Source organism: Bradyrhizobium sp., assembly GCF_016219575.1.
Lineage (GTDB): Bacteria > Pseudomonadota > Alphaproteobacteria > Rhizobiales > Xanthobacteraceae > Bradyrhizobium.
The window spans coordinates 227271-280855 of the sequence record NZ_JACRMG010000023.1 but is presented as its reverse complement, the minus strand read 5'-3'; the positions used below and the strand labels follow the sequence as shown (position 1 = coordinate 280855).

The 53585-nt window shown below is 64.3% G+C and carries 63 protein-coding genes and 1 tRNA gene (2 of these 64 cut by a window edge); 19 read left to right on the top strand and 45 right to left on the bottom strand.

From position 1 onward, the window contains the following. The 3 genes in view from HZB49_RS19745 to HZB49_RS19735 are tightly spaced (at most 34 nt apart) and all read left to right on the top strand, a layout consistent with a single transcriptional unit that may run on beyond the window. A protein-coding gene (locus HZB49_RS19745) for a nitronate monooxygenase family protein (RefSeq protein ID WP_291614413.1) crosses the window boundary here: on the top strand, positions 1-773 show its 3' portion. Its footprint begins 202 nt before the window's first position; 773 of the gene's 975 nt are visible here — the last part of the coding sequence; its start codon lies beyond the left edge, outside the window; the stop codon is at positions 771-773. Positions 774-807: 34 nt separating this feature from the next. Continuing rightward, entirely contained in the window at positions 808-1992 is a 1185-nt protein-coding gene (locus tag HZB49_RS19740; protein WP_291614411.1) for an ABC transporter substrate-binding protein, read from the top strand. Between the two features lie 21 nt (positions 1993-2013). Beyond that, positions 2014-3540 (top strand): acyl-CoA synthetase, encoded by a 1527-nt coding sequence (locus tag HZB49_RS19735; RefSeq protein ID WP_291614409.1) that lies wholly within the window; start codon positions 2014-2016, stop codon positions 3538-3540. 90 nt (positions 3541-3630) lie between these two features. Here the strand turns inward: HZB49_RS19735 and HZB49_RS19730 are convergent, their stop codons facing one another. Beyond that, positions 3631-4008, bottom strand: a complete 378-nt coding sequence (locus tag HZB49_RS19730) for an endonuclease domain-containing protein (RefSeq protein WP_291614407.1) — start codon at positions 4006-4008, stop codon at positions 3631-3633. A gap of 202 nt (positions 4009-4210) precedes the next feature. Between HZB49_RS19730 and HZB49_RS19725 the strand changes: the two genes are divergently transcribed. The 3 genes from HZB49_RS19725 to HZB49_RS19715 all read left to right on the top strand — a co-directional run bounded on the left by HZB49_RS19725 (position 4211) and on the right by HZB49_RS19715 (position 8305). After that, positions 4211-5296, top strand: coding sequence for a DUF2855 family protein (locus HZB49_RS19725; RefSeq protein WP_291614405.1), 1086 nt, complete (start codon positions 4211-4213; stop codon positions 5294-5296). A 93-nt stretch (positions 5297-5389) separates the two neighbouring features. Then, positions 5390-7174 carry an NAD(P)/FAD-dependent oxidoreductase gene (locus HZB49_RS19720; protein ID WP_291614403.1) on the top strand — a complete coding sequence of 595 codons (1785 nt, stop codon included), beginning with the start codon at positions 5390-5392 and terminating at the stop codon, positions 7172-7174. Between the two features lie 162 nt (positions 7175-7336). Then, positions 7337-8305: a peptidyl-alpha-hydroxyglycine alpha-amidating lyase family protein gene (locus HZB49_RS19715; RefSeq protein WP_291614401.1), complete on the top strand. Its 969-nt coding sequence runs from the start codon at positions 7337-7339 to the stop codon at positions 8303-8305. Positions 8306-8426: 121 nt separating this feature from the next. On the opposite strand, the gene HZB49_RS19710 is transcribed toward HZB49_RS19715, so the two are convergent. Then, positions 8427-9416, bottom strand: a complete 990-nt coding sequence (locus HZB49_RS19710; protein WP_291614399.1) for a tripartite tricarboxylate transporter substrate-binding protein — start codon at positions 9414-9416, stop codon at positions 8427-8429. A 154-nt stretch (positions 9417-9570) separates the two neighbouring features. On the opposite strand from HZB49_RS19710, the gene HZB49_RS19705 reads away from it, so the two are divergent. The 5 genes from HZB49_RS19705 (at position 9571) to HZB49_RS19685 (ending at position 15098) form a co-directional block, all read left to right on the top strand. After that, positions 9571-10128: an HNH endonuclease gene (locus HZB49_RS19705; RefSeq protein WP_291614396.1), complete on the top strand. Its 558-nt coding sequence runs from the start codon at positions 9571-9573 to the stop codon at positions 10126-10128. A 115-nt stretch (positions 10129-10243) separates the two neighbouring features. Beyond that, complete coding sequence (locus HZB49_RS19700) at positions 10244-11761, top strand: AMP-binding protein (protein ID WP_291614394.1); 1518 nt, start codon at positions 10244-10246, stop codon at positions 11759-11761. A gap of 66 nt (positions 11762-11827) precedes the next feature. Beyond that, positions 11828-12910, top strand: a complete 1083-nt coding sequence (locus HZB49_RS19695; protein WP_291614391.1) for a DUF2252 family protein — start codon at positions 11828-11830, stop codon at positions 12908-12910. 116 nt (positions 12911-13026) lie between these two features. Then, the gene (locus HZB49_RS19690) at positions 13027-13998 is read left to right on the top strand and encodes a S1C family serine protease (RefSeq protein ID WP_291614389.1); all 972 of its coding nucleotides are present in this window, start codon (positions 13027-13029) and stop codon (positions 13996-13998) included. 26 nt (positions 13999-14024) lie between these two features. Further along, on the top strand, positions 14025-15098 hold the full coding sequence (locus HZB49_RS19685) for a phospholipase (RefSeq protein ID WP_291614387.1): 1074 nt from the start codon (positions 14025-14027) through the stop codon (positions 15096-15098). A gap of 3 nt (positions 15099-15101) precedes the next feature. On the opposite strand, the gene HZB49_RS19680 is transcribed toward HZB49_RS19685, so the two are convergent. Both HZB49_RS19680 and HZB49_RS19675 read right to left on the bottom strand, forming a co-directional pair. Continuing rightward, positions 15102-15770: a nucleotidyl transferase AbiEii/AbiGii toxin family protein gene (locus tag HZB49_RS19680; RefSeq protein ID WP_291614385.1), complete on the bottom strand. Its 669-nt coding sequence runs from the start codon at positions 15768-15770 to the stop codon at positions 15102-15104. Beyond that, entirely contained in the window at positions 15754-16071 is a 318-nt protein-coding gene (locus HZB49_RS19675) for a hypothetical protein (protein ID WP_291614383.1), read from the bottom strand. Before HZB49_RS19675 ends, HZB49_RS19680 begins: the two co-directional genes overlap by 17 nt. Positions 16072-16163: 92 nt before the next feature. Between HZB49_RS19675 and HZB49_RS19670 the strand changes: the two genes are divergently transcribed. Next, positions 16164-16370, top strand: coding sequence for a hypothetical protein (locus tag HZB49_RS19670; RefSeq protein ID WP_291614381.1), 207 nt, complete (start codon positions 16164-16166; stop codon positions 16368-16370). A 61-nt stretch (positions 16371-16431) separates the two neighbouring features. On the opposite strand, the gene HZB49_RS19665 is transcribed toward HZB49_RS19670, so the two are convergent. From HZB49_RS19665 to HZB49_RS19650, 4 genes are all read right to left on the bottom strand, one after another. Beyond that, positions 16432-17097 (bottom strand): DsbA family protein, encoded by a 666-nt coding sequence (locus tag HZB49_RS19665; protein WP_291614518.1) that lies wholly within the window; start codon positions 17095-17097, stop codon positions 16432-16434. Between the two features lie 43 nt (positions 17098-17140). Continuing rightward, positions 17141-17926 (bottom strand): sulfite exporter TauE/SafE family protein, encoded by a 786-nt coding sequence (locus HZB49_RS19660; protein ID WP_291614517.1) that lies wholly within the window; start codon positions 17924-17926, stop codon positions 17141-17143. Positions 17927-18056: 130 nt separating this feature from the next. After that, positions 18057-18536 (bottom strand): PaaI family thioesterase, encoded by a 480-nt coding sequence (locus HZB49_RS19655; RefSeq protein ID WP_291614379.1) that lies wholly within the window; start codon positions 18534-18536, stop codon positions 18057-18059. Between the two features lie 7 nt (positions 18537-18543). Beyond that, positions 18544-18972 carry an acyl-CoA thioesterase gene (locus tag HZB49_RS19650; protein ID WP_291614377.1) on the bottom strand — a complete coding sequence of 143 codons (429 nt, stop codon included), beginning with the start codon at positions 18970-18972 and terminating at the stop codon, positions 18544-18546. Between the two features lie 105 nt (positions 18973-19077). Here HZB49_RS19650 and HZB49_RS19645 point away from each other — a divergent pair, with 105 nt between their 5' ends. Continuing rightward, positions 19078-19650: a TetR/AcrR family transcriptional regulator gene (locus HZB49_RS19645; protein ID WP_291614376.1), complete on the top strand. Its 573-nt coding sequence runs from the start codon at positions 19078-19080 to the stop codon at positions 19648-19650. Between the two features lie 46 nt (positions 19651-19696). Here HZB49_RS19645 and HZB49_RS19640 read toward each other — a convergent pair whose 3' ends face one another. Beyond that, the gene (locus tag HZB49_RS19640; RefSeq protein ID WP_291614375.1) at positions 19697-20179 is read right to left on the bottom strand and encodes a hypothetical protein; all 483 of its coding nucleotides are present in this window, start codon (positions 20177-20179) and stop codon (positions 19697-19699) included. A 474-nt stretch (positions 20180-20653) separates the two neighbouring features. On the opposite strand from HZB49_RS19640, the gene HZB49_RS19635 reads away from it, so the two are divergent. Next, positions 20654-21733: an AbrB family transcriptional regulator gene (locus tag HZB49_RS19635; protein WP_291614516.1), complete on the top strand. Its 1080-nt coding sequence runs from the start codon at positions 20654-20656 to the stop codon at positions 21731-21733. 116 nt (positions 21734-21849) lie between these two features. On the opposite strand, the gene HZB49_RS19630 is transcribed toward HZB49_RS19635, so the two are convergent. Beyond that, positions 21850-22416 carry a disulfide bond formation protein B gene (locus tag HZB49_RS19630; protein ID WP_291614373.1) on the bottom strand — a complete coding sequence of 189 codons (567 nt, stop codon included), beginning with the start codon at positions 22414-22416 and terminating at the stop codon, positions 21850-21852. 128 nt (positions 22417-22544) lie between these two features. Between HZB49_RS19630 and HZB49_RS19625 the strand changes: the two genes are divergently transcribed. Beyond that, positions 22545-22629, top strand: a tRNA-Leu gene (locus HZB49_RS19625). A gap of 111 nt (positions 22630-22740) precedes the next feature. Here the strand turns inward: HZB49_RS19625 and HZB49_RS19620 are convergent. From HZB49_RS19620 to HZB49_RS19590, 7 genes are all read right to left on the bottom strand, one after another. Next, positions 22741-24687 (bottom strand): diguanylate cyclase, encoded by a 1947-nt coding sequence (locus HZB49_RS19620; protein ID WP_291614371.1) that lies wholly within the window; start codon positions 24685-24687, stop codon positions 22741-22743. Between the two features lie 466 nt (positions 24688-25153). Beyond that, on the bottom strand, positions 25154-25366 hold the full coding sequence (locus tag HZB49_RS19615; RefSeq protein WP_291614369.1) for a hypothetical protein: 213 nt from the start codon (positions 25364-25366) through the stop codon (positions 25154-25156). Between the two features lie 44 nt (positions 25367-25410). Continuing rightward, a complete protein-coding gene (locus HZB49_RS19610; protein ID WP_291614367.1) occupies positions 25411-26163 on the bottom strand; it encodes a serine acetyltransferase in 753 nt (250 codons plus the stop codon). A gap of 530 nt (positions 26164-26693) precedes the next feature. Then, entirely contained in the window at positions 26694-27188 is a 495-nt protein-coding gene (locus HZB49_RS19605; RefSeq protein WP_291614515.1) for a DUF2852 domain-containing protein, read from the bottom strand. Between the two features lie 120 nt (positions 27189-27308). Then, a complete protein-coding gene (locus tag HZB49_RS19600) occupies positions 27309-28037 on the bottom strand; it encodes a TetR/AcrR family transcriptional regulator (RefSeq protein ID WP_291614365.1) in 729 nt (242 codons plus the stop codon). Between the two features lie 73 nt (positions 28038-28110). Beyond that, entirely contained in the window at positions 28111-28473 is a 363-nt protein-coding gene (locus tag HZB49_RS19595; RefSeq protein ID WP_291614363.1) for a hypothetical protein, read from the bottom strand. 26 nt (positions 28474-28499) lie between these two features. Continuing rightward, the gene (locus tag HZB49_RS19590) at positions 28500-28916 is read right to left on the bottom strand and encodes a YciI family protein (RefSeq protein ID WP_291614361.1); all 417 of its coding nucleotides are present in this window, start codon (positions 28914-28916) and stop codon (positions 28500-28502) included. 265 nt (positions 28917-29181) lie between these two features. On the opposite strand from HZB49_RS19590, the gene HZB49_RS19585 reads away from it, so the two are divergent. After that, on the top strand, positions 29182-29970 hold the full coding sequence (locus HZB49_RS19585; protein WP_291614359.1) for an SDR family oxidoreductase: 789 nt from the start codon (positions 29182-29184) through the stop codon (positions 29968-29970). Between the two features lie 70 nt (positions 29971-30040). After that, positions 30041-30466 (top strand): hypothetical protein, encoded by a 426-nt coding sequence (locus HZB49_RS19580; RefSeq protein ID WP_291614514.1) that lies wholly within the window; start codon positions 30041-30043, stop codon positions 30464-30466. A gap of 48 nt (positions 30467-30514) precedes the next feature. Here the strand turns inward: HZB49_RS19580 and HZB49_RS19575 are convergent, their stop codons facing one another. The 5 genes from HZB49_RS19575 to HZB49_RS19555 form a co-directional block, all read right to left on the bottom strand. Then, on the bottom strand, positions 30515-30925 hold the full coding sequence (locus HZB49_RS19575; protein ID WP_291614357.1) for a VOC family protein: 411 nt from the start codon (positions 30923-30925) through the stop codon (positions 30515-30517). Between the two features lie 83 nt (positions 30926-31008). Then, positions 31009-31545, bottom strand: coding sequence for an SRPBCC family protein (locus HZB49_RS19570; protein WP_291614355.1), 537 nt, complete (start codon positions 31543-31545; stop codon positions 31009-31011). 166 nt (positions 31546-31711) lie between these two features. Further along, on the bottom strand, positions 31712-32989 hold the full coding sequence (locus tag HZB49_RS19565; protein ID WP_291614353.1) for an RNA polymerase sigma factor: 1278 nt from the start codon (positions 32987-32989) through the stop codon (positions 31712-31714). Beyond that, complete coding sequence (locus HZB49_RS19560; RefSeq protein WP_291614351.1) at positions 32986-33354, bottom strand: YciI family protein; 369 nt, start codon at positions 33352-33354, stop codon at positions 32986-32988. Before HZB49_RS19560 ends, HZB49_RS19565 begins: the two co-directional genes overlap by 4 nt. Before the next feature lie 125 nt (positions 33355-33479). After that, positions 33480-33926, bottom strand: a complete 447-nt coding sequence (locus HZB49_RS19555; RefSeq protein ID WP_291614349.1) for a hypothetical protein — start codon at positions 33924-33926, stop codon at positions 33480-33482. 90 nt (positions 33927-34016) lie between these two features. Here HZB49_RS19555 and HZB49_RS19550 point away from each other — a divergent pair, with 90 nt between their 5' ends. Further along, entirely contained in the window at positions 34017-34982 is a 966-nt protein-coding gene (locus HZB49_RS19550; protein WP_291614348.1) for a glyoxylate/hydroxypyruvate reductase A, read from the top strand. Between the two features lie 62 nt (positions 34983-35044). Here HZB49_RS19550 and HZB49_RS19545 read toward each other — a convergent pair whose 3' ends face one another. The 4 genes from HZB49_RS19545 to HZB49_RS19530 form a co-directional block, all read right to left on the bottom strand. Further along, positions 35045-36670 carry a HAMP domain-containing methyl-accepting chemotaxis protein gene (locus HZB49_RS19545; protein WP_365858518.1) on the bottom strand — a complete coding sequence of 542 codons (1626 nt, stop codon included), beginning with the start codon at positions 36668-36670 and terminating at the stop codon, positions 35045-35047. Between the two features lie 84 nt (positions 36671-36754). After that, the gene (locus HZB49_RS19540) at positions 36755-37246 is read right to left on the bottom strand and encodes a Cache 3/Cache 2 fusion domain-containing protein (protein ID WP_291614346.1); all 492 of its coding nucleotides are present in this window, start codon (positions 37244-37246) and stop codon (positions 36755-36757) included. A 239-nt stretch (positions 37247-37485) separates the two neighbouring features. Further along, positions 37486-38097, bottom strand: coding sequence for a hypothetical protein (locus HZB49_RS19535; RefSeq protein ID WP_291614344.1), 612 nt, complete (start codon positions 38095-38097; stop codon positions 37486-37488). A 19-nt stretch (positions 38098-38116) separates the two neighbouring features. Next, a complete protein-coding gene (locus HZB49_RS19530; protein ID WP_291614342.1) occupies positions 38117-38812 on the bottom strand; it encodes a TetR/AcrR family transcriptional regulator in 696 nt (231 codons plus the stop codon). Positions 38813-38919: 107 nt separating this feature from the next. Between HZB49_RS19530 and HZB49_RS19525 the strand changes: the two genes are divergently transcribed. Beyond that, positions 38920-39564, top strand: coding sequence for a glutathione binding-like protein (locus HZB49_RS19525; RefSeq protein ID WP_291614340.1), 645 nt, complete (start codon positions 38920-38922; stop codon positions 39562-39564). A 167-nt stretch (positions 39565-39731) separates the two neighbouring features. On the opposite strand, the gene HZB49_RS19520 is transcribed toward HZB49_RS19525, so the two are convergent. The 19 genes from HZB49_RS19520 to HZB49_RS19430 all read right to left on the bottom strand — a co-directional run. Continuing rightward, a complete protein-coding gene (locus tag HZB49_RS19520) occupies positions 39732-40238 on the bottom strand; it encodes a hypothetical protein (RefSeq protein ID WP_291614338.1) in 507 nt (168 codons plus the stop codon). A gap of 15 nt (positions 40239-40253) precedes the next feature. Continuing rightward, positions 40254-41240, bottom strand: coding sequence for an SGNH/GDSL hydrolase family protein (locus HZB49_RS19515; protein ID WP_291614335.1), 987 nt, complete (start codon positions 41238-41240; stop codon positions 40254-40256). Positions 41241-41315: 75 nt separating this feature from the next. Continuing rightward, positions 41316-41882 carry a TetR/AcrR family transcriptional regulator gene (locus HZB49_RS19510; RefSeq protein ID WP_291614333.1) on the bottom strand — a complete coding sequence of 189 codons (567 nt, stop codon included), beginning with the start codon at positions 41880-41882 and terminating at the stop codon, positions 41316-41318. 7 nt (positions 41883-41889) lie between these two features. Beyond that, on the bottom strand, positions 41890-42357 hold the full coding sequence (locus HZB49_RS19505; RefSeq protein ID WP_291614331.1) for a nuclear transport factor 2 family protein: 468 nt from the start codon (positions 42355-42357) through the stop codon (positions 41890-41892). Between the two features lie 64 nt (positions 42358-42421). Then, a complete protein-coding gene (gene ybgC, locus HZB49_RS19500) occupies positions 42422-42865 on the bottom strand; it encodes a tol-pal system-associated acyl-CoA thioesterase (RefSeq protein WP_291614329.1) in 444 nt (147 codons plus the stop codon). A gap of 4 nt (positions 42866-42869) precedes the next feature. After that, positions 42870-43244 carry a PIN domain-containing protein gene (locus tag HZB49_RS19495; RefSeq protein ID WP_291614328.1) on the bottom strand — a complete coding sequence of 125 codons (375 nt, stop codon included), beginning with the start codon at positions 43242-43244 and terminating at the stop codon, positions 42870-42872. Continuing rightward, entirely contained in the window at positions 43241-43432 is a 192-nt protein-coding gene (locus HZB49_RS19490) for a type II toxin-antitoxin system VapB family antitoxin (RefSeq protein WP_291614326.1), read from the bottom strand. The genes HZB49_RS19495 and HZB49_RS19490 overlap by 4 nt, the downstream gene beginning before the upstream one ends. Before the next feature lie 155 nt (positions 43433-43587). Next, the gene (locus tag HZB49_RS19485) at positions 43588-44457 is read right to left on the bottom strand and encodes a DUF6869 domain-containing protein (RefSeq protein ID WP_291614324.1); all 870 of its coding nucleotides are present in this window, start codon (positions 44455-44457) and stop codon (positions 43588-43590) included. A gap of 85 nt (positions 44458-44542) precedes the next feature. Beyond that, positions 44543-45589: a Holliday junction branch migration DNA helicase RuvB gene (ruvB, locus tag HZB49_RS19480; RefSeq protein ID WP_291614322.1), complete on the bottom strand. Its 1047-nt coding sequence runs from the start codon at positions 45587-45589 to the stop codon at positions 44543-44545. Positions 45590-45734: 145 nt separating this feature from the next. Continuing rightward, positions 45735-46352 carry a Holliday junction branch migration protein RuvA gene (gene ruvA, locus HZB49_RS19475; protein WP_291614320.1) on the bottom strand — a complete coding sequence of 206 codons (618 nt, stop codon included), beginning with the start codon at positions 46350-46352 and terminating at the stop codon, positions 45735-45737. Positions 46353-46935: 583 nt separating this feature from the next. Continuing rightward, the gene (locus HZB49_RS19470; protein WP_291614317.1) at positions 46936-47835 is read right to left on the bottom strand and encodes a cation diffusion facilitator family transporter; all 900 of its coding nucleotides are present in this window, start codon (positions 47833-47835) and stop codon (positions 46936-46938) included. A gap of 4 nt (positions 47836-47839) precedes the next feature. After that, positions 47840-48616, bottom strand: coding sequence for a hypothetical protein (locus tag HZB49_RS19465; RefSeq protein ID WP_291614316.1), 777 nt, complete (start codon positions 48614-48616; stop codon positions 47840-47842). Positions 48617-48724: 108 nt separating this feature from the next. After that, entirely contained in the window at positions 48725-49198 is a 474-nt protein-coding gene (locus HZB49_RS19460; protein ID WP_291614314.1) for a hypothetical protein, read from the bottom strand. Positions 49199-49232: 34 nt separating this feature from the next. Beyond that, positions 49233-49487, bottom strand: coding sequence for a PilZ domain-containing protein (locus HZB49_RS19455; protein ID WP_291614312.1), 255 nt, complete (start codon positions 49485-49487; stop codon positions 49233-49235). Between the two features lie 23 nt (positions 49488-49510). Continuing rightward, positions 49511-49825, bottom strand: coding sequence for a hypothetical protein (locus HZB49_RS19450; RefSeq protein WP_291614309.1), 315 nt, complete (start codon positions 49823-49825; stop codon positions 49511-49513). Between the two features lie 50 nt (positions 49826-49875). Continuing rightward, positions 49876-52056 (bottom strand): heavy metal translocating P-type ATPase, encoded by a 2181-nt coding sequence (locus HZB49_RS19445; RefSeq protein ID WP_291614307.1) that lies wholly within the window; start codon positions 52054-52056, stop codon positions 49876-49878. A gap of 49 nt (positions 52057-52105) precedes the next feature. Then, positions 52106-52603 (bottom strand): OpgC domain-containing protein, encoded by a 498-nt coding sequence (gene opgC, locus HZB49_RS19440; RefSeq protein ID WP_291614305.1) that lies wholly within the window; start codon positions 52601-52603, stop codon positions 52106-52108. An 83-nt stretch (positions 52604-52686) separates the two neighbouring features. Further along, the gene (locus HZB49_RS19435) at positions 52687-53067 is read right to left on the bottom strand and encodes a hypothetical protein (protein WP_291614303.1); all 381 of its coding nucleotides are present in this window, start codon (positions 53065-53067) and stop codon (positions 52687-52689) included. Beyond that, positions 53064-53585, bottom strand: partial view of a CusA/CzcA family heavy metal efflux RND transporter gene (locus HZB49_RS19430; RefSeq protein WP_291614301.1) — the end only. 2688 nt of this gene lie beyond the right edge of the window; 522 of the gene's 3210 nt are visible here — the last part of the coding sequence; its start codon lies beyond the right edge, outside the window; its stop codon occupies positions 53064-53066. The genes HZB49_RS19435 and HZB49_RS19430 overlap by 4 nt, the downstream gene beginning before the upstream one ends.

The following is a 53585-nucleotide window of genomic DNA, read 5'->3' as shown; positions in this document are numbered from 1 at the left end:
CGCAGAACCCCCGCAAGAAGGTCGCGCCCTACGCGGTCAACCAGATCTGCCATGCCTCCAACGACCGGCTGATGAAGGACATGGAGACCTGCGTGAAGCACAAGGTGCCGATCATCATCACCTCGCTGCGTCCGCCGCTGGAGATCGTCGAGGCCGCGCATTCCTATGGCGGCGTGGTGTTCCACGACGTCATCAACGTCAAGCATGCGCGGAAAGCCGCCGAACAGGGCGTCGACGGCCTGATCCTGGTTTGTGCCGGCGCCGGCGGGCATGCCGGCACGCTGTCGCCGTTCGCGCTGGTGCGCGAGGTCAAGCAGTGGTTCAAGGGCACCATCCTGCTCTCGGGCGCGATCTCAGACGGATGGAGCATTGCGTCCGCACTCGCGCTGGGCGCCGACCTCGCCTACATGGGCACGCGCTTCATCGCGACCGAGGAGGCCAATGCCGATCCCGCCTACAAGGCCGCGCTGATCGAGCATGCCGCGCACGACATCGTCTATTCCAACCTGTTCACCGGCGTGCACGGCAACTATCTCGGCTCGTCGATCGCGGCCGCGGGGCTCGATCCGGCGAACCTGCCGGTCGCCGACAAGTCGAAGATGAATTTCGGCTCCGGCGGCAACATGAAATCCAAGGCGTGGCGCGACATCTGGGGAAGCGGCCAGGGCATCGGCCAGATCAGCGATGCGCCGCCGGTGGCCGAACTGGTGGCGCGGCTGAAGGCCGAGTTTTCGGAGGCCACCACCGACTTCCAGCGCCGGGCGATCGCCTGAACGAGACAATCATAACGACAGATGGGAGGAACCGATGAAGCGGCTACAGCATGCACTGACGATCGCGTTCACGCTCGGCGGCACGGCGGCGGCCGTGGCGGCGGAAGACATCCGCATTGGGCAGACCCTGCCCTATAGCGGCCCGGCGTCGGGCTTCGGCCTGATCGGCAAGACGCAGGAGGTCTATTTCGAGAAGGTCAATGCCGAAGGCGGCATCAACGGGCGCAAGGTGAAGTTCATCACGCTGGACGACGCCTATTCGCCGCCGAAGACGGTGGAGCAGACCCGCAAGCTGGTCGAGCAGGAAGAGGTGCTGTTCCTGTTCGGCTCCCTCGGGACCGCCACCAACAACGCGGTCCATCGCTATCTCAACAGCAAGAAGGTGCCGCAACTGTTCGTGTTGAGCGGCGCCACCAAATGGGCGGACCCGAAGAATTTTCCGTGGACCATGCCGGGCATGGCGACATACGAATCCGAAGGCGTGATCTACGCCAAATATGTGCTGCAGGCGAAGCCCGACGCGAAAATCGCGATCCTGTCGCAGAACGACGATTTCGGCCGCGACTATGTCACGGGCTTCAAGCGCGCGCTTGGACCCAAGGCCGCTTCCATGATCGTGGCGGAGGCGAGCTACGAGACCAGCGCGCCGACCATCGCCTCGCAGCTCGCGACGCTGAAGGCTTCCGGCGCCAACGTGATGTTCGGCGTCGTGCTCGGCAAGTTCACGTCCCAGATGATCAAGGGCGTCGCGGAGCTGAACTGGAAGCCCGACCTGTTCCTGGTTCCGACCTCGGCGTCGTCGATCTCGTTCCTGGAACCTGCCGGGCTGGAGAACGCGATCGGCCTAGTCTCCTCGAGCGCCCAGAAAGACACCATCGATCCGCAATGGGCCGACGATGCCGGCGTCAAGGAGTTCTTCGCCTTCATGAAGGAACGCATGCCCGACGCTGACCTGAAGAATTCCAACTATGCGGCCGGCTACCACTATGCGACGCTGCTGATGAAGGTGCTGAAGGCGTGCAAGGACGATTTCAGCCGCGAGAATATCCTGAAACAGGCGACCTCGCTGCGCGACGTCGAGCTGCCGCTGCTTCTGCCCGGCATCAAGGTCTCGACGGGGCCCGACGACTATCTGCCGTTCCAGCAGTTGCGGCTGCGCCGATTCAACGGCAAGAACTGGGTCGGCTTCGGCGATCTCATTGACGACCGCCAGGACTGACCCGGCTTACGGAGAGCGGATATGATCATCAGCGGCGACCGCCGGATCAGCTATCCGGAGATCTTTGCACGCGCCGCCCGGGCGGCGACCGGGCTGAAAGAGCTTGGCGTGGCCGGCGGCACGCCTGTCGCCATGATGCTGCGCAACGATCTTGCGTTCTTCGAATGCTCCAGTGCCGCTGCCACAATCGGCTCGCCGGTGGTGCCGATCAACTGGCACCTCAAGGCCGACGAGGTGAATTACATCATCGGCGACTGCGGCGCCGGGGTTCTGGTCTGCCATGCCGATCTCTGGCCGCAGATCCGCGAGGGCGTTCCCGATCACATCAAGGTGCTGATCGTGCCGACGCCGCCGGAGATCGCGGCCGCCTTCAACGTGCCGGCGGAACTGACGCGTGTAGCGGCCGGCATGACCGATTGGGATCGATGGCGCGACGCGCAGGCGCCGTGGTCCGGCCCGATCGGGCGGATGTCGCCGATGTTCTATACGTCGGGCACCACCGGGCGCCCCAAGGGCGTGCGGCGCGGCCAGATGCGCCCCGAGCAGCTCGCCGCCGCCGAGCGCGTCTCGACGCTGGCCTATGGCATCGCGCCCAACGACAACCAGGTCGTGCTGATGAACGGCCCGATGTATCACTCGGCGCCGAACTCCTACGGCATGCTGGCGTTCCGTCATGGCGCCACCATCGTGCTGGAACCGCGCTTCGATCCCGAGGACCTGCTGCGGCTGGTGCAGGATTATCGCATCACGCACATGCATGCGGTGCCGACCATGTTTGTCCGCCTGCTGCGGCTCCCGGAAGACGTGCGCAAGCGCTACGACATCTCCTCGCTGCGCTTCGTCATCCATGGCGCGGCGCCCTGCCCGGTCGAGGTCAAGCGCGCGATGATCGAGTGGTGGGGGCCGGTCATCAACGAATATCTGGGCTCGACCGAGACCGGCATTCCGGTGTGGCACTCCTCCGCGGAGGCGCTGGCGAAGCCCGGCACGGTCGGCCGCGCCATTGAGGGCGGCATCGTGAAGATCTTCCGGCCCGACGGTACGCTGTGCGACACGGGCGAGCCCGGCGAGATCTTCATGCGTCAGACCGCAATTGCCGATTTCGACTATCACGGCAATGCCGCCGCGCGCGCCGAGGCCGGCCGCGACGACCTCGTCAGCGTCGGCGACGTCGGCTATCTCGATGCCGACGGCTACCTGTTCCTGTGCGACCGCAAGCGCGACATGGTGATCTCGGGCGGCGTCAACATCTATCCGGCCGAGATCGAGAATGCGCTGATCGGCATGGAGGGCGTGCGCGACTGCGCCGTGTTCGGCGTGCCCGACGACGAATATGGCGAGCGGCTGTTCGCCTGCATCGAGCCGGAAGCCGGCGCCTCGCTTTCGGTCCCGGCGGTGCAAGGCTTCCTGCGCGCGCGGCTGGCCAATTTCAAGGTGCCGAAGGACATCCAGTTCCTCGACGCGCTGCCGCGCGAGGCGAGCGGCAAGATATTCAAGCGCAAGCTGCGCGATCTCCATGCCGAAGGTCAGTTGCGCCCGGCGGCGTGAACGCCCTAAGCCTTACTTGAAGCGACTAGTCTCGGACAACAGTCAGGGACGCACCAATGGAGGGGTTCCCTCCCCCCTTGCGGGGGAGGGTTAGGGAGAGGGGTGTGCCGCTTGTTCCGCTGCTTCCGCGATGCTCAGAACGACTCCTTCGAGATTCTTGAGCACGTCTTCGTTGGTGAAACGCAGCACGCGGTAACCGCGGGACACGAACCAACGATCGCGCCGCTCGTCGTGACGAATGCGCTCCTCGAAGTCGTGACTCTCGCCGTCGAGCTCGACGATGAGCTTGCAGGAATGCGCGACGAAATCTGCAATGTAATTGCCGATTGGAGTCTGCCGGCGGAAATTGAGACCGGCGAGGCGATCCGCTTTCAGGTGTCGCCATAGGCGAGTCTCCGCGCGCGTCATGGTGCGGCGGAGTCGTTTGGCGCGGGTGCGCTGAATCTCCGAGACCACGTCGTGTGGCATACCCCTCTCCCCAACCCTCCCCCGCAAGGGGGGAGGGAGCCTGACCAATGTGCTGGCCTCACGTCACATCATGTCATACCGGGCACCTCGTCATTGCATTGGGACGGGCCAGCGAAAGCCAACAACATTTCAAACATTGTTGCTATTGCCAATCGACCGCCGGCCGGGGCAAAGATCGCCTTCAAACCCGGGAGACGCGCATATGAAGTCCGCCGACTTCGTCGTGGCACGCAACGACCTGCAGCGATGCAAGATGATCGAGACGCAATTGCCCGACGCAGCCACGCTGCCGGACGATGCGCTGCTGGTGAAGGTGACCCGCTTCGCCCTCACCGCCAACAACATCACCTATGCCGTGATGGGCGACACGCTGAAATACTGGACGCTGTTTCCCGCCCCCGACGGTTTCGGCAACATTCCGGTGTGGGGATTTGGCGAGGTGATCGCCTCGAAGCATCCTGCCATTGCGGTCGGCGAATCCCTGTTCGGCTATTTCCCGATGGCGACGCATCTGGTGATCGAGGCCGCCGATGTCAGCAAGCGCGGCTTGCGCGACGGCGCCGCACACCGGCAGGGCGTCTCGCCCGTCTATAATTCCTACGCTCGCGTGACCGGCAATCCGGATTTCGAGGGACGCGCCGGCGACTATCGCGCCTTGCTGCAGCCGCTGTTCATGCTGTCGTTCCTGGTCGACGATTATCTCGGCGAGAATGCGATGTTCGGCGCAAGGAGCGTGTTACTGTCCTCGGCCTCGAGCAAGACCGCGTTCGGGCTCGCGCATCTGCTGCACCGGCGCAAGGACATCAAGGTGATCGGGCTGACCTCGGCCTCGAATGTCGACTTCGTCAAATCGCTCGGCTGCTATGACGAGGTCGTGACCTACGACAAGGTCACGTCACTGCCGGCCAATGCGCCGGTCGCTTATGTCGACATGGCCGGCAACAGCGCGCTGCGCGAGACGCTGCACCGGCATTTCGTCGGGCAGATGAAGTATTCCGGCCGCGTCGGCCTGACCCACCGCAGCACAATGGAGGAGCCGGAACTGCCCGGCGCCAGGCCGAGCTGGTTCTTCGCGCCGGACCAGATCCGCAAGCGGGCCAAGGCATGGGGCCCGGGCGGGGTCGAGCAGCGCTTTGGCGCGGCCTGGTCAGGCTTTGCGCCGAACCTCGGCAAGTGGCTGAAGGTGACGGAAAGCCGCGGGCCGGATGCCGTGAAACAGGTCTATCTGAATACGCTCAACGGCCATGTTTCGCCCGACGAGGGGCACATCCTTTCGCTTGGGACATAGCGGCACGCGCTCCACGCATCTTTCTGTGCCAACCCGAATGGGTATAGGCTCCCTGCACAGGCCGCGCGAGACGGCCGCCGGAGAGAAGCGCGCATGCTGGACAAGACGTCGGACATTGCCATTGCCGCCGAAAGCTGGCTGGCGGAATTCGAGGCGGCGCTCGGCCATGACGGCGCGCTCGAGAAATTGTTCCACCCGGACAGCTATTGGCGCGACGCGCTGGCGCTGTCCTGGACGCTGCAGACCGTCAACGGCCGCGATGACATCCTGAAGACGCTGAAGGCGCAGGCGGCGGACGCCGCACCGTCGGGCTTTGCCATCGATCCCGATCGCGCCGCCCCGCGCAAGGTGATGCGCGCAGGCACCGACTGCATCGAGGCCATTTTCAAATTCGAAACCAGGCTCGGCCGCGGCGACGGAATCATCCGCCTGATCCCGGATGCCGCCGACGGCAACCGGCTCAAGGCCTGGACGCTGCTGACCGCGCTGGAGGAGCTGAAAGGCTTCGAGGAACAGCTCGGCGTCAACCGCCCGCGCGGCAATGCCTATTCGCGCGATTTCCGCGGGCCGAACTGGCTCGACCTGCGCAAGGCGTCGAACGACTATGCCGACCGCGATCCGACCGTGCTGGTGATCGGCGGCGGGCAATCGGGCCTCTGTATCGCCGCGCGGCTGAAGCAGCTCAACGTCGATACGCTGATCGTCGACCGCATGCAGCGCATCGGCGACAACTGGCGCAAGCGCTATCACGCGCTCACCCTGCACAACCAGGTGCAGGTCAATCATTTGCCCTACATGCTGTTTCCGCCGAACTGGCCGACCTACATCCCCAAGGACAAGCTCGCCAACTGGCTCGAATCCTATGTCGACGGCATGGAGCTGAATTTCTGGACCGAGACCGAATTCGAGGGCGGCAGCTACGACGAGAAGGAAGGCCGCTGGACCGTGACCGTGCGCCGCAAGGGCGAGACGCGCGTCATGCACCCGCGCCATGTCGTGCTGGCCACCGGCGTCAGCGGCATCCCCAACATCCCGGATATTCCGGGGCTGAAGAATTTCGCCGGCAAGGTCGTGCATTCGAGCGGTTACGATGACGGCGAGAGCTGGAAGGGCAGGCGCGCACTCGTGATCGGCTCCGGCAATTCCGGCCACGACATCGCGCAGGATCTTTATTCCAGCGGCGCCGGGGTGACGCTGGTGCAGCGCTCGTCCACGCTGGTGGTCAGCATCGAGCCGTCGGCGCAACTGGTCTATTCGCCCTACAATGAAGGCACGCTGGACGATAACGACCTGATCGCGGTGTCGATACCGCTGAAGCTCGCGCGCAAGAGCCATGCGCTGACCTGCGACAAGTCGAAGGCGCTCGACACCGAACTGCTCGACGGCCTGCGCAAGGTCGGCTTCAAGCTCGATTTCGGCGAGGACAATACCGGCTGGCAGTTCAAATACCTCACCCGCGGCGGCGGCTATTATTTCAACGTCGGCTGCTCCGAACTCCTGATCAGGCGCGAGATCGCGCTGAAGCAGTTTGCCGATATCGAGACTTTTGTTGCCGAAGGCGCGCGGATGAAGAGCGGCGAGACCATCCCGGCCGACCTGATCGTGCTCGCCACCGGCTACCGCCCGCAGGAAGAGCTGGTGCAGAAGCTGTTCGGCGCCGACGTGACGAAGCGCGTCGGCCCGATCTGGGGCTTTGGCGACACAGAGGAGCTGCGCGCCATGTATGTGCGCACCGGACAACCCGGCCTCTGGTTCATCGCCGGCGGGCTCGCGCAATGCCGGATCGGCTCGAAGCAGCTCGCCCTGCAGATCAAGGCGATCGAGGAAGGACTTTTGCCGCGGCTTCATGCGCCGAGTTTCGAGGCGGCGGTCGCGTGAATTTCTATCCATCGTCATTCCGGGATGCGCCCAACGGGTCGCGCGAACGCGCGCCCGATGACAGGCTCCGGCGCAGGCCCGGAATCCATAACCACCATCGTGAGTATGGATTCCGGGCTCGCGCTGCGCGCGCCCCGGAATGACAGACAAAAGGGGACACACATGCCGGCCATTCTGGGCACGGGCGAGCATCGCTACCGCGTGGTGGAAAACTGGGGCAAGCTGCCGGACGGCTGGCAGCTCACCGACGTCGCCTCCGTCGCGGTCGACAGCAAGGACCGCATCTATGTCTTCAACCGCGGCGAACATCCGATGGTGGTGTTCGACCGCGAGGGCAATTTCATCACAAGCTGGGGCGAAGGGCTATTCAGCCGCGCCCACGGGCTGCACATCGACGCCGATGACAATCTCTACTGCACCGACGACGGCGACCACACCGTGCGCAAGTGCTCGGCATCGGGCAAGGTACTGCTGACGATCGGCATCCCCAACAAACCCGCCCCCTTCATGAGCGGGGAGCCGTTCCATCGCTGCACCCATACCGCGCTGTCGCCGAGGGGCGAGATCTACGTCTCCGACGGCTACGGCAATGCCTGCGTCCACAAATTCTCGCCGGACGGCAAGCTCCTGAAGACCTGGGGCGAGCCCGGCACCGATCCCGGCCAGTTCAACATCGTGCACAACATCGTCACCGATGCCGACGGTTTCGTCTATGTCGCCGACCGCGAGAACCACCGCGTGCAGGTGTTCGACGGCAACGGCAGATACGAGACGCAATGGAACAACCTGCATCGCCCCTGCGCGCTGTGCTGCTGCGGCGGCAGGCAGCCGAACTTTGTCATCGGCGAGCTCGGCCCCGGCATGGCGGTCAACCGCAAGGTGCCCAATCTCGGCCCGCGGCTGTCCATTGTGGACGCCAGGGGCAAGCGCATCGCAAGGCTCGGCGGCGAGAACGGCCCGGGGCTGGAGGCCGGCAAGTTCCTCGCGCCGCACGGCATCGCCATGGATTCGACGGGCGCGATCTATGTCGGCGAGGTCGGCGTCACCGACTGGAAGACCAGCTTCCCGGACGCCGACATGCCCGCGCAGGTGCGGGTCAAGCGGTGTTTGCAGAAGCTGGAGAAGGTGTAGCAACGGCTGCGAGCGCTGCCGTAGGGTGGGCAAAGCGTTGCGTGCCCACCTGTATTGCACCGGTGCAAGTGAAGGTGGGCACGGCGCAGATGCGCCTTTGCCCACCCTACGAATTTCCTCGTCACTCCACCTTGACGTTCGACGCCTTGATGATCGGCCACCAGCGATCGGCTTCGGCCTTCTGGAACGCGCGCAGCGCTTCCGGGGATTGCCGGGCGAGCGGGGTGATCTCGATGCCGAGTTCCTCAAACCGCTGCTTCACCGGCGCCGAGGCCAGCACCTGCATCATGGTGGCATTCAGCCTGGCGATGATCTCCTTCGGCGTGTCCCTGGGCACCCACAGCCCGTACCACAGCGAGGCGGAGAAGCCGGGCACGCCGGCTTCGTCCGCGGTCGGAATGTCCGGCGAGGATTTCAGCCGCGCCTTGCCGGTGATCGCAAACGGCTTGACGCTGGTTGCCGCCAGCAGCGAGCGGAAATTCGAGGCCGGCTCGATCATGAAGTCGATCTGCCCGGAGAGCAGGTCCTGCATCGCCGGCCCGTTGCCGCGATAGGGCACGAACTGAAATATCGTGCCGGTCTCCTTCTGGAAGGAAATGCCGGTGAGATGACCGGTGGCGCCGACGCCGGCGATGCCGACGGAAGCCTTGTCGGGATTGGCCTTGAGATAGGCGATCAGCCCCTTGAGATCGTCCGCCGGCAGGCTCTTCTTGCCGACGATCAGCAGCGGCTCGCTGCCGATCAGGATCACCGGCTCGAGATCCCCAAACAGGTCGAACTGCAGATTGTAGAGGCCGCCGGTCAACATGTGGGTGGTCGAGGTGCCGATGGAGAGCGCGTAGCCGTCGGCCACCGAGCGCACCGCGCGGCCTACGCCAATCGAGCCGGCCGCACCCGCAACATTCTCGATCACGATGGGCTGGCCGAGAATCGGCCTCATATGCTCTCCGAGGAAGCGGGCCAGCGTGTCGGTGGCCCCGCCTGCCGGGAACGGCACGATCATGTTGATCGGGCGCGAGGGATAGCCCTGCGCCATGGCCGGGCCGCCCGATGCAACAGCCGCGGGAAGGCTCACGAGGATCGCCGCGACGGCCGACAGCCACCTGCCCATGTTCCCTCCCCATCATTTTTTCGCCGCAAAGGGGCCTCGGCGGCATGCCGGCCTGCTGGATAAGCCCCTCAACGCTCTTCACAATCCCGTCACGCTGCATGTAGTATGTCAACACATGCTGCTTCGCAGCGTATATGGAGGCCAGGAGCGTTACTTGAACGCACATGTCTCGCAAGGCGGTTGGCCGGTGCTGGTGCTGAATGCGGACTTCCGGCCGCTGAGTTATTACCCGCTGTCGCTCTGGTCCTGGCAGGACGCGATCAAGGCGGTGTTTCTCGACCGCGTCAACATCGTCGAGCACTACGACCGGGCGGTGAGAAGTCCGAGTTTCGAGATCCAGCTCCCGAGCGTCGTTTCGCTAAAGTCCTTCGTCAAACCGACCACCCACCCCGCCTTCACCCGGTTCAACGTCTTCCTCCGCGACCGTTTCTCCTGCCAGTACTGCTCGTCGCCGGAAGACCTGACCTTCGATCACATCCTCCCCAGGAGCAAAGGCGGCCAGACCACCTGGGAAAACGTCGTCGCCGCCTGCTCGCCCTGCAACCTGCGCAAGGGCAACCTGACGCCGCAGCAGGCGCGGATGTTCCCCAGACAATCGCCCTATGCGCCCACCGTGCACCAGCTGCACCGCAATGGCCGGCTGTTTCCGCCGAACTATCTGCACGACAGCTGGCTCGACTATCTGTACTGGGATACGGAGCTCGATCCGTAAGGATCGCAAAGCTCGCCGCTTGACTCCCAACATCTCCGGTTGGTGAAATACTGCCGCGACCACGCGCCGCGACGTCAACAAGCGCGTCATCAAGACGCCACCCCGGAAACGCCCCATGCTCATTCCCCTCGCCGACATTCCGCGCTGGTATGCCGAGCGCAAACCCAGGGACACAATTGCAGTCAGCCATGGCGACGACGCCATCACCTGGGATCAGCTGGAGCGCAATGCCAACCGCCGCGCGCGGGCGTTTGCGGAACGAGGCGTCAAGCCCGGCGATTTCGTCGCGATCGGGCTGCCGAACAGCAATGCGTTCTACGAGACGACGTTCGCGGTGTGGAAGTGCGGCGCAACGCCGACCTCGCTGTCGTGGCGCTTGCCGCGCGGCGAGGCCGCCGCGGTGCTGGAGATTTTGAGACCTGCACTGGTGGTCGGCGGCGAAGCCGACTGGAATGCGCCGAACCGCCTGCCGCCGGATTTCTCACCGCAGGGATTTTCCGATGCGCCGCTGGCCAACCCGGTGGCACGATACTGGAAGGCGATGACCAGCGGCGGCTCGACCGGGCGGCCGAAGGTGATTCTCGACCACGGTCCCGCCGTGATCGAGACCACTGCATCGCCGGGGCTTGAAATCCAGACCGGCACCTCGCTGCTCAATCCCGGGCCGCTCTATCACAATGCGCCGTTCATCCTGTCGCATTTCGCGCTGTTCACGGGCGGCCGTGTCACCGGCATGGTGAAGTTCGACGCCGAGGAGACGCTGCGACTTATCGAGAAGAACGGCGTGCAGTGGGTGAATTTCGTGCCTACCATGATGCATCGCATCTGGGCCCTGCCGGAGCAGGTGCGGAGCGCCTACGATCTCTCCAGCCTGAAGACCGTCTTCCACATGGCGGCGCCGATGCCGCCCTGGCTGAAGGAGAAATGGATCGAGTGGCTGGGGCCCGAGCGGATCTGGGAACTCTATGGCGGCACCGAGCGGCAGGGCGCGTGCATCATCAACGGCGTCGAATGGATGGCGCACAAGGGCTCGGTCGGCAAGATCGGCGAGACCGCGAGGCTGCGCATCATCGGCGAGGACGGCAACGACGTCGCGCCAGGGGAGACCGGCGAGATCTATTTCCTCCCCAATGAGGGAGCCGGCAGCACCTATCACTATCTCGGCGCCGAGCCGAAGCGGCGGCCCGACGGCTGGGAATCGCTCGGCGACATCGGCCGGCTCGATGCGGAGGGCTATCTCTATCTCGGCGACCGCCTGGCCGACATGGTGCTGCGCGGCGGCGCCAACATCTATCCGGCCGAGATCGAGGCCGCCGTGACCGAGCATCCCGACGTGCGCTCCTGTGTCGTGGTCGGCCTGCCCGATCCCGAATTCGGCCAGCGCGTGCATGCCATCCTGGAGCTCAACGCCGGCGCGCAACCGCAAGCCGTCGCCGACGGCATGGCCGCATTCCTCGCCGATCGTCTCAGCCGCTACAAGCACCCGGAGAGCTTTGAAGTGGTTGCCGCCAGCCCGCGCGACGATTCCGGAAAAGTCCGCCGCACCTTGCTGCGCGACGAACGCGCGAGCTGGCTGAAGGAGGGCCGCGCCTTCCGCATCGTGCCGTCGCGCCCGCAGGCCAAGGCGGGTTGAGATTTCTTCCGCCCACATCCTGAAGTAGGATGCTCCCGCCGGTAACTTTCCGCGCGGGGGATGCTGATGTCGTTTCTCAGGGACAATCGAGCCTTCGAAGCCTGGCTGGCCAGACAATGCGACGTGGTGCGCAAGGACATCAAGTACAAGCACCACCGGATGGAGAAGAATGCGTTCGTCTTCCTCCGCGCGACCTATTTCCGCTGGGCGCGGAAGATCGGCGACTGGTGTCCGGAGCTGATGGATGCGCCGAAGGTGCGCGCGGTCGGCGACCTGCATCTGGAGAACTTCGGCACCTGGCGGGATCGCGACGGCCGCCTGGTCTGGGGCGTCAATGACTTCGATGAAGCGGCCGACATGCCCTATGTGCTCGACCTCGTCCGTCTCGTCACCAGCATCCAGCTCGCGCCGGATCGCCCGCGTGCCGTCGGCGACAAGGCGGCGGCCAATGCCGTCCTGCGCGGCTATCGCGCCGGGCTGAAGAAGCCGCAGCCCGCCTTGCTGTTCGAAGGCGAAACCTGGCTCCGGCCCTATGCCGAGCCCGGCAAGGGCAAGCCGGAAAAATTCTGGAAGGAAGTGAAGAAATACAAGAACGCCACGCCACCGCCCGACATCGCCAGGGCGCTGATCCGGAGCCTGCCCAAGGACGTCGGCAAGAACGCCATCCGGCTGTGCAAGCGCCGCAAGGGCGGCGGCAGCCTCGGGCGACCGCGCTTCATGGCGGTTGCCTATTGGCGCGGCGGCCAGATCCTGCGCGAAGCCAAGGCGCTGGTGCCGTCGGCCTGGGTCTGGGCTCACGACGGCGGATCGGAGAAGCCGGCTTTCCTCAGGCTGGCCAACGGGCAATACCGGGCACCCGATCCCTTCCTCAAGGTCCGCAACAGGTTCATCCTCCGGCGCATCGCAGCCGATTCCGAAAAGATCGACCTCGGCGCCGATGCCGGCGCCGGGTTGCAGCTCAGGTTCCTGCAAGCGATGGGATTCGATCTCGCGTCAATTCATCTCGACACGCCGGGCAGTCTGGACATGATCAAGTCCGATCTCGCCAAGCGGCCGCGGGGCTGGCTGAACTCCGCCGCGCGCACCGCAGCGTCCGAGGTCCGGCGCGATTTCAGGGAATGGAAACGCCATCGGAAGAAGCGCCGCTGAACGCACATGCTCTCGATCAGGAAGGGTTTCGTTGATATATTGTCGGCGAAGCCGCCTGCGACATCCTGGTCGTTCCAGCAGCGCTGGCAAGGCGTGCAAGAAAATGGAGTGACAGGATGCCGTCATTGACCGAGTGGAAGGTACCGTCGGCGTTCCAGCCTCACGCCGGGGATTACGCTTTCGACCTCGACCGGGCCTTGTCGTCGGTGGTCGGGCTGCATTCGATCATTCCGCCCGATGCTTTCAGCGCGGAGACGCTCGGCACCGAGCGCGCCGGCAACGGCGTCTTGATCGACGACGGGCTGGTGCTGACCATCGGCTATCTGATCACGGAGGCGGAAGCGGTCTGGCTGCATCTCGGCGACGGCCGCGTGGTGGAAGGCCATGCACTCGGCTTCGATTCGGAGACCGGTTTTGGCCTGGTGCAGGCGCTCGGCCGGCCCGGCATCGCGCCGCTGCCGCTCGGCTCTTCGGCGGCGACAAAAGTCGGCGACCGCGTGGTGGTCGGCGGCGCCGGCGGGCGGACCCGTTCGGTCGCGAGCCATATCGTCGCCAAGCAGGAATTTGCCGGCTACTGGGAATATCTGCTGGACGAGGCGTTCTTCACCTATCCCGCACATCCGAACTGGGGCGGCACCGCCATGATCTCCACCAGGGGCGAACTGATCGGCATCGGTTCGCTGCAGCTCGAGCGCGTGCGCGAGGGCAAGGCCGAGCATGTCAACATGATCGTGCCGATCGACCTGCTCAAGCCGATCCTGGACGATCTCCGCAAGTTCGGCCGCGTCAACAAGCCGGCGCGGCCGTGGCTCGGCATGTACACCACCGAGATCGACAACCGCGTCGTGGTGGTCGGCGTGGCGGCCCGCGGACCGGCAGCACGCGGCGAGCTGAAGGCCGGCGACGTCATCCTCGGCGTCGGCGGCGACAAGATCACCAGCCAGGTCCAGTTCTATCGCAAACTCTGGTCGCTGGGGCCGGCCGGCGTCGACGTACCACTCACCGTGCATCATGAGGGCGTCACCTTCGACGTGACCCTGAGCTCGACCGACCGCGCCAAATTGCTGAAAGCGCCGCAGCTGCACTAGCGGAAGTTACGAGATTGGGGCAGGCGATGAGCGAGTCCGTGGTGGACGACATCGTGGCCGTGCTGCCGCCGCTGTTGCAGTCGCTGGAAGCGCTCGGCTTCGTCGCACGCCACCTTCACCCTCCGGACTTCGACCGCGTGATGCAGGCCGCAGGCGAGCCGGACCGGGCGTTGCTGGAAGTCCGCGGGCAGATGACGGAATGGCCCGAGGAATTTTCCGGCATCAGGACGCCGCTCGAAGCCGCCAGCGACGCGGCGCTTGCCGCCTTCGACGGCCTGCGCGCGGTGCAGAACGGCCATGGCGATCTGGTCTCGGTGTTCCGCGCACTGCGCTATTCGCCGCGCGCGCAGGAAGCGCTCTATCCGCTGAGCGAAAAACTGCCGCCGGTCAGCCAGTTCTTCACCGAGCCGTCCCTGCGCGAGGATGCCGCGCTTGCCGAGAAGCTGGCAGGGCCGGCCAGTGCCGGCACCGGGATCATCCACGTCAACAATGAGCCGGGCAGCCGCGGCGGCTACTCGATGTACGTGCCGGAATATTACACGCCCGATCTCCGCTGGCCTCTGGTGATGGCGCTGCACGGCGGCAGCGGCAACGGCCGCGGCTTCCTGTGGAGCTGGCTGCGCGAAGCGCGCAGCCTCGGCGCCATCCTGATCGCGCCGACCGCGATCGGCTCAACCTGGGCGCTGATGGGCGACGACACCGACTCGCCGAATCTCTGGCGCATCCTCGAGGAGGTACGAACGCGCTGGAATGTCGACCCGGCGCGCATGCTGATGACCGGCATGAGCGACGGCGGTACCTTCTGTTACGTTAGCGGCCTCGACGCCGCCTCGCCTTTCACGCATCTCGCGCCGGTCTCCGCTACATTTCATCCGCTGATGGCGGAGATGGCCGATGCGCAGCGCCTGCAGGGCCTGCCGATCCACATCGTGCACGGCAAGCTCGACTGGATGTTCCCGGTGCAGGTCGCCCACCAGACGCAGCAAGCGCTCTCGGCCGCCCGCGCCGAGGTCATTTATCGCGAGCTCGACGACCTCAGCCACACCTATCCGCGCGAGATGAATGTGGCGATGCTGCACTGGATGAACGGCACGTCGTAGACTTCACTCTTCCGCCGGTGAAAGTCCCGGCCGCAAGCGCACGGTCGGCAATACACCGACTTGATCTCGCGCATCGCAGAGGATTTTGCGCTCCCTAGCGCTGAGGTTCCTCAAATCACCGTCGCCAAAGAAGCCTATTGCCCGCAGGACTTCGGCAGGCTCTCGCTGAAACATCTGCTTGAAGGCTGACAGGCCGATCGGAAGCGACGCACCTGCGGAAATCATCGCGGCAATATCCTGGTAGTCCTTGGCTTCGGCTCGATCCAGCGTGGTCTTCAGCTTGGTCGCCATGAGATCATCGAGCGAAGCAACAAGTAACATGGAGTCAGTCGTTCGGACAGGATCGTTTACCCGCCCGATACGGAGACCACCGAAGAAGGAGACCTTCACCCGGCCGGATGGCATTGCAGCCGATACCACAAGCGTGTTGGGTCTATCCTGCAAGATTGCCGCTCCCGCAGCAAACGGGAAACTGGATCTTATCTCCTCCTTGTCGAGTGGCTCGGTTCGAAAGAAATCGAAATCCACAGACGTGCGATGTCCGAGATGAAGCGCGACGGCGGTCCCGCCATAAAGAATCAAATCGAGTTGAGGTGCCGCGGCGAGGCTTGCCCAGATTTGCTTTTGCGCTTCCGGCAAAATGCCGAACTTGGGCTCAATACGTTGCAGCATGAAACTCTCTTCGCGGAGGCTCGTGCGGGATCTCCGCTCCCGTCGCGAAGGACAGGCGCCCGCGCCAAAACTCCCACGAACGATCGCTCAACCATCCCGGTTCGGCACGCTGCATAATCTCGACCAGACGTGGCCTGCCGACCGTCTGCTCGAGCAGAAGGATGTCGTCATACGTTCCGAGGTTCATCGTCTGCGCAATGACGCGCTCTTCGGCGAAGCTCTCCTCGGCAACTGGCTCCCACCACAGATATTTGCGGCAGAAATGCCCAAGGATCGCCGCGGAAACGTCGTTGCTTGCCATGTTTTGATTATAGCTGGTTTGACGAGCAGCTTCCACCGGAATGGGAACTCTCTGGGGAAGTCAGCGTTAACGAAGACGACAGGAGGAGAGTCATGCGGACCTTTTTCGGAATGATCCTGGGCGCGCTGCTGCTGGTGGGCGGCGTCTATGTCTACGATTCGGCGCAGACGTCGAGCGTCGCCAGCGGCCAGGTCGCGCAGTCGAACCGCACCATCGTCAACTGGGACGTGGCGGCCGAGAACTGGAAGGTATTGAAGACGCGTGCCCATGAGGAATGGGTCAGGATCGCGTCGAAGTAATCGCGAATGCGGGCAAGAAGAGGCGCTCCGCCCGCCGCGGGGCGCCTTTGTCGTCTGTATCCTAACGGCTCATCTTCGCCTTGCGCGCGTCGGCGATGACCCGCTCGAACTCCGCCATGGTCAACACGCCAGGCACCCGGAACTTGCCGACGATGAACGACGGCGTGCCGCGGAATTCGAAGGCGCGCGCCTGATCGTTGTTGCGTGCGAGCACCGCGTCGATCGTCCCGGCGTTGGCAGCAAGATCCTTGTTGAGGCGCTCCATGTCGACGCCGGCACCGGCCAGCAACTCGCGCACGCGCGGTTCGGTCAGCCGCGAGGCGACGCCGATCAGCGCCTCATGCGCCGCGAGATACTTGTCCTGATACTTCGCGGCGAGCGTCAGCCGCGCCGCAAGTTTCGAGACCTCGCCGAGGATCGGCCAGTCCTTCAGGACGAGACGGACCTTGCCGTCGTCTTCCACCACCTGGCGCAGTTCGGGCGCGACCTTGCGGCAGTACGGGCAATTATAGTCGTACCACTCGACAATTGTGATATCGCCATCGGGATTGCCGATCACAGGCACATCGGGATCGCGCAGCACCAGCGCTTCGGTCAGCACCTTGTCGTCGTCTTCGTGCGCGAGTGCCGGTCGCGTCGCAAAGCCGAGCGCCGCCGCGCCTGCGCCGAGCAGGCCGAGCGCCCGGCGGCGGGTTGGTGCCGGGTTGGTCCCGGCCTTGTGGTTCATTTCGTTCATATCCGTTCTCGCGGTCAGGCCTTCCTGACCTGTTCTACGCCCAGGACAGGGACAAGTTACGCACCAGCATATAGATCGCCACTGCAATGATGACGATAGCGAACACGATGTTGAGCGCGCCGCGCTGCTCCGACAGCGATCTGGCCGAGCGCGTGCCGATCAGCCCGCCGGCGATACCGCCCGCCACGAACAGCGAGGCCAGCCCCCAGGACACCAGCCCCGACCAGGCATAGCTAGCCGCCGTGGTCAGCCCGAAGGCGGTAACGGCGACCAGCGAGGAACTCACGGCGTTGAGGATCGGCATGCCCGTCGCCAGCATCAGGGCCGGCACGATCAGAAAGCCGCCGCCGATGCCGAAGAAGCCGGACACCGTTCCGGTCAGGAGTCCAAGCCCGACAATGGCCGGCATGTTCGACCAGTCCATCTTCGCATCGGGCACGCCGACGCGCGCGCGGTTCTTCAGCATCAGCGCGGCGATCACCAGCATGACCAGCGCAAACAGCGCGAGCAGCTTGTGGCCGTCGATCATCTTGCCGAGCAGCGAACCGAAAAAGGCGCCGCCGATTCCGGCCGCGGCAAACGGCAGCGCGCAGGACCAGATCACCGTGCCGCCGCGAGCATGGTTGGACAGGTTGATCGCCGCGTTGGCCGCCACCGCAATCGCGCTGGTGCCGATCGCGACATGCGGCTCGGATACGCCGACCACGTAGACCATCAGCGGGACCGCCAGGATCGAACCGCCGCCGCCGATCAGGCCCAGCGAGAAGCCGACCAGCGCGCCCGAGGCGAGGCCGAGCGCGCCCTGCGTGACGGAGAGGATCAAGATGGGAGACTCGCTTGCACGAACCGACCCTAGAAGAATTTTCCGGAAGCCGCCATGGCCGCAGAACAAAGCTGCACTGCAACAGGCATCGGCAGGCGGTTCATCCCACGGGCGCCACGGCTGGCCGTCAGGCGGGCGACAACACCCGCCCGGAGGCGCTCGCGCCTTCGCGCTGGAGCATCGCCATCAGCGTGCCGGTCATGGTCGCGATCAGATGCTCGCTGCCGTCACGCAGCGCATAGGCCCGCGCCTCTGCGATGGTCAGCGTGCGGCCTGGCTTGATGACCTCGGCACGGAACACGAAGCGCGTTCCGCTCGCCGGCGCCAGCAGATTGGTCTTGAACTCGACGGTCAGAATGTCCGAGCCCGCCGGCATCAGCGTGAAGGCCGCGATGCCGCAGGCGGTATCGAGGCCGGCGGTGATGATGCCGGCATGCACGAAGCCGTTTTGCTGGGTCAGTGCCGGTGAATAATCCATCGCGAGATCGACCTCACCCGGCTCCATCCGGGCAATGGAGAAGCCGAGCGTGCGCATGGCTTGCTGGCGGCCGAAAGTATCGGTCGCGATGCGGCGGAAATCCGGATTTTTGGGCTCGAAGCGCGGCATGATCGTCTCACGCCAACGCAGGTTCGGGCGCCAGATGGCGCGCCGCCACCGCGCGTATCGCGTCCTCGAACGGCATGGACTTGTGCGCCTGCCGGTCGAGATACACGGCCGTGATCTCGCAGGTCGCGGCGATCTCGCCGGTCTCGGCATTGCGCATTTCGTGCAGGAAACGGATGGATTTTTCGCGCAGCTCGAGCAGCCTGCTCGTGATCTCGACGATGTCGCCGGCAAACAGCTCGCGCCTGTAGCTGATATTCTGCTGCACGCCGGCCATGCCGCGGCCGGATTGGCGCAGGTAACTCGGCGTCAGCCCGAGGCGGGCGAACAGGTTCCAGTTGGCCTCGTCGAACTTGCCGACGTACCACATGATGTTCATGTGGCCGACATGGTCGCACTGCCACGGATAGACCGTGCCGCGATAGGTGGCTTCCTCCATCGAAATTATCCCGGTTTCGACCGTTTCGATCATTGATACGGTAGCGTATCAGGGACGCGCCGGGTTAGCAATACGGTACCGTATCACAATCGGGAGAGCGTCCGCTTGACCATCGCCACCGCAAACGACGCCCGCGCCGAGGTCTGGATCGAGGCGGGATTTGCCGAGCTGGCGCGTTCCGGCGCGGAGGGCGTGCGGGTCGAGGTGCTGGCCAAGAATCTCGGCGTCACCAAGGGCGGCTTCTACCGCCGCTTTCGCGACCGGGCGGCGCTGCTGGAAGCGATGCTCGCGAACTGGAGCATGGGGCGCATCGCCGCGATCGAGGCGCAGACCAGTCTCGACGGCGTCACCGCACGGGAACGGCTGCGCGCGCTGATCAGGCTCTACTCCGAGCGGATGAATACGGATGCGATGGCGATCGAGCTCGCGATCCGGCAATGGGCGCGCACCGACGAGAAGGCGGCAGCCGCGGTCGCCAGCGTCGATGCCGCGCGGCTGAAGAATGTCGGCCAGCTCTATCGCGCCACCGGGCTTGCCGGAGAGGAGGCGGACGCGCAGGCCTTCCTGTTCTACAGCTTCATCTTCGGCCAGAGCCTGCTGTTCCTCGAGCGCGGCCCGCGCCGGCGCGCGCAGCTGGTGGCGAAGTCGGCGGGCAAGCTGGTGGAAGACGAAAAATGAAACGCGGCCGGCTCGTTTGCCGGCCGCGTGGTCGTCTGAGGACGGCTTACGCCGCGCCCTTCAGCTTCTTGGTGCATTCGCTGTAATAGCCGCCGCCCTTCTGGATCCACTTCATGCCGCCATTGGCATTGGTGGCCTTGTTGGCGTTGTACTGGTCGACGCAGGTGTGCATGCGCGCCTTGCCTTCGGTCTCCTTGGAATATTTCGGATTGACCGCGGTCGGGAACACCGCGGGACCGGCCGGCGCGGCGGGTGCAGCTTCCTTCTTCTTGGCCTCCTTGGTCGCCTCCTTGCTCCCCTCCTTGGACGCCGCCGTAGTGGCCGCGGCGGCAGGCGCAGGCGTAGCATCGGGACCGCACTGGGCCTTGCGGAAGTCGTTCCACTTCTGGCCGCCCAGCGTGCCGGCGGCCTTGGCGGCCTGGTACTTGGCGCTGCATTCCTGCGAGGTCAGCGCCTGCGCCGGCGAAGCGGCGGCAAGGGCGAAACCGGCAAGCGCAGCGGCGCAGAACAGTTTGGCGTGGGTGTTCATTCCTGGTCTCCCTGGGGAATTGGCTTGAGGGCCGCATCGTAGCGCAACCGAAAGGTGCGACAACGCACCACCTATCTCCGGGCCAAAAATATAATTTCCGGGCGAGGCGGCGCCGTTCATCCGGCGTTCATATTTCCGGTGAAATGAGGAAAAATACCGGAACGATAGATGAACACTGCAGTATATATTCGATTATTTGCTTCCGTTACCGTATCAAATACGTAGTTTACCGTATGTATACCGGACGTCGATTTTCCAAACAATACGCGGGATCGACAACGGACGAATATCCATCGCCGCGCCAACTCCCGCTCATGGCACCCGGCGGCGAACCCGGTCAGATTGGCGACGACTGCCGACCAAGGTTCATTTTTGCTGCAACGTGCTCCAATTGCAGACTGGGTCGTGCGCATTGCTGCACCGCATTGACGCATTTGTCGCTGGGAAGCGGATTTGCCATAAGGCGGCGTGTCCCTGATCCCTGCATCGAAGATTCCTGCCCTGCCCGGCCGCGCCGAGACCTTGCGCGTGCTGGAGACGCTGGCGATCGGCACGGCGGGCGGCCTGCTGTTCACCTGGGCGCAATTGCCGGGCGGGCTGATCTCCGGCGCGATGATCGCGGTCGGCGCTGCTTCGCTTGCCGGCCGGCAGCTGGCGCTGCCGCCGGTGATGACCCAGACGGTGCTGGTGCTGCTCGGAATCTCGCTCGGCTCGCTGGTGTCGCGCCAGCTGATCCAGCACATGAGCGCCTATCCGCTCACCATCGGATTGCTGGCGCTGGCAACGTTTCTTTCGACCTTCGGCTCGAGCTTCTATCTGCAGCGCATGCACGGTTGGGACCCGACCTCGGCGCTGCTGGCCGGCAGCCCCGGCGCGCTGTCGCAGATCACCATGCTGGCGGTGGAAAAAGGCGCCGACGTCGCCGGCATTGCCGTGGTGCAGACCATCCGCGTGATCATCCTCACCGCGGCGCTGCCGCTGCTGCTGGCGGTGACCGGGATCGCGGCTTCCTCGCCGCCGGCGCTGACCGGCGAGATCGCCTCGCCCGCTGGACTGGCGGCGCTGATTGCGGCTTCCCTGGCCGTGGCGCTGCTGCTGCGACTGGCCAGATTTCCGGCGAGCTGGATGTTCGGCGCGATGCTCGCTTCCTCCGTGCTGCACGGCACGGGCCTGGTCGAAGGCGGCCTGCCGGACTGGCTGCGCAACATCGCGCTGGCCGGCATCGGCGCGCTGATCGGCAGCCGCTTTGCGCGGATCCGGTTGTCGACCCTGCGCAGTCACATCGCCGCCGGCCTCGGCTCGTTCACGATCGCGATTCTGATTTCGTCGATCTTCGTCGCCGTGCTCGTCATGACAACCAATGTGCGGCTTTCCGACATCATGGTCGCCTTCGCGCCGGGCGCGATGGACGCGATGCTGGCGCTGGCGCTGACGCTGCACATCGACCCGATCTTCGTCGGCGCGCATCACCTGTCGCGCTTCGTCTTCGTCAGCATCACGACGCCGGGCATCATCCACCTGTTCGGACGGCCGCAGGACGACGTGGACGATTAGATTCCTGCGTAGGGCGGGCAAAGGCGCTCTTGCGCCGTGCCCACCATCGCGGTCCGAGCTCTTGAAGGTGGGCACGCTGCGCTTTGCCCACCCTACGAATCCCGCACTCTCTGGAGTCAAACCCGCTTCGCCGAGGCGACAAAGCCCCACAGTGCGATGGCGGCCATCGCGAGCGAGATCAGCACGTTGTAGCCGGCCAGCGACAGGCCGAGGAAACGCCACTGCACCTCGTCGCAGCGGACCACCTTCACCTTGTCGAGCTGCTCCAGCAGATTGCCGGCCTTGCCGAAATCCACCAGCGGCCCGCTGCAATCGGTGGGGCCCGGCCAGAACTGCCATTCGACGCCGGCGTGATAGCCGCCGAGCCAGGCATTGGCGAGCGTTGCGAGCAGCAGGATGACGAAGCCCGCCATCAGCACCTGCCGCGGCGCGCCGCGCGAGGCGAAATACGCGAGGAAAGCCGAAAGCGGCAGCGCGAGATAATAGGCGTAGCGCTGCTCGAGGCAGAGCGGACAGGGGCGGATGTCGAGCACGAGCTGGAAAAACCAGGCGCCGGCCAACGTCGCCGCCGCGATCACGGCAATCGCCGATGCCGCGAGCAGCGCGGGATTGGCGGCAATGCCCTGTCGTGACGGAGTGGCGGTGGCAAGTGTCACATTGGTTTCCTTCGTGCTGGACGCCATAGCGGTATCGCGCGCCGCTTTTCCTGTCGAGGCGAGCCATTATCACATCCGCGCGGGTTGACCGGAATGGGCCTGCCGCTATATTCCGCCGGCTTCGCGCCACCGGCCCTCTGGGCCCGTGTCCGGAGGCCCCTGTGGCGGAACTGGTAGACGCGCTCGACTCAAAATCGAGTTCCGCAAGGAGTGCTGGTTCGATTCCGGCCAGGGGCACCAGCCTTCGCTGCTTCGCAGCTACGGCTCGGCGAGCCAGGCTCCACCGCATCGTAGCGAAGCAATGAAGGCTGCCGCGGCGTAGCCCGAAGGGCGAAGCCGGGCGACGTCAGCTCACGCCGCCTTGTTCTTCTTCCCGGCTTTCGCGCCAGCCTCCGCCTGCTTCGCCCTCTCCAGCACCTCGCGGAGTGCGGCTGTGGCTTTGTCGGCGGCGTGGTCGCAATGGGCGTGGGCGTCGCAGGCCGCGTGGCCGGAGACTTCCACCTTGTTGCGGCCACCATCCTTGGCGCGGTAGAGGGCGTCGTCGGCGACGCGGAGCACGTCCATCAGCGTGGCGCCGGCTTCGGGGAAGACAGCGACGCCGGCAGAGATAGTGACGCGCGGCAAATGGCCCTCGGCGTAGCGGATGTTCAGCGCCTCCACCTTGGCGCGCAGTTCCTCGGCACGCGCGGCGGCGTCCTGCAGGTTGACGTTCGGAAGCATGACGACGAATTCCTCGCCGCCGAAGCGGCAGGGCACGGCGTCCTCGGCGAACTGCGTGGCCAGGATCTCGCCGACATGGCGCAGCACGGTGTCGCCGGCGTCATGGCCGTGATTGTCGTTGAACTTCTTGAAGTGATCGACATCGAGCGTAATGACGCTGACGGGATGCTTGTGCCGCGTCGCGCGCAACAATTCGCGCCGCGCGGTCTCCAGCAGATAGCGGCGGTTGTTGAGCCCGGTCAGCACGTCGCGCACCGACTGGTCGCGCAGGCCTTCCCTCAGTTTCATGTTGGCGATCGCAATCGCCAGATGCTCAGCGCAGGCAGATCCCAGCCGCGCGCGGTCGGCGAAGCGCGCCTTGGCTTCTTCCGCGGTCTCCGATGCGTCGGCGGTGTATTCGAGATGCAAGAGGCCCACCGTCTCGCCATGGGCGAGAATCGGGATGCAGCAGTAATTCTCGTTGACGGTCGAATGCACGTGGTCGCAGTGGAATTCGACTTCGCTGGTGCCATGCACATAGGAGTGGCCGCGGCGCAGGCTCCAGCAATCCTCGGGATGGATGCTGGCGGTGTGCGAGCGGCCGTTCCACTCGGCCGCCACCTCCAGCACGTCGCGTGAATTGGCGTAGATGAAGAGCGAGCCCTTGCATTCCGGCATCAGCCGGCCGAGCACCGACGAGATCATGCCGTAGAGCTCGCCTTCGGACTTGGCCGACTGCAGCCATTCGGACAATTCCGACAGCGTGCGCGTCGCCGCGTTGAGCCGCTCGTTCTCGACCAGGCTCTTCTTGAACACGGTGAGCGCCCGGGCCATCAGGCCGAGCTCGTTGCCGCGATCGGCATAGGGAATCTCGGTCTCGAGATTGCCCCTGGCGATCTGCTCCATGCTGGAGGTGATGCGGTGAATCGGCGTGGAGACGTCGCGCACCACGAAGATCAGCGTTGCGAGCCCGATCAGGATGCTGACGGCGTTCACGATCCACAGGATCGCGGAATAATAGTGGCTCTCGGCGATCGCCTCGTCGATCGCGGCGTCCGCCTCCTGGTTGGCGAGCTTGATGCCATCATTGATGAGGTCGACCACGGCCTGGAAATGCGCCTCGGTCTCGACGTTCACCAGATTGGAAAATTTCACCTGGTCCTTCGGCGCCTCGGGATCGACCAGGAGCTCCTGATATTTTCCGTATTGCGTCCACTTGTGGGCGAACTGGTCGAAGATCAGCTTCAGCGGCGACGCCGGATTGAGGCTCGCCCTGGTGTCCTCGATCTTCTTGTCGAGTGCGGCGACGCGGCGGCGGAACGATTGCTCGACTTCGGCGCGCTGCTCCGGCGTCGCGGTGAGCGCGATGCGGTAGGAGGCGGAGCGGACGCGGGCGATGCCGAGATTGATCTCGCCGAGCGCACGCAGCTTCGGCAGGCGGTCGCGGCCGACGGTCTCGATGGTGTCCTGCAATGCGGAGAGCCGCATCTTGGTCGCGATCGACAAGCCGCCGAGAATGACGAGCAGCAGGAAGATCGAGGTGAGGAGCGATTTCTTGATCGAAACGCTCAGCGACTTGTTGCCCAGTTTCAACGCCATGTTTGCAACGCCTTCAATAAAACCCGTTTTCCCGGGCAAGGCGCGCCACCGCGCTGACAAAATAATCCCCTGCCCCAATTTCCCCAGCCTGACTAAAGTTCCCGGCGCTTGCGAATTGGTTAAGTGAGGAGGCGGCGCGGCGGCAGGCGGAGCCGATGACAAGGGATGGTGCCGGGCAAGACAGAGATTTTGGCGAATGGAATCAAAGTGAAATCGCTGGCTTGCGCGATCCGTCCCGATGGCTTGCGCCAAGCTCCCTAACGCGTGCAAAGGTTAATGAGGGCATGGCGGGGCTGGTTAATGGCGGATGATGACCCTCTCTCCTTGCAAGGGAGAGAAGGGGAAGCGTCAGTGTGGAAACACACCTCCTCGTTCCCGCGGCAGGTTTTCGCCCGGGTTTTGCATCTTCGTCGGCCCTCTCTCTGACTGAGGGCGCAGGGAAAGCCGGGCGCCGACTGCGCCCGCATCACCGTGTGCGAAGTGTAGCGAAAGGAATGCACACGCTGAACACCAGCAGCGCGTCGCGCGCCGAGCCCATCGCGCTCAACAGCAGCAGCAAGATCATGACGAAGCACGCCGGCAACACGATGGCGAGGCGCTGGCGTGCGGCGGCGAGATTCTCCGACTCACCGCCCCAGGCGATCCAGATCGGGCCGATCCGGGGCTTGCCAGCGAACATTGTAACGTCAACGCGCGCCGCGAACGCCGGCCATTCTCATGGCATCACGTCGGAACCGCGTCCTCCGGGCAGTTGATCAGCCGCGCCGGCACGCCGACTGCAGTGCAGCCGGCCGGCACGTCGCGCGTGACCACGGCGCCCGCGCCGATCCTGGCGAAATCGCCGATGACGATGTCACCGATCACGCTCGAGCCGGAAGAGAGCAGCACGAAGCGGCCGATGCGCGGGGCGCGTGCGGGATTTTCCGGCTTCCGGCCGATGGTGACGTTCTGCAGGATCGTCACGCCGTCGCCGATGCAGGACAGCGCGCCGATGATGATGCCGGTGGCATGATCGAGGAACACCGAGCTGCCGATCGACGCCGAGGGATGGATGCTGACCTGCAGCCGTTCGGACGACGCGCTCTGCATCAGGAGCGCGAAGTCGCGGCGGCCGCTCTGCCAGAGCCAGTTCGAGACGCGCCAGGCCTCGAGCGCAACATAGCCCTTGAAATTGAGCAGCGGCGGCAGCAGCGCCGTGGTCGCGGGATCGTGATGGACGATGCCCTGCAGATCGAGGTTTGCGGCCTCGACGAGTTCCGGCGCGGCGGCAAAGGCCTCGTGGGCGACGCGCGTAAACCGGGCGCGGTCGTCGTCCCCGCTGCCGAGCCGCTGGCCGATCTGGAACGCGAGCGCGCTGCCGAAATCGGGATGATCGAGGATGGATTGGGCGAGCGAACTGGCGAGCACGGGATCGCTGCCCGCGATCGCCTCCGCCTCGCCGCGGACGGATTGCCAGAGTTGTTCGGCTGAAGCCATGTTGCTCTCCCCGATGACACCGGGAATGTAGGGTGGATCAAGCGAAAGCGGAACCCTCGCCGGCTGTCATTCCGGGGCGCCGCGCAGCGGCGAGCCCGGAATCCATACGCCGAGGCGGCCATAATCTTGAGAGTCAGTCGACGGCTTTCTTTGAAACAACATCGGCCTGTAGTTATGGATTCCGGGCTCGTGCCAAGCGGCGCGCCCCGGAATGACGAAACAGAGATGTCGGCGCCCTTGACGAGAATCAGAAATCGACCCATATTGCCCGGGCGTGACGATCGCACCTGCCCTGCAAAGGGCAGCTTAAGACCGCCCAGGGCTCAACCCGGCGGTCTTTTGCGTTTTGGGGCATTTTTGCTCCGTCATTCCGCCAGACCTCAGATGCGCAATCGCGCATCGGGGAATCCCCGGATTCCGGGTTCACGCTTCGCGTGCCTCGGAATGACTCCCATAGCAAACCGCCCGTCTGCTTTAGCAAACGGGCGGCTCGTTGCCGTTCAGGACTTTGGGGGCTTGCGCCTGAAGGCTTAGCTCTGCGGCGGCTGGTCGTTCGGCGGCGTCGGGCGGTTCTTGTGCTGCGCCATGAAGGCGTCGAACTCTTCCTTGTCCTTGGCGTGGCGCAGGCGGACCAGGAAATCCTTGAACTCCTGCTGCTCCTCCTCGAGACGGCGCAGAGTTTCAGAGCGGTACTCGTCGAAGGCGCGGTTGCCCGAGGTCGGCGGGCCGAATCCCCAGCCGCCGCGCTCCATGCGGCCGCGCATGCGGTCCATCTTGTACTGCATCCGCTCCATCTTGTTGGCCCAGCGATCGCTATCGTGACGGCTCCAGCAACCCATTTTTCTGCTCCCGAGTGTGAAAAAGAGAAGGGCAAGTCCGATCGGCCACCAGATGATGAAGCCGAGGATCGTCACGGCGATCCAGCCCGGATGCCACGGCGATTCGAGCATGCGCGGGCGGTCGTAGCGTTCTTCCCCCTCGGGGGCCGGGCCGCGCCAGCGATTGACATCTGCGGTGTAGGCCATTTCCCTTCTCCATCCCGGCATCACGCCGTTGTGAATGTAAATAACATTTACATAGATAGCCCAACCGCCGGGATTGTCAAGCGGGAGCTCGAAGGCGTCCGCCAAGATTTTCTTGGAACCTTATTTCGGGCGGCCCCAAGGTCCGGATGGAGGTACCGGCGGCGGCTCGGCGGGCTTGGTGCCGCCCTGCGTGCCGGGCCTGCGATCGATCGGGAAGCCGAGGCCGCGCAGATAGATCAGCACTTCCGCTTCCAGCAGGTCTTCCGGCGACATCGGCAGCTTGCGCCGCGCCGCGTCGCCGCGCCCGAACAGCGAGGCGACGCCGTGCGACATCGACCAGATGTGCAGCGCCATCATCATCGCCGGCGGCCGCGGCACGCCGGGCGGCGCCAGCGCCGCCAAACGCTCGGCCGCGGCGCGGATGATGCCGAAAGCGCGCTCGGATGCAGCCAGAAGCGTTGGATTGGCGTCGACGGGCAGGCCCGATTCGAACATCGCCGAATAGAACGACGGCTCCTCGCGGGCGAAGCGCAGATAGGCCTTGCCCACCCGCTCGAAGGCGGTGACGGTGTCGGGACGGCCGTCGTCCCAGGCTTGCGTCAGCAACGCCTCGAACTGCTCGAAGCCGCGTTGCGCGATGCTCGACAACAACTCGTCGCGGTCGCGAAAATGCCGGTAGGGCGCCGCCGGGCTGACGCCGGCCATGCGTGCGGCGTCGGCAAAAGTGAACCCGGCCGCGCCCTTCTGCGCGATCAGGTCGAGGGCCGCCTGCAACAGCGCCTCCTTCAGATTGCCGTGGTGATAGCCGCGCTCGGCGCGCCGCTGATCCTTGTCCTTGCGCCAGCTCATGTGAAAGACTTTTACATGAGCCGGGCGCAAAGGTCACTAGCGGCGAATACGACGACCGCCTCGTTAACGAACGTTAACCGGCCGGAATCGGCAGCACCGGCATCACCTCCACGGCTTCCCCGGGGAAGATCGCAAAATGCGGATGGTTCTCGAACAGTCTTGCCGCCGCCTCGTGGGAATCGGCGCGCAACACCGTGAAACCGCTCAGGAGGTTGCTGATGTCGCGCACGCCGCCCGCGTCGATCTGCTTGGTCTTGCCGAGCGGCCCGCCCATGTCGAGGATCGCGGCCTGATGCTTCTCGGCCCACGCCTTCCAGGCCGCTATTCCCTTCTGTGCCCTCGCCTGCCGCTCGGTCTCGGGAAGCGCGTTCCAGGCCGCCATTCGCGGCGAGGCACCGTTGCCGGTGAAGACCGCGAGATAGATGTTGGTGCTCATGACCTGTCTCCTTGCTTTGGCTGTGTTCAGCGCGAGCTGCAGTTTTGCAGCTCGGCAAAGCCGGCGGCGGCCTGCTGCACGTCGGGCGGAAAATCGGACATCTCCTGCACCTGGCGGATTTCGATGATCTCGTTGTCCGACGCCGGGCATTGCTTTGCCCAGTCGATGGCCTCCTGACGGGAGTTCACCTCGATCATCCAGTAGCCGCCGAGCACCTCCTTGGATTCTGCGAAGGGACCGTCGGTGACGATCGCCTTGCCGCCGGCAAAGGAGACGCGCGCGCCCGTCGACGGCGGATGCAGGCCGTCGAGCGTGATCAGGACGCCGGCGTCCCTCAGCGCCTCGTTGTAGCGCATCATCGCAGCGACGCGCTCGGGATCGAGCTGGACATCGGGCGGTGCGGTCTCGTAGCCGAGCGGGATCATCAACATCATGAATCGCATGGTCTGCTCCATCTGAATTTTGCAGGCCGGCCGGTTCCAGCGGCCCCATCAACAAGACGAAGCAGGCGCTGCGGCGCCGACATGTCCTGTGAAATTTTTTCGAAGGCCGTGCGCGATCCACACCCTGCGGTGGCAAGGACTGCGACGGTGGACGCGAGGCTCGACGATGTTCACGGACCGGCTTTCCGGCCGAACCAACCTGCCTTAAGAGAGAGACGCGGCGCATTTGCGCCGGCACTGCCAACGCCACATCCGGGAATCCCCAATGACCGCCTCCACGTCCAAAGTCGCCCTCGTCACGGGAGCCGCGCGCGGCATCGGGCTGGCGACCGCCAAGCGCTTCTTCGCCGAGGGCTGGCGCGTGGCGCTGCTGGATATCGAGGGCGAATTGTTGCAAGGCGCGGTCGCGGCGGTTGCCAATCCGGACAACACGCTGGCGCTGCATTGCGACGTCTCCGATGCCAGGGGCGTGGCGGCGGCCATGGAGACCGTGAGCAGACGGTTCGGCCGGCTTGACGCGCTGATCAATAACGCCGGCATTGCCGTGTTCGCGCCGATCATGGAGACGCCGGACGCCGACTGGAGCCGGATCCTGGAGGTTAACCTCACGGGACCGTTCCTGTGCACCAGGGCGGCCGTGCCCTTGATGCGCGAGCAGGGCGGCGGCGCGATCGTCAACATCACCTCGATCTCGGCGGTGCGTGCCTCGACGCTGCGCTCGGCCTATGGGACCAGCAAGGCGGGGCTGGCGCACCTGACCAAGCAGCTTGCGGTCGAACTGGCCGCGCTCGGCATCCGCGTCAACGCGGTGGCACCCGGCCCGGTCGAGACCGCGATGGCCAAGGCCGTGCACACGCCGGAAATCCGCGCCGATTATCACGACGCGATCCCGCTCAACCGCTATGGGCTGGAGGAAGAGCTGGCGGAAGCCATCTTCTTCTTGTGCAGCGATCGCTCGAGCTACATCACCGGACAAATCCTCGCGGTCGACGGCGGCTTCGATGCCGCCGGCATCGGCCTGCCGACGCTGCGCGGGCAGAGACGCAATGGGTGACGGCATCGCGCTCCTGCGCGCGGCGCCGCGATGCCCAATTTTCATCGCATCGGCCGTGCAGGTTGCGACCATGAGAATCCTGCTGATTGCAGCACTGGCGCTGTTTGCGGGCGTCGCTTCGGCGCACGCGGATGTGCGCATCCTCTCCAGCCCCGGAGGCCAGGTCGGCCCGTTCCTCGAGCTGTTCGACAAGGTGCGCCAGTCCGGCGAGCGCGTGGTGATCGACGGGCCGTGCCTGTCGGCCTGCACGCTGGTGCTGATGACGGTGCCGGCCGATCGCATCTGCGTGACGCGGCGCGCCGTGCTCGGCTTCCACGCCGCGCGCTCGATGGACCGGCGCGGACGGATGTATGCCGAACCGGAAGCATCGAAAGCAGTGCTCGAGGCCTATCCGGAGCCGATCCGCAACTGGATCGGTCGCCGCGGCGGGCTCGGCTCGCGGATGCTGCTGCTGCGCGGCCGCGAGCTGACGGCGATCTATCCGAGATGCAGGTAGATTCTCTCGCTTCCCTCTCCCCTTGTGGGAGAAGGAAGAGCACAGTCCTCACATCTCCGCCGGGCAGTTCACCATCCAGGGGATGCCGAACTGGTCGACGCACATGCCAAAGCCCCTGGAGAAGAAGGTCTTGGCGAACGGCATGGTGACGGTGCCGCCTTCGGCAAGCGCCTTGAACTTGCGTTCGGCGTCGGCGGGATCCTCGACCTGCAGCGAGACCGAAAAACCCTGCGGCGCCCTGAACTGGCCGGGCGGCGCATCGGAGGCCATCAGCACTTCGCCGTCGATCGTGACCTTGGCGTGCATGATCTTGTTCCGGTAGTCCGGCGGAATCTGCATTTCCGGCGGCCCCTCTCCAAACGGAAACATCGCCTCGATCCTCGCGCCCAGCACCTTCTGGTAATATTTCAGCGCCGCTTCGCAATTGCCATTGTAGGTGACGTAAGGATTGAGCTGCATCGATGACTCCTGGCTGCCTTCTTGGCCCGGCTCTGCGGTGCGTCCCTGACGAAGCGCCGCACCGCGGACCGGGCACGAGAAGCTCACTTCTCGGTGAGCTGCTTCAGGTTGGCAAGGCCCTGCTCGAAATCCTTGCCGACCATCTTGTCCATGTTGATGAAGACATGCATCACCTTGGCCATCAAGGGCGAGGGCCCATGCATCACCCAGTGCACGTTGGTGGCATTGCCCTGCGGCAGCATTGTGAATTCGGCGGTGTTGTGCGCCTCGAAGGGTTTCAGGAAGTCGAGCTTGATGACGAGCTTCGACGGCGTGCTGGCCTCCAGGATTTCCATCCGGCCGGTGCCGACGTTCTTGTCGCCCTCCCAGCCATAGACCGCACCCTTGCCGCGATCGGCGCCGGTAAAGCTGCGCTTCATGTCGGGATCCTTTTTCTCCCAGGGCGACCAGCCGCCCCACTGATGGAAGTCGCTGAGCACGGCAAAGATCTTCTCCGCCGGCGCGTTGATGGTGGCATTGCGCTCGATGCGGAAGGTGTCGGGCTTGGTGGCGGCGAGAACGAGGACGACGGCAATCGCGACGACAAGCACGATGGCGATGCCGGCAATGATTTTCAACATGGTAGGCTCCATTGATAGCTCCTCACTCCCCTACGACGAACGACGTGGCGCCGATTCGACACGCGTTGGAATTTTATCTGCGTCATGGCCGGGCTTGTCCCGGCCATCCACGTCCCCCTCTCCCAAAGACGTGGATGCCCGGGTCAAGCCCGGGCATGACGAGGGCTTACTGGGTTGCCTTTGCAGCCTTGACCGGCACCTGGCTGTCGCGCATCAGGCGGTCGAGATGCATGCGGATGTGGGCGGCCTCCGCGGACGTGTTGGCCAGCGCAATGGCGCGGTCGAAGGCGGTGTGGGCCTCTTCGTTGCGGCCGAGTTGCATCAGGAAGGCGCCGCGCACGCCGAAATAGTGAAAATAGTTCGACAGCCGCGACGCCAGGGGCTCGATCATGTCGAGCGCCGCCTGGGCGCCGCGCACCTTCGAGACCGCGACCGAACGGTTGAGGGTCACGACCGGCGACGGCTGCATCACCTCGAGCGCGCCATAGAGCAGCTCGATCTGGGTCCAGTCGGTCTCCCCGGGCTTTCCGGCGCGCGCATGCAGCGCCGAGATCGCCGCCTGCACCTGATAGGGACCGCTGCGGCGATGGCGCATCGCCTTGTCGATCAGCGCGAGGCCCTCGGCGATCAGCGCCTTGTTCCACAGCGAGCGGTCCTGGTCCTCGAGCAGGATCACGGCGCCGTCCGAATCGAAGCGCGAGGCTGCGCGGGCGTGCTGCAGCAGGAGCAGCGCGGCGAGGCCCATGATCTCCGGCTCGCTCTGGAACAGCCGCAGCAACAACCGCGACAGGCGGATCGCCTCCTCGCAAAGCGGCGAACGAATTTCGGCGGTATCGCCGCTCGCCGAATAGCCCTCGTTGAAGATCAGGTAGATCATGGCGGCGACGGAGGCGAGGCGTTCGCTGCGCTCCGCCGCGCCCGGCGTCTCGAACGGCACTTTTGCTTCGGCGACGCGGGCCTTCGCGCGCGTGATGCGCTGCTCCATCGCGGCTTCGCTGACCAGGAAGGCACGCGCGATCTGCTTCACCGAAAGGCCGGAGACGATGCGCAGCGCCAGCGCGATCTGCTGGGTTGCCGGCAAATCGGGATGACAGCAGATGAAGAGCAGCCGCAAAATGTCGTCGCGGTAGTGCGAGCCGTCGAGCCGTTCGGCGATTTTCTCCTCGGCATCGTCGAGATCGGAGATCGCCTCGTCCTCCGGCAGCGCCTCCTGCTTGCGGTGGCGCCTGACCTCGTCGATGCCCGCATTGCGGCCGACCATGATCAGCCAGCTTGCGGCATCGCGCGGCGGGCCGTTCTGCGGCCAGGTCTTCAGCGCGCGCAGGCAGGCGTTTTGATAGGCCTCCTCCGCCGCGTCGAGGTTGCGGAAATAGCGCAGCAGCGCGCCGACCGCCTGGGGGCGCGCCGAGGCGAGCGCGGCGTCGATCCAAGCGGTGTCGGTCACGTCTCGATGCTCCCGGGATTGAGCACGCCGACCGGGCGGATCTCGTAGGCGCCACCGGGATTGGCCGCGCCGAGATCCTTCGCGACGTCGAGGGCTTCATCGAGGTTCTTGCAGTCGACGATGTAGAACCCGAGCAGCTGTTCCTTGGTCTCGGCAAAGGGCCCGTCCAGCACCAGCGGCGGATCGTCCTTGCGCAGCGTCGTCGCGGCGGTGGTCGGCAAGAGACGCGCGACCGGGCCAAGCCGTCCCTGCTTCGCGAGATTCTCCTGCACGACGGCGAGCTTCGTCATGACCTCGGCGTCGTGCTCCTTGCTCCAGGAACCGACCAAATCTTCGTCATGATAGCAGAGGATGGCGTACAGCATTCGGCAGGCAACTCCCGTTCATCTAAAGGACGACGGAATATGCCTGCAGCCGACAACGAAGCGGAAGAAATTTTTCAATTTCTTCCGCTTCGTGAAGAGGAACTTCGCCGGGAGTTGCGTTTGGCTTACCAGTACACGCCATACCGGGCGGCGATGCGGCGGGCCTTGGCTTCATCGGATTCGCGACGGGCCTTCTTCACGGTCTTCTTGCTCTCGGTCGTGGCCGTGGTCGCGGGCTTGGTCTCGGTCGTCGTCGCAGTCGTCGTGGTCGTGGCGGCCGCCGGAGCCGTGGTCGTCGGCGTGGCAGCGGGCGCCTGGGCCTGAACCGGGGCCGGAGCCGCGGCAGGAGCCTGGATCTGGATCGGGGCGGCGTCGTTGGCGGACGTGGCCGCCTGGGCGAGTTGGGCGGAAACCTGCGCGATCGGCTTCGGCGCCTCAACGGCGGTGCTGCCATTGGCAGCGGCGGTGGTGGTAGCCGTGGGAATGCCGGCCAGGCTCAGGCTGCGGGTTTCGCCGGCTTGGGCGGAAACGGAGGCCAGCAGCAGAGCGGAAATCAGGATCAGTTTGCGCATGGGAAGTCTCCCTTGTTTGATGGGAGCAGACTAGGGCAGCCGCCCGATCCGTTATGTGACTAGCCTCACACAATTCCGGGGAACCCAAATATGACCAAAGGCGCCCTCGCCATCCTCGTCCATGGCGGGACGGAAAACTGGTCGCCGGCGCGCTGGAAGGCCCGGTTCGACGAGGTTTGCGGCGACCGCCGCGTGCTGCTGCTTCCTGCGTCCGGCTTCGATCCGGCCGAGGTGCACTATGCCGCGGTCTGGAAACCGAAGCCCGGGGAGCTCGCCGGCTTTCCCAACCTGCGCGTGATCTTCAATCTGGGGGCCGGCGTCGATGCGCTGATGGCGGACAGGTCGCTGCCCGACGTGCCGCTGGTGCGCGTGGCGGTTGCCGATCTCACCGACCGCATGGCCGAATATGTCGTGCTGCATGTGCTGATGCATCACCGGCAGGAGCCCTACTTGCGGGAGTCGCAGCGGGTGAAGCGGTGGGCGCCGAAATTCCAGCATGCCGCTAGCGCGATGTCGGTCGGCATCATGGGGCTCGGTACGCTCGGCACCAATGCCGCCGACATTTTGCGGCGGCTCGGTTTTCGCGTCTCCGGCTGGAGCAGGTCGCCGAAGCGGGTCGAAGGCATGGCGTGCTTTCATGGCGCCGACGGATTTGATGCGTTCCTCCACCAGACCGACATCCTGGTCTGCCTGCTGCCGCTCACCGCGGACACGCGGCACATCCTCAATCGCGATGTGTTCGCGCGGCTCAGCCGCAGCGGCCCACTCGGCGCGCCCGTGCTGATCAATGCCGGCCGCGGCGGCTTGCAGAACGAAGCGGACGTCCTGGCGTGCCTCGACGACGGCACGCTGGGCGGCGCCTCGCTCGACGTGTTCGAGACCGAGCCGCTGCCGGCGGACAGTCCGTTCTGGACTCACCCGAACGTCGTGCTCACGCCGCACAATGCGGCCGACACCGACCCCGACGAGATTTCGAAATACGTCGCGCGGCAGATCGCGCGATTCGAGGCTGATGGCACGCTGGAGAACGTGGTCGATCGCAGCCGGGGGTATTGAATCGCAGAATCGTGGCGTCTGCGTGCCGATCGCTGCGGGGCTGCAGGCAGCGTCCGGCCGCCTTAAGCCGCGCTGACTTCCTTCATGAATTCGTCGATGCGGCTCCTGAGCGTCTCGCCGTTGCGGCCGAGTTCCCTGGCCACACGCAGCACCTGGCTCGCGGCTTCGCCCGTTCTTTCGGAAGCTTCCCGCACGCCCTGGATGTTCGACAGCACCTCGGCAGTGCCCCTGGCCGCATGGCTGGACGAATCGGCGATCTCGCGCGTTGCCGCGCCCTGCTGTTCGACGGCGGAGGCAATGGTGGAGACGATCTCGCTGACGCGGACGATCGTTTCGGTAACCGTCCCGATCGATCCGACCGACTGATCCGTCCGTTCGTGGATGGCACGGATCTGCGCGCCGATCTCGTCGGTCGCCTTCGTCGTCTGCATGGCGAGGGCCTTGACCTCCGACGCAACCACCGCAAATCCCCTGCCCGCTTCGCCGGCGCGCGCGGCCTCGATCGTCGCGTTGAGGGCGAGCAGATTGGTCTGGCTTGCAATCTCGTTGATCAGGTGCGCGACGCTGTCGATCTTCTGCACCGATTCCTTGAGCTGGATAATCTGCGCGTTGGTATCGTTGGCCTGCGCCGCACCCTCGCTTGCAGCGGTTGCCGACCTGCCGACCTGGCTGTTGATTTCCGCGATCGAGGAAGACAGCTCCTCGGCGGCCGACGAGACGGTCTGGACGTTCCGGGTCGCCTGCTCGGTCGCGGTCGCAACGGCGCCGGACCGTTCGCTGGCCTCCTTCGCCGTGTCCGCCATCGACGTCGAGGTCGATTCCAGCTCGGCGGTGTAGGAGGCGACGTCGCCAAGCGCCTCGGCCACCACCTTCTCGAAATTGCGTACGCTTGCCTGGATCCTGCCGGCGCGGGCAAGCTGGCCTTCCTGCTCGGCCTGCTGGCGCGCGCGCATCTGATCGGCCTCGATCAGGCTTGTCCTGAAAACCTCCACGGCTTCCGCCATCTTGCCAATCTCGTCCTTGCGCGTCCCGAAGGGAACGGAGGATTGAAGATCTCCCCCGGCAAGCTCGACCATGCGGTCGCGCAGCGCCCCGAGCGGCTTCGCAATGGCCGAACGCAACAGCCAGATCGACATAAAGCCCAGCACCACAATGAGCAGGCCGGACGCCAGCACGACGATTTCAATGATCCTGGCGCGCTTCTGGGCTTCCTCGCGTACCGCCAGGATGCGCTTGCCGACCTCGTCCAGCAGCAGGTTCAGTTCTTTCTCGGTTTCCGTGGCAACCTTCCGCATCGGGATGGTGGCGACCATGCGCGCCTGTCCGGCAGCGCTTGCTGCGGCGACCTTGAAGAGCCGCTGATATTCCTCTCCGCCCTTGACCAGGGCCGCTGATTTCCTGGTCAGCTCCGGATCGCCCAGGCGCGTCGCGACGGCATCGGCTGCCTTTGCCTCAACGATCATCTTGCTCGAATGATCGACTATCTTCTTCACCAGCGATTCGTCGTCGTTGTAGAGAACGTCCTTCTCGTTTCGACGCGCCTCGAGAAAGGCGATCTTGGCGGAGTTGCCGTGCCCGATGACGGCAAACTCGTCGTCGATCATCGCCGAGAACCCGGCGGTCGTGGACGAGAGGGCATACTGGGCAACGGCACAAAAGCCGACAACGAAAAAAATGGCTGTGCCCATGCACAGCCACAATTTTTGCCCGACGGAAAGGTTGGCCAATCGCATCGACATCAACCCCTATCTGCTGGTTTGATCGCTATCGCATCATTCCATCGGGTAGCCGACATAGTAGACGCCGATGATGGCGCCACTCTCCGACTTGATCGGCTCGTAGCCGGTGTCATAGATCTTGCCGAGGATGTCGACCATTCCGTAGAAGGTGTTGCCCTGGCTGATCGCTGCATAGGCAGGACCGGAGGGATCGAGAATGGTGCCGACTGCCCGCGCACCCTCCTTCATGACGTTGGTGCTGACCCGCATGTAGTTGTTGCCCTTCTTGACGAAGAGGGTGGCGGTGCCGCCATGCTTGGCCTTGACCCCGTCGACAACGCTGTAGTCCTCGTTGACTTTCGAGCCGCCGAAATAGAGGGCTTCGCCATCGAGCTTCGCCAAACCGAGCTTGGCGGTGTCGTCCTTCAGCGATTGCATCGCGACCTTCACCTTGGCGCCGTCCGACGCCAACACCGGCGTTCCAAGCGCAACTGCAATGACCGTCGACAGGATGGCATCGCGACGAGTGATCCGGAGCCCCGACATCGGAATCTGCCTTTCTAAATCTGGGTTGATTGCAGCCTGCCCATCCCCACAATCGCCCGGTAACCCGGAAGATCGTCCGTCCATTCGGAAAGGCGGCCAATTACAGGCAGGAGTGTGGCAGCTTGTCGTAAACCAATCGCTAATGGCGGAACTGGCGTGCCGTCGCGCATCCCGCGACAAACTGTTGTCGAAGTCCTAACGACGCCGACCCGGCGGTCCTGCTCCCGCGAGGCGGCGCGTCAGCGGCGGACGCCGCCGATAGCGAGCGGCGTCTGGCCGGGCAGCAACGGTGAATTGATGTCGCTGTCGACGAGCCCTTGGGATTGCTGGCTGAAGCTGGCGCCGAGCGAGAGGCTCAGGTTCGAGGTCGGCCGGAATTCGATGCCGGCATTGGCGCTGAAGGCGCCGGGAGCCGTAGCGGACCGGTCGAAAGCCGCAAACGCACCACTGGCGCTGCTGCCGGGGCCGCTGTTGAACTTCATCGTATCGAAGCCGGTGTAGATCGAGACCGGCGCATTCTTGAAATTATAGCCGAACTGCACGCCCTCGGTGGACAGCGAGCCGAGATTGCCGAAGGCGCCGAGCCGATTGAAGCCGCTCATGGCGAAGCTGCTTTGTGTATTGGCGATAAACCAGCCGTTCGGAAAGTTGGTGCGCGAGACGCCTTGCGTGTCGCCGCCGGAACCTTCGAGGCTGCCGCCGAAACCGAAGGACGAACTCGGCAGCCAATACTGTACGGGCGCGGCCTGGGCGTGGGCCGTGCGCCCGCCCATACAGAGCGCCAACAAGGCCACCGCGACGGCTGAACTGCGTGCGAACATGAACATGATGAAAATATACGCTGCCGTCATCGGGAACGCCAGCGCGGCGCTATCGCGCGTTGGCGCACATCACGTCGAGCGCGCCCTTGACGATGGCATCGAGTTCCACCCGCGGCACCCGGGCGCGGGCGCGCACGGCGATGGTGTGCAGCGTGGCGGAGGCGAGTTGTGCCAGCACCACCGGGTCGCTCGAGGCCGGCAGTTCGCCGCGCTCCTGCGCGCGCTTGAAGATGCGGGCGAAGAAGCGGTCGGTTTCGACGAGACCCGTGATCACCAATTCGCGAATGGCGGGATCGAACACAGCTTCCGAGGTCGCCGTCATCACCGTGAAGCAGCCGCGCGGGCCGTCCTTGCCCGACAGGTACATGTCGAGCGCGATCGAATAGATCTTCTCCAGCATGTCCCGCAGCGGCAGTTCCGCCGCGAACGCTTCGCCCATGCGCTCGCGGGCGCGGGCGCGGTAACTCTCATAGCTCTTGATATAGAGCTCGCGCTTGTCGCCGAACGCGCCATAGAGGCTCGGCCGGTTCATGCCGGTTGCCGCCGACAGATCGTCGAGCGAGGCGCCGGCAAATCCCTCCTTCCAGAACACGTCGAGCGCGCGCGCCAGCGCAATCTCGGGCCGGTAGGTGCGCGGGCGGCCGCGCCGCTTCGGCTCGGATGAAGTCGCAAGCGGTTGCGCCGGCTTGGCTTTCCCAGGCTTCGGCCGGGCATGCGGCGCAGGCTCTCTTCTTTTTTGTACCATCTCGCAAAATAATCCTTGACGTCCGCATAATTATGCGGAACGGTACATAAATCAAGCTTGATCCCCGCAACCCGTCCGAAACCGTCCAAGCCAGAGGGAGTTAACCCATGGACCTGTATTTCTCGCCGCTAGCCTGCTCGATGGCAACAAGGATCGCGCTGTATGAGGCCGGCCAAACGGCCAACTTCATCGAGGTCGATCCCAGGACCAAGAAAGTCCTGAAGGACAATTCCGACTTCTACGCCATCAATGCGCTCGGCCTCGTGCCTGTCGTGCGCACCGAAGACGGCGTGATCCTGACAGAAAACGCCGCGATCCTGCAGCATGTCGCCGAACAGCTGGCCGATTCCGGCATCGGCGCCAAAGAGGGCATGGAGCGCAGCAGGCTGCAGCAATGGCTGTGCTTCATCGGCACCGAGCTGCACAAGGGCCTGTTCACGCCGCTCCTGGGCAAGAACGTGCCGGCCGAGGTGAAGGCGTACACGCTGGAGAAATATCTCTCGCGGCTCGACTATCTCGACAAATATCTGAAGGGCCGCGCGTTCCTGCTCGACCATTTCAGCGTGGCGGACGCCTATCTCACCACCATCCTGAACTGGAGCATCGCGACCCCGATGATCGACTTCGGCAAATATCCGGCCGTGAAGGATTATCTGGAGCGGATGAAGAAGCGCCCGGCGGTGGCCAAGGCGCTGGCCGAGGAGTTCGAGCTCTACAAGGCCGAGATGGCGCGCCACAAGGCGGCGGCGTAGGCAAGCTGCCGTACCGGACAAGCGAAGCGCGATCCGGGACCCAAACGCCGCGGCCGTCGGAAAAAGCACAGGCGGAGACGGCTTCTCTGTCCAACTGGCTGCGGTGGTTATGGGTCCCGGCGTTCGCCGGGACGACACCGGACAAATGAAGGCGACGTTGCCTCCGGCTACTTCCGGTTCTCCTCGCAGAATTTCAGCGCTGCCAGCATCTCGCCGGCGCGGGGGGTCTCGAGCTCGATGCTGTTGTCGTCGTCATCTTCCTCGAAATCGACATGCAGCCGCTTTGCCTTGGACAGCCGGTCGATGATCCGCTGATCGAACTCGAAGACGCCGCGCAGCGAGATCTTGTCCATCACCTCCCACTTGGACTTCTTCATGATGTCGTCCTTGTCGGTGGCGAAATCGGCCTTGAGAACCTCGCCGGTCTTCTCCCACTCCCATCCGTCGTAGATCAACACGATGACGATCTTGTCCGTGGAGTAGGTGAGCACGATGCCGTAGTCGCGGTTATCGTCCTCCTTGTCCTTGTAGCCGCGGCTCGCGTTGCAATGGGTGTCCTTGGCGCGCTTCTCGACCGTCCAGTCTCCGACCTTGGTCTGCGCACCGGCGGGGGTTGCAGGAAATCCGGCGAGAAATCCGGCAAGCAAAGCGGCCATCAAAAACATCTTTTTCATATCGGTCAGCCTCCATTATCGAACCATGGTACCGTTCCCGGCGAGCAGATTGAAGATGCGTTCGCTGACGAAGGCATGACCTTCCGGCGTCCAGTGACCGCCGATGCCGTCGCCGGGATAGGCGGCCGCGCCGTCGAGCGATACGAAGGCAATTCCGTTCTGCTGCAAAAAGCGGCCGAGAGCGTCGTCCTTGTGCTGGATCGCGACGAGGAACTTGGCGCCATTGCCTTCCACGAAGGCCCGCAGCAAGCCCACCAGTTGCTCGGTCGGATCAGGCACGAACTGCACCGGATGCACGACCTTCAGATAGACCGACGCCACGATCCGCGCGAGCCAAAGATTGCGCACCAGCCAAACGTCCTTAAAGTATTGCTGGCGGGAGAGCGGCACCGGCTGCCCCCTCACCTGCGGCCGGCCGTCGGCGCCGATGACGAAATACGGCTTCTGATAGCCTTCGTAGCGAATGTTGCTGCCGTTATCGAGCCGGTCGTTGGCGGAGCAGAAGACCAGCACGACGATCGCGGGCTTCACCAGCGGCCACAGGCGGCGAAGCAGCAGATATTCCTGGTCGGTGCCGTAGCCGGAAACGCCGGCGGCCAGAATCCGGTAGTCTGGGAGTTTCGGCTTGAGCAGTTCCGTGAAGCGCTCGCCGGCTTCCGCATCCAGCCCCCAGACGAAGGAATCGCCGAGGAACATGATGACCGGCTTGCCGCCGGGGGAAAGCTCCTCATCGCGCAGGCCGAGACTGTTGTGCCGGACGCCGACGGTGCGGGCATTGGTGACGCGCGAGGTGGAATTCGGCTCCGGCACCCAGCCGAGCTCGGCATCGTAGCGATAGCCGAGCGAGCGTTCGCTCACGCCCTCGCGCAGTTCCCGGAAATCACAGACGCGCAGAAACACTTCGAGCGCAAGCAGCGTCGCGCAGGCGATGCCGAGCGTTACGCCGGCTGACCCGAGAAACCCGCGCAGCCCTGCCCTGGCGCCTGCCTGCATCTGAACCAATGAAACAACGCTGAAATATCTGCGCGCGATCAAACCATGCGGGCCTTCCGCATTCAAGCGCCCGCCTGGCGGACGTCAGCCTGCCTTCGCCAGCAGCCGCGGCGGCAAATCCGCAAGCGCGCGCCTGAAAATTGCGGGATCGTCCAGCGCACGCGCCAGCACCAGCGCCCCCTGGATGGTGAGCAGCGCATCGGCCGAGCGCTGCCGCGCCGTGCGCGCATTGACGCCGGAGCGTGCGAGCAGGCGCGACAATGCGTCGTCCCACCGCTTGAAATAGCCATGCACCTGGACCGCGAACATGTCGCGCGAGGCCCCGAGCGCGATGACGCCGACCAGGCAGACGCGATGGCCGGAACGGAAATAGCCGTCGACCGCCGCGATCATCGCCGCGACGGCGGGCGCAGGATCGTCCGACGACCGCAACGGCGCGAAGATGTTGACCTCGAACCAGTTGTCGATCTCGCCGAGCACCTCAGCCGCCATCTGCTGCTTGCCGCCCGGAAAGAAGTGATAGAGGCTTCCCTTGCCGAGCCCGGTGGCCTCGCCGATCAGGGACAGCGTCGCGCCTTCATAGCCGTGCGCGCGAAACACCTCCGCCAGCAGCGGCAGAAGCTCGGTGCGGTCGGCGACCTCTCTTGCCATTGCAGCGTCAGGCCGGGCTCTCGCCCAGGCCGGCAACGTCAGCCGGGCGCGGTCCCGGTGCGGTCCAGCGGAAACGTCGGTCGCTTTCGGCAATCTCGACGTCGTTGATGCTGGCCTCGCGCCGGCGCATCAGGCCGTGCTCGTCGAACTCCCACTGCTCGTTGCCGTAGGAACGGTGCCACCGGCCACCGGCGTCGTGCCACTCGTACTGGAAGCGCACGGCGATGCGGTTGTTGTCGAAGGCCCAGAGATCCTTGATCAGCCGATAGTCGAGCTCCTTCGCCCATTTGCGGGTGAGGAAGGCCCTGATCGCCTCGCGTCCCCGGAAGAATTCCGCGCGATTGCGCCACACGCTGTCCTCCGTATAGGCCAGCGCCACCCGTTCGGGGTCGCGCGAATTCCAGGCGTCTTCCGCCATGCGCGCCTTCTGCGCGGCGGTCTCGCGGGTAAAGGGCGGCAGCGGCGGGCGCGACATCGAACGATCTCCAGGCGACGGATGCCGCGGAGATTGTACCGATCGGTACAGACTGTCAAGCGCGCTATTCCAGGTCGGCCTTCATCAGCACCCGCAGGGCCTTCGGGATCGGCTGCGCCTTGCCGTCGCAGATGAAGGCGACGCGCACCTCGGCCTTCACCAGCAGCTCAGTGCCGCGGCGCACCTCCTGCGCCAGCGTGATGGAAGCGCCCTTGACCGCGACGGGCCAGGTGACGATGTCGAGCACGTCGTCCATCCGCGCCGGCCGCAGGAAGTCGAGCACCATCGAGCGCACCACGAAGGCGAAGCCGGGCGTCTCCGCCTGCGCCTGTTCGAACAGGGCATGCTGCTCGGCGCCCATCAGCCGCAGATGGTTGGTGCGCCCTCGCTCCATGAAGCGGAGATAATTGGCGTGATAGACGATGCCGGAAAAATCGGTGTCCTCGTAGTAGACGCGGACCTGCATATGGTGGCGGCCGTCGTGGATCACGCCGTCGAGGGGAAGCATACGCCTACTCCGGAAATCTGGCGTCAAGCGCGAGCGATTGCGCAACAGCCAGCAGGCGCTTGTCTCGCGTCCAGACACCGGCTTCCGGCGTCAACGCCGCGGCGGCAAGCAAATGTGCATCGACATACCCGATTCCCTTCCCCGGCAGTTTCTGGCGCGCGATGAATTCTAGGACCTCATCCGTACCGGCAACAATCGCCTTCGGGAGACGCCCCAGATCATCGATCATCTCTGCGATCCTGGGCACATGACCAAGCAGAAGCTCGCCGATGACGAACGGGTGCATGACTACATCGCCCCGCTCGAGAAACTCTCCCAACCTGGCATCGCTCCGGCGAAAATGATCGATCCAGATGGAAGTATCAGCCAGCACTTTCATTTAAGACGGCGACGCGGTGGCGCCTTGGCGTCGGGCTGGGTTCCGCCCATGCGCGCAAGTCGACGGGCGGCTTCGCGTTCCACAAATGCCTTCAACGCCTCCCTGACGACGGCCGACTTCTCGGTGAGGCCGGAGAATTCCTGCGCCTTCGCGAATAACTCGTCATCGATCGCAATAGTCGTTCTCATGTGTCTGGCTCCGCATCAAATATAGCATCATATGATGCAAAAATCCATGCATAATCGAGCACCCCGGACGACCTGCGCCCCTGCCCCGCCCGGCGTTGCCGGCACGATTTCCTCGGAATTGCCGACGTAGAGGGGCATGAGGCTGCGCCGCACAGTCACCAGCGATTGTCGCCGATCAGCGCATCCAGCCGCGCCTTCAATTCGTCGGGCGCGCGAAAGTACCAGACACCGCCGAGCAGATCGCGAAAGCGCCTGTTCGCTTTGGCCTCGCGCTCGATGCGGTCGATCGTCTTCATGCTGATGACGTCCTCGAGCGGGCCTGCGGCCAGCATCGACAGTAGCACGGGATTGGTTTCAATCTTCAGGATTTCCACGATCAGGTCGATGGCGCGATCCGGGTCTTCCTCGCGCAGGTCGCGCTCGAAATCCATCAGCGCGAAGAAATTGTCGTCGCGGTCGCGGTCCGATTTGGAATATTGCTCGACCCAGGCGCGCGCCAGCGCCGGCACCGGCATGGTCTCGCAATCGAGCGGATGCTGCGGCCGGTGCCGCGCGGCGTCGTCGAGCTCCCATGCGGCGCGATCGGCAATCGCCTCGACGCGGCGCTCGAAGGGCTTGCCGGTGCCGAACTGGATGCCGCCGAGCAGCCAGCGCAGCTTCGCATTGTCGCGCGCCGCCATCTCGATACGGTCGATTACTTCAGTGCCGTGGACAAACATCAGGGACAGCATCAGCTTGTCGTTGAGCTGCATGACGGTCGGCTTGTCGCGCTCGGTCGCAAGCACTTCGAGCACGAGGTCGAGCGCGCGATCGGGCTGGTCGTGCGGCAGATGATCGAAATAGACCTTTGCCGCCCAGACGCTGCCGGTCTGGTCGCGCCGGCTGATGCGCTGCAGCGCGCACCACATCGATGCCAGTTGCGCGACCGGAAGCGCGTCGAACAGCGCATTGGCCTCTTCGTCGCCGGCAAGTTCCGGCAAGGAGGTGACGGCGGCAAGGACATTGGCGTCTTCGGTAGTCGCCATGAAACGGCTTCCCGTGAGATGTCGGCCGGCCGAAATGCGGCCGGGGCGTCAACTTAGTGCGGGAAGGCAGGGGTCAGGTTCGACGCTAATCGTCGCTGTCGCCGCCGAACAGTCCAAATTGCGCCGGATCTCGCGCCGGCTCGGCCAGGCCCAGGTGGCGGAAGGCATGCGAGGTCAGCAGCCGCCCGCGCGGGGTGCGCTGCAGATAGCCGCACTGGATCAGGTAGGGCTCGATGATGTCCTCGATGGCATCGCGCGGCTCCGACAGCGCGGCCGCCATGGTCTCGACGCCGACCGGACCGCCGCCATAGTTCAGCGCAATGGTGGTGAGGTAGCGGCGATCCATGGCATCGAGGCCGGCGGCATCGACCTCGAGCGCGCTCAGCGCATGATCGGCGATGGCGCGGTCGATCGAGGTCGCGTTCGCAGCCGAAGCAAAATCGCGCACCCGGCGCAGCAGGCGGCCGGCGATGCGCGGCGTGCCGCGGGCGCGGCGGGCGATCTCGTTGGCGCCGTCGGGGGACATGCCGATGTTGAGCACGCGGGCGCCGCGGGTGACGATCTTCTCGAGCTCCTCCTCGGTATAGAAATTGAGACGCACCGGAATGCCGAAGCGGTCGCGCAAGGGATTGGTGAGCAGACCGGCACGCGTGGTGGCGCCGACCAGGGTGAATTTCGCCAGCTCGATCTTCACCGAGCGCGCCGCCGGCCCCTCGCCGATGATGAGGTCGAGCTGGAAATCCTCCATCGCGGGATAGAGCACTTCCTCGACCGCCGGGCTGAGGCGATGGATCTCGTCGATGAAGAGCACGTCACGCTCTTCGAGATTGGTGAGGAGAGCGGCGAGATCGCCAGCCTTGGCAATGACAGGACCTGACGTGGCGCGGAAGCCGACGCCGAGCTCGCGCGCCACGATCTGCGCCAGCGTGGTCTTGCCCAGCCCCGGTGGGCCGACGAACAGCACATGATCCAGCGCCTCGCCGCGCTTGCGCGCCGCTTCGATGAAGATCGAGAGATTCTTCCGCGCCTGCGCTTGTCCAACGAATTCGGACAGCAATTGCGGGCGCAGCGCAGTGTCGCCGACATCGTCGCTGCGGCGCTCGGGCGTGACGATGCGGGAGGGCGTGGTCACTTCGCCGATTCCTCCGGTGCCGCAGGGTGGGCAAAGGCGCCCTTGGCGCCGTGCCCACCATCACGTCGGTCGGCGCACTTGGAGGTGGGCACGCTTCGCTTTGCCCACCCTACGAACTCCTGCCCAACGATGCGAGAAAATCCACTCACTTCGCCAGTTCCTTCAAGCCCAGCCGGATCAGCTGCGCGGTCTCGGCCTTCTCACCGGCGCTGCGCGCCGCGGCGGCGATTGCCGCTGCCGCCTGCGGCTGGCCGTAGCCGAGATTGACCAGCGCGGAGATCGCGTCAGCCACGGGCCGCGGCGCACGGTGATCGTCGATGGCGCCGGCGAGATGAACGACCGCCGGATCGACATTGGCAAAGGCCGGCGCCTTGTCCTTGAGCTCCGTGACGATGCGCTCGGCGACCTTCGGGCCGACGCCCGGCGTGCGCGCCACCGACGCCTTGTCGCGCAGTGCGATGGCATTCGCCAGCTCCGACGGCGGCAGCGTGCCGAGCACGGACAGCGCGACCTTGGCGCCGACGCCCTGCACGGTCTGCAGCAGGCGGAACCATTCGCGCTCGTGATCGGTGCGGAAGCCGAACAGTTTTATCTGGTCCTCGCGCACGTAAGTCTCGATCGACAGTACGGCGGCCTCGCCCGGCGCCGGCAGCGCCTGCAGCGTGCGCGCGGAGCAATGCACCTGGTAGCCGACGCCGCCGACGTCGAGGATGACATAATCCTCGCCGTAGGAATCGATCAGACCCTTGAGCTTACCGATCATCTTGAAACCCTGGACTCGACGCGCACACCCATTTCGTCATGGCCGGGCAGGTTTTGACCGAGACCGACACTTGTTGGCCGTGGAGATTTAAAGCCGCCCCTGCAACCACTTTTGTTACAACTCAACCGCCATCCCGGTCTAACCGCCGGGATGGATATAACGTTTACTGGGAAACTCAAGTTCGGCTAGGTGCGGTGTTATCAGATCGCCCTTCGAATGTCGGGAGGACGTCTGTCGGGAGTTCGAATCTTCTTGGGAGCGCCATTCAGAATAAAACTACCTCATTTATATATCATTGAAACACCTATATAATTTATTAGAGCGCTACAACATCGAGCTTGCGTCCGAGCACAATCATGCGCGAGAGGTGAATAAGCTTGGTTTCGCCATGCCTACCCCAGCGATTCGAATCGGATTGCTACAAGATGTCGAGCTGGTCTGGATACAGCAACAGAACGATCAAGCGGCACGGCTGCGTCCGAAAGTCGCTGATCGCCGCGAGCTGTGCAAAAGAGCACAGACGGACGCCGGCCCGGTTCCGCAGGCCCAGCCGGAACCCGATTTGCGGCCCAAATACTGAGTGCTAAACGTGGAATATGACCTCCTCCGCCCTTAGGGCATCATCCTCGATCTGGATCGTAACGTGGTCTATCGCGAAGTCGTCCTTCATCAAGCGGCGGGCTTCCCGCAGCGCCTCGCGCCCCCTCGACATGTCGGCGACGACCAGATGGCAGCTCATGGCGTCGAAGCCGGACGTCACTGTCCAAACGTGGAGATCATGGACGGCGATTACGCCCGCGATCGCCGCGAGTTTCCGCTCGAGCGCGCTCACGTCGACGTTGGGGGGCGTGCCCTCCATCAGGATGTGCATAACCTGCTTCAGTAGCCCCCAGGTCCGCGGCACGATGAACAGGCCGATGCCGGCACCTATGATCGGATCGGCGAGCCGCCAGCCTTTCCACATCATGAGAAGGGCGGCGACGATCACTCCGATCGAGCCGAGCATGTCGCTCAGCACCTCGAAATAGGCGCCCTTCACGTTGAGGCTTTCCGATGACCCGCCCGCCAAGAGGCGCATGCTGATGAGATTGACTACCAGTCCGATCGCCGCAACGATCAGCATCGGTCCGCTCAGGACTTCCGGCGGAGATACGAAGCGCTGATAGGCTTCATATAATATGTAGACCGTGAGCAGCAGCAACACGACCGCGTTGGTCAGCGCGGACAGAACCTCCATCCGAAGGTATCCGTAGGTCCGCTGCGGCGTCGCCTCGCGCGCCGCAAAGCGGATCGCGAGCAGCGCGAGCGCCAGGCCGCCGACATCGGTGAGCATGTGGGCGGCGTCGGCCAGCAGCGCCAGGCTGCCCGTGATCAGACCGCCGATGACCTCCGCCACCATGTACGTCGCCGTCAGGCCGAGCGCCCACGCCAGCTTTCCCGCGTGTTGCGCGGCCGCGGTTCCTGCGGCATCCCCACCGTGCATGACTTCAACTCCCGGGGTTTGAGACTGGATGCAAAGAGACGTGCTCGTTCAGCGATCTGCGCAAGCCCGCCTCGAGCTCGTCCAGCAGGAAGAAACTGACATCGTCCACGGAGCCGTGTCCCTTGGCGAAGGGCTGTTCGAGAAGCCGCACCAAATACAGGGCGTAGACAAACATATACGAAATGAATCCGAACATGATGGCCGATGCCGGATCACCTTCGGTCTTCAGGAACAGCATCATGGCGACGATCGAGAACACCAGCGTCTGGACCAGCACGTGGACCGACGGAACGAACTCGACCCGCTGGATCTGGTAGATGCGCAGCATCGACCTGCGCAGCACGTCCTGCGTGGTGCGCAGCCGGACTACGAAATTGGCCGTCATCCCCATCGATTCGAGCCGACCGAAGATCGGAGTAAGCTTATCGATCTCGGCGAGGACGGGAGGGATATCCTTGTGGTCTCGCGCATGACCCAGTCCGGATCGCAGCTTGTCGATCGTCGCCAGTAGAATCCGCCGGCATCCGGCCAGATCGAACTCGGCGTTGATCGACGCGAAGGACTCCAGGTCGCCGTCGATAGCCTCGATCGAGGTGCGGATGTCCGCCGGAATGCGCTCGGCCTCCTTGTAGTCGGCGAGCACGCTCGAGAGCAGGAATCCGATGATGAAGATGGCGCCGCCAATGCCGCTGGTCAGCAGGCTGTTGAGCTCCAGGATTTCGAGGCTGTAGTAGTGCACGGCTACCTTGACGCAGCCGAGCGCCAGCACGACCACGGCCACCGTGAAGAACAACCGAAATTTCTTACGAAAACTGAGGTCCGCGCCCCCGAAGTGCAAGTGCGCGAGTATCGATGACGTCATTGCTCTACGATCCACTCTTCCATGGATTCAACGAAACCGGCTCCCGTTCCAGATCAACCGCCTGTAGCAACTATGGTCGTATCCGCCGCAGTGCACTTCGATGGATGGGACGCCGGATACGATCGACATGTCAATTTCGAAAACGTTTCCCCGCCAGACCTCCCGCTGCAAACCAGCCCGGTAGACAAAAACGCGGTGGAGACATCCGCTGGACGTACAGACTTCCGCTCTGTTCCCGCAGCCGATCTGGTCGAAGTGCACCGCTGTGAATTCTTCTCCCACCGGCCCCTGCAGATACCGCAGAAACCCGTTGCGCACGGTGATGTATTCATCCCCGCATGCGCGCTTCGCCAACTCCAGTGCGGAGCGGATGGCCGGCGACAGCCGGCTGTACTGGCCGGAAGACAAGGGGACGAGTCGCCCTTGGGCCTGGCCTGAAGCACGCGCCATCGCGCCAGAGGTCGTAAGGCAAATCAGCAACGCTATGACAAAACGCGACATGAGATCCTTTCTGCAACAGGCGTCGACCGCACCTTCAAGATTCTCCACTCGGTTTGAAAGAGACGCCGATACGCCTTTCCTTGATCCAAACGATCCGACATTCGTGGCGAACCCCCTCGGACGAGATCACCAACGTGAATTCCCTCGGGACGCCGAGCGGGCTGGCGACGTCCAGCATGGCGCCCGACTTCGTCAGGTTGCGCACCGTGCAAGATATCGCCGCCCCACCGAACGAGATCGCTCCGGCTTTCAAGACGCGTGTCCGCCGCAGTCTGCGCTTGTCTTCCATGAGGGCTTCCCACCGCGACATGCCTAGTCGACTTTCTTTTCGGCCGCCTCGCCCTGCTTGACGATATCACCCTTCGTGAACAGGATGCCCTGGAGCTCGGTCCGCCAATCCGCCTTCTTGCGCAGCAAAAACTCGAGGTTCATGCCGAAGTGCTTGAACTCCTCCTTCTGCGCGTTCGCCATGATCGCCTTGGCGTCCTTATCCTTCTCCACCGACATGCGCTGTTCGTACCAACTGATCGCCTCCGCCTCCTCGATCAGCGACGTGATCATGCGGGCGAAGGTGCGGATTTCCTGGGAGAGTTCCTCCGGCGGTTCGTGGTATTGGTCGAAGGCCATCTTGTTGTCCTTCTGTTGAAGCGAACGTCGCGTTGCGAACGGATGTAGCCTCAGGTCGCGGGTGGCTTGAGCAGGCGCAATGCATTCAGCGTCACAAGCACAGTCGCACCAGTGTCGGCGAGAATGGCCGGCCACAACCCCGTCAGTCCGACGATGGTGGTGACGAGGAACGCCGCCTTCAGCCCGAGTGCGACGGCGATGTTCTGGCGGATGTTGATCATCGTCCGCTTCGACAGATCGACCATCGCGGCCACGTCGGATACGCGCCCGTGCAGCACGGCGGCGTCGGCCGTCTCCAGCGCGACGTCGGTACCGCCGCCCATGGCGATGCCGACGTCTGCCGCAGCGAGCGCCGGCGCATCGTTGATGCCGTCGCCGACCTTGGCGACCACTAGACCTTCCTTCTGGAATTGGCCGACGATCCGCTGCTTGTCCTGCGGCAACAGTTCCGCCTCGACGTCGATGCCGACTTGTTTGCCTATCGCGCTGGCGGTGCGCCGGTTGTCGCCGGTGAGCATCACCGCCCGGATCCCTGCGTCCGACAACAGCTTCAGCCCCTTCTTGGCATCCGGACGGGGCTCGTCCCGCATGGCGATGGCTCCGGCAACCCTGCCGTCCATGACGAGCAGGGAAACCGTCTTGCCCTCGTCGTTGAGGGCCGAAATCCGGGCATTCTGGTCGGCAGTGACGGGAGCGAGTTCGGAGACCGCATGGGGCGAGCCGAGGAATATCTTTATGCCCTCCACCGTCGCCTGGACGCCCTTGCCGCCGATTGCCGTGGCGTTAGACATGGGCGGCACCGAGATCTGTTGCCCCGCCGCCCTGGCCAGGATCGCGGTAGCAAGCGGGTGACTCGATCCGGACTCGAGCGCAGCAGCGAAACGCAGGACGTCTCCCTCGCTCCGCTCGAAGCCGATGACATCCGTCACCTGGGGCTTGCCGGCGGTGAGCGTGCCCGTCTTGTCGAAACAGGCGATGGTGATCTTGCCGATCTGTTCGAGAACGGCGCCCCCCTTCAGCAACAGTCCGCGACGCGCGCCGGCAGACAAGCTGGCAGCGATCGCGGCGGGCACCGAGATAACCAGGGCGCAAGGACACCCGATCAGAAGAATGGCCAGAGCCTTGTAGATCCAGCCGCTCCACGCGCCGCCGAACAGCAGCGGCGGGACGATGGCTACCAGAACCGCTACCGCCACCACGCCGGGCGTGTAGTATCGGGAGAAGCGGTCGATGAAACGCTCGGTCGGCGCCTTCGACTCCTGCGCCTCTTCGACAAGCTTCACCACGCGGGCGATCGTGTTGTCTGCCGCAGCAGCCGTCACGCGCACCCTGAGCAGTCCGTCTCCGTTGACGGTGCCAGCGAACAGGTTCTCGTCGGGGCCCTTCCGGATGGGCGTGCTTTCGCCGGTGACCGGTGCTTCGTCGATCGAACTCTCTCCGGACACGATGACGCCATCCGCGGGAACGCGATCACCCGGCCTGACCTGGATCGTCTGCCCGACTTCAAGACGGTCGGCCTGTATCTCGCGGATTTGACCGTCTTCTTCGAGACGGGCGGTCTTCGGAACAAGCTTGGTGAGATCCTGGATGCTGGCGCGGGCGCGGCTGGCGGCGACACCCTCCAAGAGCTCACCGATCAGAAAAAGGAAAACGACCGTTGCCGCCTCCTCGGTCGCGCCGATGACGACCGCACCGACTGCGGCGATGGACATCAGCATCTCGATCGAGAACGGCGTGCCTGCCATCGCCGCGAAAAGTGCCCGCCTAGCGATCGGGATCAGGCCGACCATCATCGCCAGTAAAAATGCCCATTGCTCGATGCTAGGTATGGCTTTTCCCATCGCGAATGCGACCGCGAGAGCGGTTCCAGACGCGATGACCAAATTCCCCTTTCCAGTCTGCCACCAAGACCGGCCGGGAGTGTCTTCTAGATGCGAATGGACATCGTGCTGGGCCGGAGACCCTTTCTGGCCATTGCTCTGGACGTCGTTCCGATCGGGCTCCGAGCGAGCCACCCGGTAGCCCAGATTTGAAATCTGGTCGCGGATGGTGTCATCTTCCACATCGCTGGGATCGCGTCCGATCGTCACCGTTCCGCCGGTTACGGAGACGGTCACCTCGCTGATGCCGCGCATGCGCTGCAGGGCGTTTTGGATTTTCGTTGCGCAGGCGGCGCAGTCCATTCCATCCACCCGTAAGCGTAATTTCGCCGTCCGTGCGGTGTCATTCATGACCGGCTCCAGAAACGCAGCCGTCGATGTTCGGAGCGCTTTTTTAGATTCACGTCTTGCCCTCCTCGCGCAATCGCTTGTAGAGCGCCGCCACCGCGTCGGAGAAATCCAATGACGAGTTCTTGGCGCACAGATCTTCCAGGAAGCGAAGTTGATTGAGAAGGCCGAAGGTCGCCGGATTGAGATCGAGCCCCTCGTCGACGCCGGGCGGCCTGCGCGAAAGGATTCCGCTCATGAATCCCTGGGTCCACGCCAGATAGGCCGTTCGAATCGAGGGTTCGGATTTGACATCCTCCTTGAACCGTCGGCATGTCGTTGCGCCCAAGCCGACGATGTTGGCCTTCGGCGCCTCCGCCCGGAGTTCGTACCCGGCGTCGATTATCAAAGCGGCGATCAAAACTCCCGCCATCGCCCCCGTTCTTACGGTGTTCCACGACAGCACGTTGTTGGGGACGTGATCCGGGAAGATCGCCCAGTTGGCGAGCCCTCTGAAGAGGTCGAGGCGCAGATTGCGCCGTTCCAGAAGATTGTCGTTTTGAACGTTCATCGACTACACCGTGGAAAGACGTTCCTTGAAGCGTGCACGGTCGTCGCCCGCCGCGCCCTTGCCGCGCGGCGGGGCAGTTGGCCCTACTTTCCGAACTTCGCCTGGCCGGATTTCCCCTCGGCCGTCTTGATCGTCAGCGTGATCGCTGTGCCGGCACCGACCGTGTTTTTCGAAGTGCCTTTCAACGCGTTCTCGCCCGACGGCTCGAGTGTGACTGTCTCGCGAGCACCGCCACCTGCCACCAGGACGGCACCGCTAAATCCTTTCGTCGAAACCGGCTTGCCGTTCGCGGGATCGAACACGTTGATCGTGATGGTGTTGCCGGAGATCAGAAGCTCGGCGTCGATGCCGGCGGCGTCCTCCATCTGACCACCGTTCGGCCCTTTCTCGCTGCCATGGGAGTGCTGCGCGAAGGAGGGCGCCGACCAGATGAGGGAAAGAACGAGGATCGCGATGTACTTCATGTCGTTGCTCCAGTGGGTGCGGGTTGAGGGCGTTTGTCTCGCTCCCCGTTCTCGCGCCGGAACAGCACGTAAAGTGCCGGCAGAACGAGCAGCGTCAGAAGCGTCGAAGAAATGATTCCCCCGATCACGACGGTAGCAAGGGGTCGTTGAACTTCTGCACCTGCACCGGTGGCAATGGCCATTGGGACAAATCCCAATGACGCAACGAGGGCCGTCATCAAGACGGGGCGAAGTCTTGTCAGCGCTCCCTCGCGAACGGCATCGACGAGTGGGCGGCCCTCCCTGCGCAGCTTTTCGATAAACGTGATGATCACGAGGCCATTGAGCACCGCCACACCTGAAAGGGCTATGAAGCCAATGCCGGCGCTGATCGATAGTGGAATGTCGCGCAACAAAAGCGCCACAATTCCTCCCGTTAGCGCGAGCGGGACACCGCTGAAAACGAGCAATGCATCCGCCGCTGACCCCATGCTGATGAACAGCAACAGGAAGATCAGCAGCAGTGCGATGGGAACGAC

Bases quoted from the DNA above. Each gene is read 5' to 3' on its own strand.
- HZB49_RS19535 (WP_291614344.1), bottom strand. From the start codon at position 38,097: ATGACGGCAGCGTATATTTTCATCATGTTCATGTTCGCACGCAGTTCA.
- HZB49_RS19735 (WP_291614409.1), top strand. From the start codon at position 2,014: ATGATCATCAGCGGCGACCGCCGGATCAGCTATCCGGAGATCTTTGCA.
- HZB49_RS19495 (WP_291614328.1), bottom strand. From the start codon at position 43,244: ATGAAAGTGCTGGCTGATACTTCCATCTGGATCGATCATTTTCGCCGG.
- HZB49_RS19725 (WP_291614405.1), top strand. From the start codon at position 4,211: ATGAAGTCCGCCGACTTCGTCGTGGCACGCAACGACCTGCAGCGATGC.
- HZB49_RS19710 (WP_291614399.1), bottom strand. From the start codon at position 9,416: ATGGGCAGGTGGCTGTCGGCCGTCGCGGCGATCCTCGTGAGCCTTCCC.
- HZB49_RS19620 (WP_291614371.1), bottom strand. From the start codon at position 24,687: ATGGCGTTGAAACTGGGCAACAAGTCGCTGAGCGTTTCGATCAAGAAA.
- HZB49_RS19510 (WP_291614333.1), bottom strand. From the start codon at position 41,882: ATGGCAAGAGAGGTCGCCGACCGCACCGAGCTTCTGCCGCTGCTGGCG.
- HZB49_RS19520 (WP_291614338.1), bottom strand. From the start codon at position 40,238: ATGAAAAAGATGTTTTTGATGGCCGCTTTGCTTGCCGGATTTCTCGCC.
- HZB49_RS19680 (WP_291614385.1), bottom strand. From the start codon at position 15,770: ATGCTGCAACGTATTGAGCCCAAGTTCGGCATTTTGCCGGAAGCGCAA.
- HZB49_RS19570 (WP_291614355.1), bottom strand. From the start codon at position 31,545: ATGTTGAAAATCATTGCCGGCATCGCCATCGTGCTTGTCGTCGCGATT.
- HZB49_RS19590 (WP_291614361.1), bottom strand. From the start codon at position 28,916: ATGCGATTCATGATGTTGATGATCCCGCTCGGCTACGAGACCGCACCG.
- HZB49_RS19720 (WP_291614403.1), top strand. From the start codon at position 5,390: ATGCTGGACAAGACGTCGGACATTGCCATTGCCGCCGAAAGCTGGCTG.
- HZB49_RS19555 (WP_291614349.1), bottom strand. From the start codon at position 33,926: ATGCGCAAACTGATCCTGATTTCCGCTCTGCTGCTGGCCTCCGTTTCC.
- HZB49_RS19695 (WP_291614391.1), top strand. From the start codon at position 11,828: ATGTCGTTTCTCAGGGACAATCGAGCCTTCGAAGCCTGGCTGGCCAGA.
- HZB49_RS19530 (WP_291614342.1), bottom strand. From the start codon at position 38,812: ATGGTACAAAAAAGAAGAGAGCCTGCGCCGCATGCCCGGCCGAAGCCT.
- opgC (WP_291614305.1), bottom strand. From the start codon at position 52,603: ATGAACGTTCAAAACGACAATCTTCTGGAACGGCGCAATCTGCGCCTC.
- HZB49_RS19460 (WP_291614314.1), bottom strand. From the start codon at position 49,198: ATGTCGCGTTTTGTCATAGCGTTGCTGATTTGCCTTACGACCTCTGGC.
- HZB49_RS19690 (WP_291614389.1), top strand. From the start codon at position 13,027: ATGCCGTCATTGACCGAGTGGAAGGTACCGTCGGCGTTCCAGCCTCAC.
- HZB49_RS19470 (WP_291614317.1), bottom strand. From the start codon at position 47,835: ATGCACGGTGGGGATGCCGCAGGAACCGCGGCCGCGCAACACGCGGGA.
- HZB49_RS19490 (WP_291614326.1), bottom strand. From the start codon at position 43,432: ATGAGAACGACTATTGCGATCGATGACGAGTTATTCGCGAAGGCGCAG.
- HZB49_RS19545 (WP_365858518.1), bottom strand. From the start codon at position 36,670: ATGGGCACAGCCATTTTTTTCGTTGTCGGCTTTTGTGCCGTTGCCCAG.
- HZB49_RS19455 (WP_291614312.1), bottom strand. From the start codon at position 49,487: ATGGAAGACAAGCGCAGACTGCGGCGGACACGCGTCTTGAAAGCCGGA.
- HZB49_RS19685 (WP_291614387.1), top strand. From the start codon at position 14,025: ATGAGCGAGTCCGTGGTGGACGACATCGTGGCCGTGCTGCCGCCGCTG.
- HZB49_RS19505 (WP_291614331.1), bottom strand. From the start codon at position 42,357: ATGTCGCGCCCGCCGCTGCCGCCCTTTACCCGCGAGACCGCCGCGCAG.
- HZB49_RS19665 (WP_291614518.1), bottom strand. From the start codon at position 17,097: ATGAACCACAAGGCCGGGACCAACCCGGCACCAACCCGCCGCCGGGCG.
- HZB49_RS19675 (WP_291614383.1), bottom strand. From the start codon at position 16,071: ATGGCAAGCAACGACGTTTCCGCGGCGATCCTTGGGCATTTCTGCCGC.
- HZB49_RS19580 (WP_291614514.1), top strand. From the start codon at position 30,041: ATGAGAATCCTGCTGATTGCAGCACTGGCGCTGTTTGCGGGCGTCGCT.
- HZB49_RS19525 (WP_291614340.1), top strand. From the start codon at position 38,920: ATGGACCTGTATTTCTCGCCGCTAGCCTGCTCGATGGCAACAAGGATC.
- HZB49_RS19670 (WP_291614381.1), top strand. From the start codon at position 16,164: ATGCGGACCTTTTTCGGAATGATCCTGGGCGCGCTGCTGCTGGTGGGC.
- HZB49_RS19640 (WP_291614375.1), bottom strand. From the start codon at position 20,179: ATGAACACCCACGCCAAACTGTTCTGCGCCGCTGCGCTTGCCGGTTTC.
- HZB49_RS19700 (WP_291614394.1), top strand. From the start codon at position 10,244: ATGCTCATTCCCCTCGCCGACATTCCGCGCTGGTATGCCGAGCGCAAA.
- HZB49_RS19585 (WP_291614359.1), top strand. From the start codon at position 29,182: ATGACCGCCTCCACGTCCAAAGTCGCCCTCGTCACGGGAGCCGCGCGC.
- ruvA (WP_291614320.1), bottom strand. From the start codon at position 46,352: ATGATCGGTAAGCTCAAGGGTCTGATCGATTCCTACGGCGAGGATTAT.
- HZB49_RS19595 (WP_291614363.1), bottom strand. From the start codon at position 28,473: ATGAGCACCAACATCTATCTCGCGGTCTTCACCGGCAACGGTGCCTCG.
- HZB49_RS19560 (WP_291614351.1), bottom strand. From the start codon at position 33,354: ATGCTGTACGCCATCCTCTGCTATCATGACGAAGATTTGGTCGGTTCC.
- HZB49_RS19615 (WP_291614369.1), bottom strand. From the start codon at position 25,366: ATGTTCGCTGGCAAGCCCCGGATCGGCCCGATCTGGATCGCCTGGGGC.
- HZB49_RS19650 (WP_291614377.1), bottom strand. From the start codon at position 18,972: ATGGAGGAAGCCACCTATCGCGGCACGGTCTATCCGTGGCAGTGCGAC.
- HZB49_RS19450 (WP_291614309.1), bottom strand. From the start codon at position 49,825: ATGGCCTTCGACCAATACCACGAACCGCCGGAGGAACTCTCCCAGGAA.
- HZB49_RS19630 (WP_291614373.1), bottom strand. From the start codon at position 22,416: ATGGCGTCCAGCACGAAGGAAACCAATGTGACACTTGCCACCGCCACT.
- HZB49_RS19540 (WP_291614346.1), bottom strand. From the start codon at position 37,246: ATGTCGGGGCTCCGGATCACTCGTCGCGATGCCATCCTGTCGACGGTC.
- HZB49_RS19605 (WP_291614515.1), bottom strand. From the start codon at position 27,188: ATGGCCTACACCGCAGATGTCAATCGCTGGCGCGGCCCGGCCCCCGAG.
- HZB49_RS19610 (WP_291614367.1), bottom strand. From the start codon at position 26,163: ATGGCTTCAGCCGAACAACTCTGGCAATCCGTCCGCGGCGAGGCGGAG.
- HZB49_RS19445 (WP_291614307.1), bottom strand. From the start codon at position 52,056: ATGAATGACACCGCACGGACGGCGAAATTACGCTTACGGGTGGATGGA.
- HZB49_RS19435 (WP_291614303.1), bottom strand. From the start codon at position 53,067: ATGAAGTACATCGCGATCCTCGTTCTTTCCCTCATCTGGTCGGCGCCC.
- HZB49_RS19655 (WP_291614379.1), bottom strand. From the start codon at position 18,536: ATGCCGCGCTTCGAGCCCAAAAATCCGGATTTCCGCCGCATCGCGACC.
- HZB49_RS19600 (WP_291614365.1), bottom strand. From the start codon at position 28,037: ATGAGCTGGCGCAAGGACAAGGATCAGCGGCGCGCCGAGCGCGGCTAT.
- HZB49_RS19730 (WP_291614407.1), bottom strand. From the start codon at position 4,008: ATGCCACACGACGTGGTCTCGGAGATTCAGCGCACCCGCGCCAAACGA.
- HZB49_RS19740 (WP_291614411.1), top strand. From the start codon at position 808: ATGAAGCGGCTACAGCATGCACTGACGATCGCGTTCACGCTCGGCGGC.
- HZB49_RS19715 (WP_291614401.1), top strand. From the start codon at position 7,337: ATGCCGGCCATTCTGGGCACGGGCGAGCATCGCTACCGCGTGGTGGAA.
- HZB49_RS19575 (WP_291614357.1), bottom strand. From the start codon at position 30,925: ATGCAGCTCAATCCTTACGTCACCTACAATGGCAATTGCGAAGCGGCG.
- HZB49_RS19485 (WP_291614324.1), bottom strand. From the start codon at position 44,457: ATGGCGACTACCGAAGACGCCAATGTCCTTGCCGCCGTCACCTCCTTG.
- ybgC (WP_291614329.1), bottom strand. From the start codon at position 42,865: ATGCTTCCCCTCGACGGCGTGATCCACGACGGCCGCCACCATATGCAG.
- HZB49_RS19550 (WP_291614348.1), top strand. From the start codon at position 34,017: ATGACCAAAGGCGCCCTCGCCATCCTCGTCCATGGCGGGACGGAAAAC.